The 56,939-nt window shown below is 51.9% G+C and carries 64 protein-coding genes (2 of these 64 cut by a window edge); 5 read left to right on the plus strand and 59 right to left on the minus strand.

All coding sequences use genetic code 11. From position 1 onward, the window contains the following. The 37 genes from spoIID to prfA form a co-directional block, all read right to left on the minus strand. Positions 1-741 carry the 5' portion of a stage II sporulation protein D gene (gene spoIID, locus I8U19_RS06860; protein WP_198055543.1) on the minus strand. It extends 285 nt beyond the left edge of the window, so only the first 741 of its 1,026 coding nucleotides appear in the window; its start codon is at positions 739-741; the stop codon falls past the left edge of the window. A 265-nt stretch (positions 742-1,006) separates the two neighbouring features. Next, positions 1,007-2,302 carry a UDP-N-acetylglucosamine 1-carboxyvinyltransferase gene (gene murA, locus I8U19_RS06865; RefSeq protein ID WP_033100386.1) on the minus strand — a complete coding sequence of 432 codons (1,296 nt, stop codon included), beginning with the start codon at positions 2,300-2,302 and terminating at the stop codon, positions 1,007-1,009. 21 nt (positions 2,303-2,323) lie between these two features. Then, positions 2,324-3,052 (minus strand): YwmB family TATA-box binding protein, encoded by a 729-nt coding sequence (locus I8U19_RS06870; protein ID WP_033100387.1) that lies wholly within the window; start codon positions 3,050-3,052, stop codon positions 2,324-2,326. A 72-nt stretch (positions 3,053-3,124) separates the two neighbouring features. Continuing rightward, a complete protein-coding gene (locus tag I8U19_RS06875; RefSeq protein ID WP_198055544.1) occupies positions 3,125-3,364 on the minus strand; it encodes a DUF1146 domain-containing protein in 240 nt (79 codons plus the stop codon). Between the two features lie 228 nt (positions 3,365-3,592). Next, entirely contained in the window at positions 3,593-5,113 is a 1,521-nt protein-coding gene (locus I8U19_RS06880; protein WP_198055545.1) for an NADH-quinone oxidoreductase subunit N, read from the minus strand. Between the two features lie 4 nt (positions 5,114-5,117). Then, entirely contained in the window at positions 5,118-6,641 is a 1,524-nt protein-coding gene (locus I8U19_RS06885; protein WP_033100389.1) for a complex I subunit 4 family protein, read from the minus strand. Further along, positions 6,638-8,503 (minus strand): NADH-quinone oxidoreductase subunit L, encoded by a 1,866-nt coding sequence (gene nuoL / locus I8U19_RS06890; protein ID WP_198055546.1) that lies wholly within the window; start codon positions 8,501-8,503, stop codon positions 6,638-6,640. The genes I8U19_RS06885 and nuoL overlap by 4 nt, the downstream gene beginning before the upstream one ends. A 33-nt stretch (positions 8,504-8,536) precedes the next feature. Then, the gene (gene nuoK, locus I8U19_RS06895; protein ID WP_033100391.1) at positions 8,537-8,842 is read right to left on the minus strand and encodes an NADH-quinone oxidoreductase subunit NuoK; all 306 of its coding nucleotides are present in this window, start codon (positions 8,840-8,842) and stop codon (positions 8,537-8,539) included. Continuing rightward, a complete protein-coding gene (locus I8U19_RS06900) occupies positions 8,833-9,339 on the minus strand; it encodes an NADH-quinone oxidoreductase subunit J (RefSeq protein WP_033100547.1) in 507 nt (168 codons plus the stop codon). Before I8U19_RS06900 ends, nuoK begins: the two co-directional genes overlap by 10 nt. Positions 9,340-9,341: 2 nt before the next feature. After that, positions 9,342-9,794 carry an NADH-quinone oxidoreductase subunit NuoI gene (gene nuoI, locus I8U19_RS06905; RefSeq protein WP_033100392.1) on the minus strand — a complete coding sequence of 151 codons (453 nt, stop codon included), beginning with the start codon at positions 9,792-9,794 and terminating at the stop codon, positions 9,342-9,344. 24 nt (positions 9,795-9,818) lie between these two features. Further along, entirely contained in the window at positions 9,819-10,793 is a 975-nt protein-coding gene (nuoH, locus tag I8U19_RS06910; protein WP_052154088.1) for an NADH-quinone oxidoreductase subunit NuoH, read from the minus strand. Continuing rightward, positions 10,793-11,893 carry an NADH-quinone oxidoreductase subunit D gene (locus I8U19_RS06915; RefSeq protein ID WP_033100393.1) on the minus strand — a complete coding sequence of 367 codons (1,101 nt, stop codon included), beginning with the start codon at positions 11,891-11,893 and terminating at the stop codon, positions 10,793-10,795. The genes nuoH and I8U19_RS06915 overlap by 1 nt, the downstream gene beginning before the upstream one ends. A 3-nt stretch (positions 11,894-11,896) precedes the next feature. Then, positions 11,897-12,664, minus strand: coding sequence for an NADH-quinone oxidoreductase subunit C (locus I8U19_RS06920; RefSeq protein ID WP_198055547.1), 768 nt, complete (start codon positions 12,662-12,664; stop codon positions 11,897-11,899). After that, positions 12,661-13,179, minus strand: coding sequence for a NuoB/complex I 20 kDa subunit family protein (locus tag I8U19_RS06925; RefSeq protein WP_033100394.1), 519 nt, complete (start codon positions 13,177-13,179; stop codon positions 12,661-12,663). Before I8U19_RS06925 ends, I8U19_RS06920 begins: the two co-directional genes overlap by 4 nt. Continuing rightward, on the minus strand, positions 13,170-13,520 hold the full coding sequence (locus tag I8U19_RS06930; RefSeq protein ID WP_033100550.1) for an NADH-quinone oxidoreductase subunit A: 351 nt from the start codon (positions 13,518-13,520) through the stop codon (positions 13,170-13,172). The genes I8U19_RS06925 and I8U19_RS06930 overlap by 10 nt, the downstream gene beginning before the upstream one ends. 330 nt (positions 13,521-13,850) lie before the next feature. Beyond that, a complete protein-coding gene (locus I8U19_RS06935; protein WP_198055548.1) occupies positions 13,851-14,054 on the minus strand; it encodes a hypothetical protein in 204 nt (67 codons plus the stop codon). Between the two features lie 306 nt (positions 14,055-14,360). Then, positions 14,361-14,633, minus strand: a complete 273-nt coding sequence (atpC, locus tag I8U19_RS06940) for an ATP synthase F1 subunit epsilon (RefSeq protein WP_198055549.1) — start codon at positions 14,631-14,633, stop codon at positions 14,361-14,363. A gap of 197 nt (positions 14,634-14,830) precedes the next feature. Next, positions 14,831-16,237: a F0F1 ATP synthase subunit beta gene (gene atpD / locus I8U19_RS06945; protein ID WP_033100396.1), complete on the minus strand. Its 1,407-nt coding sequence runs from the start codon at positions 16,235-16,237 to the stop codon at positions 14,831-14,833. A gap of 85 nt (positions 16,238-16,322) precedes the next feature. Further along, the gene (gene atpG / locus I8U19_RS06950) at positions 16,323-17,204 is read right to left on the minus strand and encodes an ATP synthase F1 subunit gamma (RefSeq protein WP_033100397.1); all 882 of its coding nucleotides are present in this window, start codon (positions 17,202-17,204) and stop codon (positions 16,323-16,325) included. A gap of 81 nt (positions 17,205-17,285) precedes the next feature. Next, a complete protein-coding gene (gene atpA, locus I8U19_RS06955; protein ID WP_033100398.1) occupies positions 17,286-18,803 on the minus strand; it encodes a F0F1 ATP synthase subunit alpha in 1,518 nt (505 codons plus the stop codon). A gap of 31 nt (positions 18,804-18,834) precedes the next feature. Then, positions 18,835-19,377 carry a F0F1 ATP synthase subunit delta gene (locus tag I8U19_RS06960; protein ID WP_033100399.1) on the minus strand — a complete coding sequence of 181 codons (543 nt, stop codon included), beginning with the start codon at positions 19,375-19,377 and terminating at the stop codon, positions 18,835-18,837. Beyond that, positions 19,374-19,877 carry a F0F1 ATP synthase subunit B gene (gene atpF / locus I8U19_RS06965; protein ID WP_033100400.1) on the minus strand — a complete coding sequence of 168 codons (504 nt, stop codon included), beginning with the start codon at positions 19,875-19,877 and terminating at the stop codon, positions 19,374-19,376. The genes I8U19_RS06960 and atpF overlap by 4 nt, the downstream gene beginning before the upstream one ends. 125 nt (positions 19,878-20,002) lie before the next feature. Further along, positions 20,003-20,227: a F0F1 ATP synthase subunit C gene (atpE, locus tag I8U19_RS06970; RefSeq protein WP_198055550.1), complete on the minus strand. Its 225-nt coding sequence runs from the start codon at positions 20,225-20,227 to the stop codon at positions 20,003-20,005. A 47-nt stretch (positions 20,228-20,274) separates the two neighbouring features. After that, complete coding sequence (gene atpB / locus I8U19_RS06975; protein WP_033100402.1) at positions 20,275-20,982, minus strand: F0F1 ATP synthase subunit A; 708 nt, start codon at positions 20,980-20,982, stop codon at positions 20,275-20,277. 11 nt (positions 20,983-20,993) lie between these two features. Continuing rightward, a complete protein-coding gene (locus I8U19_RS06980) occupies positions 20,994-21,389 on the minus strand; it encodes an ATP synthase subunit I (RefSeq protein ID WP_081943769.1) in 396 nt (131 codons plus the stop codon). A gap of 6 nt (positions 21,390-21,395) precedes the next feature. Then, positions 21,396-21,686, minus strand: coding sequence for an AtpZ/AtpI family protein (locus I8U19_RS06985; RefSeq protein ID WP_033100404.1), 291 nt, complete (start codon positions 21,684-21,686; stop codon positions 21,396-21,398). 239 nt (positions 21,687-21,925) lie between these two features. Next, entirely contained in the window at positions 21,926-22,555 is a 630-nt protein-coding gene (upp, locus tag I8U19_RS06990; RefSeq protein WP_033100405.1) for a uracil phosphoribosyltransferase, read from the minus strand. 346 nt (positions 22,556-22,901) lie between these two features. Next, positions 22,902-24,149, minus strand: coding sequence for a serine hydroxymethyltransferase (locus I8U19_RS06995; RefSeq protein ID WP_033100407.1), 1,248 nt, complete (start codon positions 24,147-24,149; stop codon positions 22,902-22,904). A 49-nt stretch (positions 24,150-24,198) separates the two neighbouring features. Then, on the minus strand, positions 24,199-24,771 hold the full coding sequence (locus I8U19_RS07000; RefSeq protein ID WP_033100408.1) for a TIGR01440 family protein: 573 nt from the start codon (positions 24,769-24,771) through the stop codon (positions 24,199-24,201). Beyond that, positions 24,771-25,217: a ribose 5-phosphate isomerase B gene (gene rpiB, locus I8U19_RS07005; RefSeq protein WP_033100409.1), complete on the minus strand. Its 447-nt coding sequence runs from the start codon at positions 25,215-25,217 to the stop codon at positions 24,771-24,773. The genes I8U19_RS07000 and rpiB overlap by 1 nt, the downstream gene beginning before the upstream one ends. Before the next feature lie 135 nt (positions 25,218-25,352). Next, positions 25,353-26,015, minus strand: coding sequence for a low molecular weight protein arginine phosphatase (locus tag I8U19_RS07010; protein ID WP_033100410.1), 663 nt, complete (start codon positions 26,013-26,015; stop codon positions 25,353-25,355). Between the two features lie 212 nt (positions 26,016-26,227). Continuing rightward, complete coding sequence (locus I8U19_RS07015; RefSeq protein WP_033100411.1) at positions 26,228-26,788, minus strand: manganese efflux pump MntP; 561 nt, start codon at positions 26,786-26,788, stop codon at positions 26,228-26,230. A gap of 154 nt (positions 26,789-26,942) precedes the next feature. Next, a complete protein-coding gene (locus I8U19_RS07020; RefSeq protein WP_052154115.1) occupies positions 26,943-28,013 on the minus strand; it encodes an L-threonylcarbamoyladenylate synthase in 1,071 nt (356 codons plus the stop codon). Positions 28,014-28,122: 109 nt separating this feature from the next. Next, positions 28,123-28,587, minus strand: coding sequence for a GNAT family N-acetyltransferase (locus I8U19_RS07025; RefSeq protein WP_033100413.1), 465 nt, complete (start codon positions 28,585-28,587; stop codon positions 28,123-28,125). A gap of 85 nt (positions 28,588-28,672) precedes the next feature. Then, positions 28,673-29,365, minus strand: coding sequence for a stage II sporulation protein R (gene spoIIR / locus I8U19_RS07030; RefSeq protein ID WP_232331031.1), 693 nt, complete (start codon positions 29,363-29,365; stop codon positions 28,673-28,675). 78 nt (positions 29,366-29,443) lie between these two features. After that, entirely contained in the window at positions 29,444-30,313 is an 870-nt protein-coding gene (gene prmC / locus I8U19_RS07035; RefSeq protein WP_033100414.1) for a peptide chain release factor N(5)-glutamine methyltransferase, read from the minus strand. 37 nt (positions 30,314-30,350) lie between these two features. After that, on the minus strand, positions 30,351-31,424 hold the full coding sequence (gene prfA / locus I8U19_RS07040; RefSeq protein WP_198055551.1) for a peptide chain release factor 1: 1,074 nt from the start codon (positions 31,422-31,424) through the stop codon (positions 30,351-30,353). A gap of 214 nt (positions 31,425-31,638) precedes the next feature. Here prfA and I8U19_RS07045 point away from each other — a divergent pair, with 214 nt between their 5' ends. Then, positions 31,639-32,667 carry a CPBP family intramembrane glutamic endopeptidase gene (locus tag I8U19_RS07045; RefSeq protein WP_198055552.1) on the plus strand — a complete coding sequence of 343 codons (1,029 nt, stop codon included), beginning with the start codon at positions 31,639-31,641 and terminating at the stop codon, positions 32,665-32,667. Between the two features lie 163 nt (positions 32,668-32,830). On the opposite strand, the gene I8U19_RS07050 is transcribed toward I8U19_RS07045, so the two are convergent. Both I8U19_RS07050 and rpmE read right to left on the minus strand, forming a co-directional pair. Then, positions 32,831-33,424 carry a thymidine kinase gene (locus I8U19_RS07050; protein ID WP_033100417.1) on the minus strand — a complete coding sequence of 198 codons (594 nt, stop codon included), beginning with the start codon at positions 33,422-33,424 and terminating at the stop codon, positions 32,831-32,833. Between the two features lie 221 nt (positions 33,425-33,645). Further along, positions 33,646-33,846: a 50S ribosomal protein L31 gene (gene rpmE / locus I8U19_RS07055; protein ID WP_033100418.1), complete on the minus strand. Its 201-nt coding sequence runs from the start codon at positions 33,844-33,846 to the stop codon at positions 33,646-33,648. A 69-nt stretch (positions 33,847-33,915) separates the two neighbouring features. Between rpmE and I8U19_RS07060 the strand changes: the two genes are divergently transcribed. Next, on the plus strand, positions 33,916-34,080 hold the full coding sequence (locus tag I8U19_RS07060; RefSeq protein WP_160173826.1) for a hypothetical protein: 165 nt from the start codon (positions 33,916-33,918) through the stop codon (positions 34,078-34,080). A 38-nt stretch (positions 34,081-34,118) separates the two neighbouring features. Here I8U19_RS07060 and I8U19_RS07065 read toward each other — a convergent pair whose 3' ends face one another. From I8U19_RS07065 to I8U19_RS07100, 8 genes are all read right to left on the minus strand, one after another. Further along, the gene (locus I8U19_RS07065) at positions 34,119-35,105 is read right to left on the minus strand and encodes a M23 family metallopeptidase (RefSeq protein WP_198055553.1); all 987 of its coding nucleotides are present in this window, start codon (positions 35,103-35,105) and stop codon (positions 34,119-34,121) included. A 79-nt stretch (positions 35,106-35,184) separates the two neighbouring features. Further along, entirely contained in the window at positions 35,185-36,459 is a 1,275-nt protein-coding gene (rho, locus tag I8U19_RS07070; protein ID WP_033100554.1) for a transcription termination factor Rho, read from the minus strand. A 62-nt stretch (positions 36,460-36,521) separates the two neighbouring features. Further along, positions 36,522-37,484 carry a class II fructose-bisphosphatase gene (gene glpX / locus I8U19_RS07075; RefSeq protein WP_033100419.1) on the minus strand — a complete coding sequence of 321 codons (963 nt, stop codon included), beginning with the start codon at positions 37,482-37,484 and terminating at the stop codon, positions 36,522-36,524. A gap of 365 nt (positions 37,485-37,849) precedes the next feature. Then, positions 37,850-38,497 carry a fructose-6-phosphate aldolase gene (gene fsa / locus I8U19_RS07080; RefSeq protein ID WP_033100420.1) on the minus strand — a complete coding sequence of 216 codons (648 nt, stop codon included), beginning with the start codon at positions 38,495-38,497 and terminating at the stop codon, positions 37,850-37,852. Between the two features lie 79 nt (positions 38,498-38,576). Next, the gene (gene fba, locus I8U19_RS07085; RefSeq protein ID WP_033100421.1) at positions 38,577-39,431 is read right to left on the minus strand and encodes a class II fructose-1,6-bisphosphate aldolase; all 855 of its coding nucleotides are present in this window, start codon (positions 39,429-39,431) and stop codon (positions 38,577-38,579) included. Positions 39,432-39,517: 86 nt separating this feature from the next. Next, positions 39,518-40,342, minus strand: a complete 825-nt coding sequence (kce, locus tag I8U19_RS07090; RefSeq protein WP_198055554.1) for a 3-keto-5-aminohexanoate cleavage enzyme — start codon at positions 40,340-40,342, stop codon at positions 39,518-39,520. A gap of 31 nt (positions 40,343-40,373) precedes the next feature. Further along, positions 40,374-40,751, minus strand: coding sequence for a 3-aminobutyryl-CoA ammonia lyase (kal, locus tag I8U19_RS07095; RefSeq protein ID WP_198055555.1), 378 nt, complete (start codon positions 40,749-40,751; stop codon positions 40,374-40,376). 22 nt (positions 40,752-40,773) lie between these two features. Next, on the minus strand, positions 40,774-41,142 hold the full coding sequence (locus tag I8U19_RS07100) for a response regulator (RefSeq protein WP_033100423.1): 369 nt from the start codon (positions 41,140-41,142) through the stop codon (positions 40,774-40,776). Between the two features lie 167 nt (positions 41,143-41,309). On the opposite strand from I8U19_RS07100, the gene I8U19_RS07105 reads away from it, so the two are divergent. Next, positions 41,310-41,834: a GrpB family protein gene (locus I8U19_RS07105; RefSeq protein ID WP_198055556.1), complete on the plus strand. Its 525-nt coding sequence runs from the start codon at positions 41,310-41,312 to the stop codon at positions 41,832-41,834. 21 nt (positions 41,835-41,855) lie between these two features. Here the strand turns inward: I8U19_RS07105 and kapD are convergent, their stop codons facing one another. Beyond that, entirely contained in the window at positions 41,856-42,458 is a 603-nt protein-coding gene (kapD, locus tag I8U19_RS07110) for a 3'-5' exonuclease KapD (RefSeq protein WP_033100425.1), read from the minus strand. A gap of 271 nt (positions 42,459-42,729) precedes the next feature. Here kapD and I8U19_RS07115 point away from each other — a divergent pair, with 271 nt between their 5' ends. After that, the gene (locus I8U19_RS07115) at positions 42,730-43,179 is read left to right on the plus strand and encodes an SRPBCC family protein (RefSeq protein ID WP_033100426.1); all 450 of its coding nucleotides are present in this window, start codon (positions 42,730-42,732) and stop codon (positions 43,177-43,179) included. 556 nt (positions 43,180-43,735) lie between these two features. On the opposite strand, the gene I8U19_RS07120 is transcribed toward I8U19_RS07115, so the two are convergent. Beyond that, on the minus strand, positions 43,736-44,239 hold the full coding sequence (locus I8U19_RS07120; RefSeq protein WP_033100427.1) for a GNAT family N-acetyltransferase: 504 nt from the start codon (positions 44,237-44,239) through the stop codon (positions 43,736-43,738). Positions 44,240-44,490: 251 nt separating this feature from the next. Between I8U19_RS07120 and I8U19_RS07125 the strand changes: the two genes are divergently transcribed. Then, entirely contained in the window at positions 44,491-45,681 is a 1,191-nt protein-coding gene (locus I8U19_RS07125; protein ID WP_198055557.1) for an MFS transporter, read from the plus strand. Between the two features lie 51 nt (positions 45,682-45,732). Here I8U19_RS07125 and I8U19_RS07130 read toward each other — a convergent pair whose 3' ends face one another. From I8U19_RS07130 to I8U19_RS07175, 10 genes are all read right to left on the minus strand, one after another. Further along, a complete protein-coding gene (locus I8U19_RS07130) occupies positions 45,733-46,041 on the minus strand; it encodes a cytochrome C oxidase subunit IV family protein (RefSeq protein ID WP_198055558.1) in 309 nt (102 codons plus the stop codon). A 155-nt stretch (positions 46,042-46,196) separates the two neighbouring features. Next, positions 46,197-47,816: a CTP synthase gene (locus I8U19_RS07135; RefSeq protein ID WP_198055559.1), complete on the minus strand. Its 1,620-nt coding sequence runs from the start codon at positions 47,814-47,816 to the stop codon at positions 46,197-46,199. Positions 47,817-47,956: 140 nt separating this feature from the next. Then, on the minus strand, positions 47,957-48,421 hold the full coding sequence (gene rpoE / locus I8U19_RS07140) for a DNA-directed RNA polymerase subunit delta (RefSeq protein WP_033100429.1): 465 nt from the start codon (positions 48,419-48,421) through the stop codon (positions 47,957-47,959). Between the two features lie 397 nt (positions 48,422-48,818). Then, positions 48,819-52,061 (minus strand): fused isobutyryl-CoA mutase/GTPase IcmF, encoded by a 3,243-nt coding sequence (gene icmF / locus I8U19_RS07145; protein ID WP_198055560.1) that lies wholly within the window; start codon positions 52,059-52,061, stop codon positions 48,819-48,821. Then, positions 52,039-52,698 (minus strand): TetR/AcrR family transcriptional regulator, encoded by a 660-nt coding sequence (locus I8U19_RS07150; protein WP_033100431.1) that lies wholly within the window; start codon positions 52,696-52,698, stop codon positions 52,039-52,041. The genes icmF and I8U19_RS07150 overlap by 23 nt, the downstream gene beginning before the upstream one ends. A gap of 12 nt (positions 52,699-52,710) precedes the next feature. Beyond that, complete coding sequence (meaB, locus tag I8U19_RS07155; protein WP_033100432.1) at positions 52,711-53,649, minus strand: methylmalonyl Co-A mutase-associated GTPase MeaB; 939 nt, start codon at positions 53,647-53,649, stop codon at positions 52,711-52,713. A 24-nt stretch (positions 53,650-53,673) separates the two neighbouring features. Continuing rightward, entirely contained in the window at positions 53,674-54,816 is a 1,143-nt protein-coding gene (locus I8U19_RS07160; protein ID WP_033100433.1) for an acyl-CoA dehydrogenase, read from the minus strand. A 14-nt stretch (positions 54,817-54,830) separates the two neighbouring features. Continuing rightward, positions 54,831-55,970, minus strand: a complete 1,140-nt coding sequence (locus I8U19_RS07165) for an acyl-CoA dehydrogenase (protein ID WP_198055561.1) — start codon at positions 55,968-55,970, stop codon at positions 54,831-54,833. Positions 55,971-55,998: 28 nt separating this feature from the next. Continuing rightward, positions 55,999-56,853 carry a 3-hydroxybutyryl-CoA dehydrogenase gene (locus I8U19_RS07170; protein ID WP_198055562.1) on the minus strand — a complete coding sequence of 285 codons (855 nt, stop codon included), beginning with the start codon at positions 56,851-56,853 and terminating at the stop codon, positions 55,999-56,001. A 23-nt stretch (positions 56,854-56,876) separates the two neighbouring features. Then, positions 56,877-56,939, minus strand: partial view of an acetyl-CoA C-acetyltransferase gene (locus I8U19_RS07175; RefSeq protein WP_198055563.1) — the end only. 1,119 nt of this gene lie beyond the right edge of the window; only the last 63 of its 1,182 coding nucleotides appear in the window; its start codon lies off the right edge, out of view — the gene reads right to left on this strand; it ends in the stop codon at positions 56,877-56,879.

The raw sequence follows: 56,939 nt of genomic DNA on the forward strand, positions 1-56,939 counted from the left end.
GGTCACTTTTAACAGAGGCTCCCCGGTCGAGGCAGACAGGCTGATTTTAATGCCGAGCGACTTTTCCAGCTTTCCGATCAATTGCGTCAATGACATGCTTTGCTGCTGCAAAAACTTGGGAGAGGTTTCATCCCAGGGCGACGAAACGCTGCGCAGATAAGGGTACTTCTCGTTGAAATAATCCTCGGAGTTTTCCGTCTGCCCATTGCTTGTCGAGAAAAAAGCGGCATAAATCGGTTTTCCCTGGTAGGTGATAATCTCTCCTTTGGTAGCCGCAACCGCTTCGGAAATCCTCTTCCAATTTTGCTGATACTTGTTTCCCCATTCGCGATGCAGCTTTTCGTTTGTCGTATACACCTGGTGCTGCACCGTATCGGTGACATAGGCGCTTTTCGCTTTTTCTCCCCACTCAGCCATATCCTTGAAATTTCCTTTTTCCATCCGGTCGACGATATACGTTCTGGCCGCCAGCGCCTGCGCCTTTAATGCTTCCATGGCAAAGTCGGCCGGCATCTCTGAAGCAACCACTCCGCAGACGTATTGCTCCAGGGGGATCTCGACGACGCGTTGTTCCTCCGTCAAAAAAACCCGCACCTTCCACTTTTGCTCATCTACGCTCTTTGTTGCACCGGAATCCGCCAATGTGGGAGAGGAATCCGATCCGATCCACACCAACACAGCCGGAATGACGGTAATCACCAGCAACAACCCCAGAAAGACAAACAGGTATCCCTTATGCAAGCCGCTTTCGCCTCCGTTTTTTGTATAGTGCCGGTATTGGGTTACTCCATCTCCTGAGTACCGATTAAATCACTATTAAACTATGAAAAGCGGAAAGCGGTTTAGAACAAAAAACAGAATGTAACCGATGGGTGAGGACATTGGCAAGACAAACCGGAACGCAGGAAAGTCAAGATGAGTCACATCCCGCCATGCAATCGCGCTTTGATAGAAAAAAAGAAAAGCGACCACCTTTCACACGGTGATCGCTTTCCTGTTACTCATTTCAGGCAAAGGATTTTTGTTTGAGATGACTTGCTTCTTCCACGGGTACGCGGGCGATCTTGGCCCCGAGTCCCCGCAGCTTGCCCACGATGTCCACATATCCGCGGTCGACGTGATGCAGTTCGGTCAGCTCGGTGATCCCCTCGGCTGCCAGTCCCGCCAGGATCAGAGCGGCCCCCGCACGCAGATCGGTCGCTTTCACCTGCGCTCCGGACAGCGGTTTCCCGCCGTCGATAATCGCAGTCCGACCGTCGATTTTGATTTGCGCTCCCATCCGTTTAAACTCTTCCACATGCATAAAGCGATTTTCAAACACGGTTTCCGTCAGCAGGCTGGTCCCTTTTGCCGTCAGCAGCAGCGCCATCATCTGCGACTGCATATCGGTGGGGAATCCCGGATAAGGAAGCGTTTTGACATCGGCCGGTTTCAAATCTCCGTCAGCCCGGACATGAATGCCGTTTTCCCCGTCCAGTACATGGACTCCCATCTCGCGCAATTTGGCGATCAACGGAACGAGGTGATCGGAAATGGCTCCCTCAACGAACACCTCACCGCGGGTAATCGCAGCTGCAACCATGTATGTTCCCGCTTCGATGCGGTCGGGAATGACGGTATACTCCGTTCCGCGCAAGAAATCCACACCGTCGATGCGGATTTCATCGGTACCGGCCCCCCGCACTTTCGCTCCCATCGCATTGAGGAAATTGGCCAAATCGACGATTTCCGGTTCACAGGCGGCATTTTCGATAATGGTGCGCCCTTCCGCCAGCGTCGCGGCCATCATGATGTTTTGGGTCGCCCCCACACTCGGGAAATCGAGATAGATCGTCGCACCTTTCAGCCGGTCGGGGACATACCCTTCAATAAAGCCCTGTCCCGTCTCAAACTGAACCCCCATCGCTTCAAATCCCTTGATGTGAAGATCGATGGGACGGCTACCGATTGCACACCCTCCGGGGAGCGGAACACGTGCGCGTTTTTTGCGAGCGAGGAGAGGCCCCATGACCAACACGGACGCTCTCATTTTGCGCACCAAATCATAAGGTGCTTCGGTGGAGATCATTTTTTCCGCATTGATCACGACATTGTCTTCATTCAGCGTTACGGCAACTCCGAGGCGCTTCAGCATCTGCGTGATTGTTTTGACATCCTCCAGCATCGGTACATCCAGAATCGAAATTTCCCCTCTGGAAGCCAGGATCGATGCCGCAATCAACGGAAGGACGGCATTTTTTGCCCCGTGAACTTTTACTCTGCCTCTTAATCTCGTCCCACCCTGAACAATAATTTTTTCCATAGCTCTTCCCCCCCATAAGACCTAATATTCTATGGTGATAATCGGAGTTCCTAATGTCAATATCAAGCGATGAGTGTCATGGTTCATCCGTGCCGCAACCTGTACATTCATCACTCCACCGCCTGTCCGAATGCCGCTGGAGAGTAGGGGAGAAAACAAGGATAGGCTAATGGTGCGGTCTGTCCGCATCTCTTCCACTTCTCTTGCTTTAAGCATCCGGGTTACCCGGGTCAACAAGTTTTCAGCATCAGTATGCCCAACCGACGCGGTACCTTGTACGGAAAAATGATAAGAAGGGATGATTCCGTTTTCTCGCAAAACCTTCGTACAACGGTCACGCGCTTTTGCAAAATCAGCCCCGGGCTCCCCCTTCCCGATCAGTTGAAGGGAAAGATACGGCCGAACCTTATCGCTGGACGGCTCATCGTTGATCATAACCCATTGCACCAGGAGATCCGGTGCAATCCATCCCGTTGCCGTATATCGGATTCCGTCTGTTTCTGCATTTTTTTTCAACGAAGCTGTGCCTAAAGAGACTTGGAGCTTCCCAGCCAATTGGTCCATTCTCTCTTTCGTCATTGCATCCGGTGTACGGCTTCCAAAATGGAGCACATAAAGCTCCGGACGTCCACCGACAGAATGAAAAACCTGCAGCAATTTTTGTTCCGGTCCCAATTTCATCTGGGAACCCATCAGCAAGAAGGAAAACAACAGCCAAACGGTTGCTTCAATCAACCGAAATTTCCTCATCATCCTTCTCTCCCATAAATTAATATTATTCCCATTTTTCGCATTTACGGGAGAGAATATACCCATGATCCCCTAAAAGAGCTGCCCCAGCAGTTTGGACCAACCCAGATAATCGATGAAGAAGGTGGCGAGCTGATGACCCAGGACCAAGGCCAAAATCACATGAAGAGCCTTCACTGCAGTTGTTCGCCCTTTCTTGAAAATGACTTCGAGGCGAACTCCCGTCAGCACCCACCAACAGACCAAAATGCAGGCGAGCGAAATGAGTATGTCCACCAGAGAAGAAAGCGCCAATTGCGTCGCTCCATCCATCATATGCACTCCTTCAGGCACATGTTCTCACATGGTATCATGGTACAAAAAAATGAACGGTCGCGCAAAGTTTTTTTCTGATTGGCAAACAAATTTCGATTTTCGCCTGCCTGTTTTCCCGACGCTTCACCCGGAATTGCCGGTAAAGTCGGCTGTTCTCAAGGCATTCCGCAAAAATACCCCGCTTCGTCCGACCAGGAAACGGGGTATTTTTTGTCCCGATCACCCTTATTGTCGAATCGCATTTTGCGCCTGGGCAAATGCGGAATGCCAATCGATTTTGCCCAATTCGTGCAGGAGAAGGTCGGGAAACAACCCGAGCGCCAGCGTTCCGGCAACCCCGATCGCCAGAACGGCCCAGGCTGCCCAGGAAACGCTTACCCTGGGGGCGGCAAGATCCGGCGCCCGAAAATACATCTGGCGTATAAACTCAAAGTAGTAATAATAGGAAACAATCGTTGTCAAAATCATGGCGGCTGCGAGCCAGGCCTGATTGCTGCCGACGGCGCTGGTAAGCAGGTAAAACTTACCGAAAAAGCCGGCTGTCACCGGAAAACCGGCCAACGAGATTAAAAAGATGGTCATGACACCTGCCAGCCAGGGAGAGCGGCGGGAAAGTCCGGCAAAGGCGCTGATCTGGTCGTTTTTACAGCTTTTTGCGATGCAATCAGCCACAGCGAATGCCCCTGCTGTCATGAACAGATAAGCACACAGGTAATAGAACAGGCTGGGAAACAGATCAAAGCCTACAAATCCCAGCGTCGAGAGCGGAACCAAAACATACCCCGCCTGGGCGATACTCGAATAGGCGAGCAGACGTTTGGCATTGGTTTGCCGCAGCGCCGCCGTATTGCCGATAATCATGGAGCAGGCCGCCAAAATCATTAACAGCCATGAGACAATTTCATTCCAGGCTCCCGTGCTGACCAACGGGAGATAAGCGATCAGGAGAACCCGGGCCACAAGGGCAAACGCAGCTGCTTTGGAGACCACGGCCAGAAAGATGGTAACGGGTGTCGGGGACCCCTGGTACACATCGGGCGTCCAGGTGTGAAACGGAGCGGTGGCAATTTTGAAGCCAAAGCCGACCATCATCAAAAAGAGCGACACATAGATATATGCCTGATCTTGCGTTGCCACCATTTCCACCATTTTTCCCTGAATCGCAAACAGGTTCGTGGCTCCCGTCAATCCGTACAAAAACGACATCCCGTAGAGGAGAAAGGCCGAAGACACCCCGCCCAACACGACATATTTCCATGCCGCTTCATTGGAATGCCGGTCGCGTTTGTTTATGCCCACCAATATGTACGAGGACAGACTCAGCAATTCCAACCCCACATACAGCGCGAGCAGATCAGCCGACGAAACCATCATCATTCCGCCCAAAAGAGCTGCGAGCAAAAGTATATAGTATTCGCCTTTCGGTTTGGGCTGTTCATTCTTCCCCCCGGCAAGGGAAAAGAGGATCGTCAGTCCTCCCCCGCCCAGCAGCAGGGCTTTGAAAGCCAAACTGAAAGAATCGACCCGATACGAGTCATTGAGGATCTGATAGGGCGGATGTCCAAACTCCATTCCGACGCTGACGCCCGCAGCAATCACGGCAAGCAGGCCGAGCCAGCCGATCCAATTGCGCGATGTCGATTCTTTGAGCAATAGCTCAAGTATCACAAGAAGGGCGGCGGCAGAGACAATGATCAGCTCCGGAGCCATGACCCTCAGATTAAAATCAAGCAATGTATGTTCCATGTCCCTACCCTCCGATCTTCGCTACCAGATATTGTAAGGTATGGTGCATCGGTTCGCCGAGCGCCGCCGGGTAAATTCCGATCAGCACGATCAAACCGACCAGCACGAACATGGGGACGCTTTCCTTCGCTTGGATGTCGAGACTGTTGAGATAGCGTTCCTTCAGCGGGCCAAATGTCGTTTGCAACAGAAATCTCAATACATAAACGGCGGCCAAAATGAGGCCGAGCGCTCCCACCGAAGCCACAATGGGACGCACTTTAAACAAACCGAGGAAGGCGAAAAATTCGCTGATAAATCCCGACAATCCCGGCAACCCCAACAAAGCCAGCGCACCGACCATCAAAATCCCAGAGAGGACGGGCATCGTTTTGGCCAATCCGCCCAAATCGTCCAACAGCGTCGTTTTGGTGCGATGGTACAAACTCCCAACCAGGAAGAAGAGCAGGGCGGAAATTAACCCGTGGGAAACCGCCTGGAAAATCGCCCCTTGCAATCCGATTTCATTTAAAGATGCGAGCCCGAACAACACGATCCCCATATGACTGATGCTCGAGAAGGCCAGCACGCGTTTCAGTTCCCTTTCCACAAAGGCCAGGATCGCGCCGTACAAAATATTGACCAGCCCGAGAATGGACAAGACAGCAGCCGCTTCCTTCATAAACCCCGGGAATAGGCCCACCCCGAACCGGATTAAACCATAGGCCCCCATTTTGAGAAGAATCCCGGAGTGGATCATCACCACAGGCGTCGGCGCTTCCACATGCACCCGCAGCATCCAGCTGTGAAAGGGAAAGATTGGCAGTTTGATGCCAAACGCGATGAGCAGGCTTATGAAAATGAGCCAGAGCATCGTTTGCGCCTGCGGTGGCAACAATGCCATCTGAGTGGCCAGCTGGGCCATGCGTTCCTGTAAAACCGAATAATCGAGTGAGCCGAAAAAGAGGAGCAGCCCGACCATGGCAAAAAGCAGGAACCCGGAACCCAAACCGGTATAAAGCAAAAAGTGGTTAGCCGCCTTCTCCTTGCCAAGGTAGCCCCAGCCGCCAATGAGAAAGAAGGTGGCGATTAACGTCACCTCAAAAAAGATGAAAAACAGGAACAGGTTTGCCGCCAGAAACACCCCTGCCATCCCCGTCTGCAAAATCAGCAGGAGCGCATAATAGGCTTTTGTCCTCTGTTTGATATAAAGGGAGGCAACCGCCGCCAATGTGCTAACGATACAGGTGAGAACGACCAGTGGCAGCGACAACCCATCAACGCCCATGCTGTAATGAAACTCCCAGGGCATTCCACCGAAAATCGGAATCCGGAACCAGGTAACGGACTTAAACCACTGCATTCCGTTCAACGCCGGATCGAATCGCTGATACATCACAATTGCCAAAATCAGCGATGGAATCGTGCTCAAAATCCCGACGAAGCGGTGCCCTTTTACCAGATCACGGGGAAAAAACAGCAAAATCACCGCACCGAGCAGTGGAAAAAAGGTGACGAGCGTTGGCAACCAATCAACCCAACTTGTCATGGAAACAACCTCCCCGCTGTCAAACCGACAATCAAGATCACAAATCCGATCAAGCTAATTAAAACGTAGGTCTGCGCTTGCCCGTTTTGCAGGCGGGATCCGATTCTTCCCACCAGCTGGGCAATCCAGGCGCTCAGGTAAACGAGCCCGCCAATGAGAAAGCGGTCAAAACCGGTCAGTATCCAGCCCAGTCCCTTCAGCGGCCAGACAAGCACGGCCCGGTAAAGCTCATCGAGGTAATACTTCCGATAAACGACCTGATATGCCCAAGGGACAGACTTTGCCACCCGTTCGGGGCTGATCCGCTCTGAGGCGTACATGGCATAAGCGAGAAAAATGCCGGCGGCCGCCACAACAATCGCCACTGCCGAGATCCACACCGGCGCATGCTCAAGCGAAATGGTGGCAGTACCGGTACGGGTCAGCCAATGTGCCAGCCGGTCTCCGGGAGTGTTGAAAAACCCGCTGATGATCGACATAAAGGCCAAAATCAGAATCGGGACCATCATGACCCGCGGCACCGGCTCCCTGTTTTTCTCTCCTCGCGCCTGTCCCGCAAATACCATAAAGAAGAGGCGGAACATATAAAAAGCGGTGAAGAAGGCGGCAAGCACCCCGACGATGAACAAACCGGTTCGCCCGTCGGCATACGCCGATTCCAAAATCTCATCCTTCGAGAAGAAACCGGAAAAAGGCGGAATTCCCGAGATCGCCAAACATCCGATCAAAAAGGAATACCCCAGCCATCGATGTGTTTTCCACAATCCGCCCATTTTTCTCAGATCCTGTTCGTGGTGCAGGCTGACGATCACTGCACCTGCGCAGAGGAAGAGAAGGGCTTTAAAAAAGGCATGTGTCATCAGATGAAACATCCCTGCCACATAACCCGTTGATCCCAATGCCAGCATCATATAGCCGAGCTGGCTCACTGTCGAGTAAGCGAGCACCCGCTTGATATCATTTTGCACCACACCGATCGTCGCAGCGAAAATCGCCGTAAATCCGCCGACATAGGCAACGACGTTCATCGCCTGATGCGAAGCGGTGAAGAGGAAAAAGAGATCTGCCACCAGATAGACACCGGCGGCCACCATCGTCGCAGCATGGATCAGCGCACTGACCGGAGTCGGGCCTTCCATCGCATCCGGCAACCATGTGTGAAGCGGAAATTGCCCCGATTTTCCGACAGCGCCGACAAAAATCAAAATGGCGGTCAGGGTGATGATCCCCGGGGTCAGTTTACCGTTCAGAACCGCCGCTTTTACATCCATCACCTCAAAACTGCCCACATGCCAGTAGAGCAAAGCGATGGCGATGAACAAACCGACATCCCCGATCCGGGTGACCACAAACGCTTTGCGGGCTGCCTCCTTTGCTTCCGGCTTGAAATACCAGAAGCCCACCAATAAAAACGAGCAAACGCCCACTAATTCCCAGAAAAAATAGATTTGCAGCAAATTAGCCGACATCACCAGACCCAGCATGGAGAAGGTGAACAGGGTTAGATAAGCATAAAACACGGTAAAGCGCTCATCTTTCCGCATATACCCGTACGAATAGAGATGAACGAGAAAACTCACACCGGACACGATCACCAGCATCAGGACATTGACCGGTTCCAAACGCATGCTGAGAAAAACGGCCTTTTCCCCGAGATGAAACCACGGTATGCTCCATGTGATCGTCTGCCCTTTGCCCAAACTCCCCCACAGGACCGGCAGTGTGACGGCAAATGAGGCGAAAGTGGCGATAATGCCGATTCCCGCCGCCGCCTTTTCCCCCCAGAACCTCCTGCCAAAAATCAACAAAAGGAAAGCGAGGAAAGGAAAGAGGGGAATGAGGAGTGCAACTTGTGCGCTCATATGAAATCCTTCCTTCTCTTGAGATTTTTGCGCTTAACCTTTCATCGAATCATAACGGTCTGCTTCCGCCGATTGCACATTGCGGTACAGCGCGATCAAAATGGCGATCCCCACGGCAGCTTCCGCCGCGGCTATCGTTATGGTGAACAGGGTAAAAACCTGTCCGGTCAAACCGGGGAACAGACCGAATTTGGAAAAGGCGACAAAGTTGAGATTCGCTGCATTTAACATCAACTCAATGCAAAACAGAACGATAACCGCATTCCGCTTGGTTAACACCCCGTACAGGCCAATGCTGAACAAAATGGCCGATAATGCGAGATATGATGTCAGCTGCATTCGTTTTCCTCCCTCTTAGCCAAGATCACGGCCCCTACCAGCGCCACAAGGAGCAGGATGGATGCCACTTCAAAAGGAATGGCGTATTCCTTGAACACCGCCGCTCCCAACTGGTGGATGCCAAAATCCTTCGGATTGCCCTGGCCACTGAGGAGCGGCGTGCGATAAATCGTCCACATCAACACTCCCAAAAAGCAGGCAACACCGATAAAGCCGATTACCCCCTGCCAGCGGGCGACGGCGCTTTTTTCTTCATACCGGTGCTTGGTCAACATGATGCCAAACAGCATGAGGATCGAAATGGCTCCCGTGTAGATCAGCACCTGGATCACCGCCAAAAACGGTGCATTGAGCAGGAGATAAATGCCGGCGATGCTGAAAAAGGTAAAGGCCAAAGCCAAGGCCATATGCATCACGCGCTGCATGTTGATCATAAAAACGGCTCCGCCAATCGCCATCACGGATAAAACAAAAAAGGCGATAAATTCGCCAGACAGGTTCATGTTGTTTTACCTCCCGGCTTCTTGATCAGATTGGTGCTGTTTTCGCTGCGGATATTTTGGTTGTTTTCATGGAGCCACCGGATGTCCTTGAATAATTCATCGCGGCTGTACACGGCAAGTTCATAGTTGTTGGTCATGACAATCGCTTCCGTCGGGCAAACTTCCGTACATAAATCGCACAGGATGCAGATTTCAAAATTGATGTCAAAGGTATCGAGGACTTTCCCTTTTTTCTCAGGGTCCGGATTTTTTTTGCCGGTCAGTTGAATGCAATCGGTCGGACAGATGCGGGCACATTGATTGCATACGATGCACTTTTCCGGGTCCAGGTACTGAATGCCCCGAAAGCGGTCCGGCATCTTGAGCGGCTCGTCCGGGTAACGGTAGGTAACTCTCGGTTTAGTCATATTCTTCAGGGTAATTCCCAACCCCTTCACCAATCCCAACACCACTGATCCCTCCTGTCGTATCGATTAATAAAAGTGCCCGATTCCCGGTACTTCTTTCAGCACCGCTGTCAGGAAGATATTGAAAATCGCCAGCGGCAACAGTACTTTCCAAGCAAACTGCATCAGTTGGTCGACGCGAATGCGCGGCATGGTCGCCCTGAGCCAGAAGAGGAAAAAGACGACGAGCAAAAATTTGAGAATAAACCAGATGATCGGCGGGATTATGGTAAGTCCGAACGGGGCATTCCATCCGCCGAGATAAAGAACCGTGGTCAGGCTGGCCATCGCAAACACATACACGTATTCCGCCAGCATGAAAAAGGCGAAGCGGAATCCGGTGTACTCCACGTGATACCCGGCAACCAACTCCGATTCAGCCTCCGGCAAGTCAAACGGAGTCCGGTTGAGTTCGGATACGGCAGCAATCAAAAATACGAGAAATCCGATGATTTGCGGAAAAATAAACCAGACGTGCTTCTGGCTGTGAACGATATCGTTCAGGTTGAGGGAACCGGTCGTCATGATGATCCCGACCACCGACATGACCAGCGGGATCTCATAACTGATCATCTGCGCCGCCGAACGCATTCCGCCAAGGAGCGCATATTTGTTATTGGATGCCCATCCACCGACCATAATGCCGATAATCGTGATGCTGGAAACAGCCATGTAGTAAAGCAAACCGACGGCAAAATCAGTGAATTTCCATGTCTCGGTAAAAGGAATGACCGCAAGAACGGCAAAAGCCGGCACAAACGCTATGGCAGGTGCCAGTTTGAAGAGAGCGCGATCAGCCTTTTCCGGTATCACATCCTCTTTGATCAGCAGCTTAAACACATCCGCCACCGTTTGCAGCATTCCCCAGGGTCCCACACGGTTGGGCCCGATGCGGTTCTGCATCCAGCCGATCACCTTGCGTTCAAACAGGATCGCATATGTAACAAAGGCAAGGACGATCACCAAAAGCAGGACCGGGGCCAAAATCGCCAGCAGGCTCATCAGCAGTCCACCTCCCCGAGCACAATGTCGATTCCGCCCAATATCGCCACCAGATTGGAGATATTTTCCCCTTTTAGAAGAACGGGAAGAATCTGCAAATTGTAGAAGGAAGGCCGCCTGAATTTCAACCGCCACGGTTTGTCTTTCCCTTTGCTCACAATGTGGCAGCCCAATTCTCCGCGCGGGGATTCGATTCCGACGTAAATCTCACCTTCGGGGACGCGCAGAACACGCGGTACTTTGCCCATGATGGAACCGCCTTCCGGAAACTGGTTGACTGCCTGCTCGATAATTTTGAGCGACTCCACCACTTCATTCATCCGGCAGAGATATTTATCATACAGGTCTCCCGTTTTCCCTGTCGGCACATCAAACTCAAACCGACTGTAAATGGAATAGGGCTGCTTTTTGCGCAGGTCCCAGTCGATCCCGGTCACGCGGAGGTTCGCTCCGGACAAGCCGTACTGGATGGCCAGTTCCTTGCTGTATACGCCCACACCCTTGGTCCGCGAGATAAAAATTTCATTACCCGTAATCAGAGCGTGATAATCCCGCATCTGTTTTTTCATATATTCCACAAAGGTTCCCACTTTTTCAATCCATCCCGGCGGTGCGTCCCATTTTACACCTCCGACGCGCATGTAATTATACGTGATCCTCGCGCCGCAGAGTTCATTGAACAGATTCAGGATCTCTTCCCGATCCCGGAAGGCATAAAGAAAAGGGCTCATCGCACCGACATCCAGCAAGTAGGTTCCCATCCACACCAAGTGGCTAGCGATCCGGTTCAATTCCATCACGATCACACGCAAATATTCGGCCCGTTCGGGAATTTCCAGCCCCATCAATTGCTCAGTGGCATGAACGATGGCATAGTTATTTGTCATCGCGGACAAGTAGTCCATCCGGTCGGTATAGGGAATGATTTGCGTATAATTCAGGTCTTCTGCCAGTTTTTCCGTCCCCCGGTGCAAGTAGCCGATCACCGGCTCCGCATCGACGATCATCTCCCCGTCGATTTTCACGATCAAGCGCAGGACACCATGTGTACTCGGATGTTGGGGACCGACATTCAACAGCATCTCTTCCGTCCGGAGCAAGGATTATACCTCCTTATCAAGCGGTTCGTAATCTTTTCTGAGCGGATGCCCCACCCAATCATCCGGCATCAGAATTCGCCGCAAATTCGGGTGATTTTCAAAGTGAATCCCAAGCAGATCATACGCTTCCCGCTCATTCCAGTCAGCCGCTTTCCACAAATGGGAAACGCTCGGCACTTTCGCTTCGTCCCGCCCGGTCTTGACCCTTACCGCGATTTGATGACCATGCGCAAAGGAATAAAATTGGTAAACCACTTCCATATGCGTCTCATAATCCACTCCCGATAACAGACGCAGATAATCAAACTGGAAGCTCTCTTCCTCCTTCAGCAATTGCGCAAGAGACAGCCAGTGCTCTTTATCCACAACCAGCGTCGGAATATGGCTGCCGGCGCGATTGATATACGCCTCCTTGACCGCCCCTTCTCCCAACCGGTCTTTCAGCAGCCGGAGAAAACGGTCCAATTGCGGCTGTAACGGTGACGGTTCCTCCGGTTTCTTCTCCGCTTTCTTTGCCGCTGGCCTCGGTCTCGCACCTGCTGCCGGCCGCGCTTTGCCTGCCCCGGCTGCTCTCGGTGCGCGCGGAACGGAACTCTTCGGCGGCAAACCCGGCTTAGCCGTCACCGGTGCATCGCTTTCTCCTGGTTCTGCCTTTACCGGGTTGTTTTCCTCTCCCTCTTTTTTCTCTGTTTTTGCATCGGCGGAAGGCTCAGGCTGCAATTCCTTTTCCTCTTTTGGCAACTCCTTTTCGTTTTGCTCTTCATGACTCATCCGTTGGTCACCTTCTTCCCGTGCTTGGCCTCATAGCGGATTTTTTCCTGCAATTTGTGAATGCCGTAGATCAGTGCTGCCGGGTTGGGCGGACAACCGGGAATATAAACATCGACCGGGACAATTTGATCTACTCCTTTGACTACTGAATAGGACTTCACATAAGGCCCGCCCGCCGTCGCACAGGAACCCATGGCAATCACCCATTTCGGTTCCGGCATCTGATCATACAGCCGTCGCAGCAGCGGCCCCATCTTTTTCGTAACAGTCCCGGCGACGATCATCACATCCGATTGACGGGGAGAGGCACGAAAAATCACACCAAACCGATCCAAATCATAATGCGATCCGCCGGTTCCCATCATTTCAATCGCACAACACGCCAGGCCGAACGTCAGCGGCCACAGCGAACTGCTGCGCGCCCATGCCTTGATCTGCTCCAGGTTGGTGGTAAATACATTCCGCTTCAGCTCTTGTTCTTCAAACGGGGTGAAGTTTTCAAAGTTCACTTCCATTCCAACACCTTCTTTTTCCAGGCGTAGAGTAATCCGATGACCAAAAAGAAGACAAAGATGACCATTTCCAGGAGCATCATCAGCCCCATGTCCGACCTCAATGCGTTGTAGCTGACGGCCCAGGGATATAGGAATACCGCCTCCACGTCAAAAATGACAAAAAGAAGGGCAAACAAATAATAGCGGACATTGAACTGAACCCAACTGTCCCCGGTCGGATCAACCCCGCTCTCATAGGTGACGGATTTATCCGCTGAAGGATCGTGCGGCCGCAGCAATCTTCCCACGGATAACGCCACCACCGGCAAGGCGATGCCGACCACAAAAAAAACGGCAATCATGATGATGCTTGCGTCATTGTGCAAACCGATCCACCCTCCTCCGGGTAAAACTTCGGCAAAAAAAACCAAGGAGCGCCTTGGTCAACATCAATCATATGGAGCCCTCATTTCCAGCCACTTTAGCGAATTAATGGGGAAAATTCTGCAATTTTAATCTCTACTTATAACTGAACTGGAACATTAAGCGAAATCGCCTCATTCCGACAAAAACTCCTAAAAATAGACAGATCCGAAAAAAAGCGATGAGGGTTGCTCCTATTGTTTGATTATACAACACTTTCCCAATTGTGAGAAGGTTGACGGTTTGGACAAAAAATTGATCCTGAAAATTCATTGACTCAAAATGCGGGCAGAGTGTTGTTTGTTCTCCGTCCCCGTTCCGTTTTCGATTGTCGAAGGTTCCTGTTCATGATAACCATAAAAAAGCCGGCCGCATGGACCGACTCTGAGAAAAGGCAACCGCAACGCCTGTACTGCTTTTTCGCACCGTTTTCCTTGATCCGAATCCCCGTTATCGGCCACCCCCCCATGCATGGGGTAATCCCTTCCCAGGAAGGGAAATTTGCCATGAGATCCTGTTGGCTCCACGGTTCATTCCAAGTTTGAGCTGCTGCGCCAAAAGCCGGACTGCTGGTTTGTTTGCGATGGGCATCCCGGCCGATTGCACACTCGGATTTTACTTGAACAACCCAGCAAGCGCTCCACATGCCCCCCTCACTGACAATGCTCAAGCGAGCCTCACGATGGCTGAATTTTTTCGTCCGAAAGATATAAAAAAAAACTCGCTTCCTCTCCCGGAGCCGGGATGCGGATGCGAGATAACGGGCTAATCTGTATCGTTTATTCTTCATTCTGGCCTGGCAGTTCCGCCTTTTCCGCCAAAATTGTAACGCGATCCGAGCGAACTTCAATAAAACCGCCACTCACGTGAAATGTTTCAAAAACGCCGTCCTTTTTGACACGAACCGTTTTTCCTTTAATCGGGCTGACCAAGGGAACGTGTCTGGGCAAAATCCCGATTTCCCCCTCAGCAGCTTTCGTTATCACCATTTCCACTTCTTCGGAATACACCTTTTTCTCAGGTGTCACGATATCCAAAACCATTGTGCTCATGGCCACCCTGCTGCTCCGCTCCCATCCGCTTGCCAGTCCATGTCGGCTATCCGGGACAGGATTCGGCTTCCCAGCAGAAATTCACCTCCTTGCTTCCGGGCGATCACGGGAACCAATCGATTCAACCACAGGAAACTGCCTGGCACTTTGACGCCAATTCCGTCTTATGGCCGCCAGGCAGTCCTGCGATTCCTCCATCAGATCATGCGGGTATAACCCAGCTTTTTCGCTTTTTCCAGAGCTTCGTCGATGCCGCCGACCATGTAGAAGGCATCTTCCGGAAGGTCATCGTGTTTGCCTTCAAGCACTTCTTTGAAGCTGCGTACCGTTTCTTTGACCGGCACATATACCCCTGGCTGACCGGTAAACTGTTCGGCAACGTGGAAGTTTTGCGAGAGGAATTTTTCCACTTTGCGCGCACGGGCCACCAATTGTTTGTCTTCCTCGGACAACTCGTCCATACCGAGGATGGCGATGATATCTTGCAACTCCTGGTAACGTTGCAGTAGCTGCTGTACACCGCGCGCCACGCGATAATGCTCTTCTCCGACTACATCCGGGGAAAGAATGCGGGAAGTCGAAGCGAGCGGATCCACAGCCGGATAAATCCCTTTTTGCGTCAAACGGCGCTCCAGGTTGGTGGTCGCATCCAAGTGAGCAAAGGTGGTTGCCGGCGCCGGGTCGGTATAGTCGTCGGCCGGTACGTAGATCGCTTGGATCGAGGTAACCGAACCGGTTTTCGTCGAAGTGATCCGTTCCTGCAATTGGCCCATTTCCGTGGCCAGGGTCGGTTGGTAACCCACCGCTGAAGGCATGCGTCCCAACAGGGCCGATACCTCGGAACCTGCCTGGGTGAAGCGGAAGATATTGTCAATGAAGAGAAGAACGTCCTGTCCTTCGCTGTCACGGAAATGCTCAGCCATCGTCAGTCCCGAAAGGGCGACGCGCATCCGTGCCCCTGGCGGTTCGTTCATCTGTCCGAACACCATGACCGTTTTCTCGATAACACCCGAATCCTTCATTTCATGGTACAGGTCGTTCCCTTCGCGGGTACGTTCCCCTACACCGGCAAAAACGGACAAACCGCCGTGCTCTTGTGCGATGTTATGAATAAGCTCCTGAATGAGTACGGTTTTCCCTACTCCCGCACCGCCAAAGAGACCGATCTTTCCTCCCTTGGCATAAGGGCAGAGCAGGTCAACGACTTTAATCCCCGTTTCCAGCATTTGCTGTTCGGTCGATTGCTCTTCAAAGCTGGGGGCCGGGCGGTGGATCGGAAGCTTCAGATCACTGTTAACCGGACCGGCTTCATCGATCGGTTCTCCCAATACGTTAAATACCCGTCCCAATCCCGGGCGTCCAACCGGAACGGAGATCGGCGCACCTGTATCCACTGCTTCCATCCCGCGCACCAATCCATCCGTCGAAGCCATGGCCACCGTACGCACCGTGTTATCCCCGAGATGCAGTGCCGTTTCCAATACCAATTCGCTTCCATCCGCGCGTTTTACCTTAATGGCGTTGTAAATCTCCGGCATGTGCCCCTGGTCAAACTGCACGTCCACAACAGGGCCCATTACCTGTAAGACACGTCCAGTGCTCATCACATTCCCTCCTTAAGCTGCAATTGCATCTATTAAAACGGATTAGCCGTAATCCATCAAAAGGAAAATAAGTCCGTTCTGTTTATCATCCCTGTGCCGAAGCGCCGCCGACAATTTCTGCAATCTCTTGGGTAATGGCCGCTTGACGGGCACGGTTGAACTCAAGCGTCAGTTTTTCAATCAATTCGGTTGCGTTATCCGTTGCATTGCTCATCGCATTCATCTTGGCGGCAAATTCGCTCGCTTTGCCCTCCAACAGCGCGCTGTAGATCAGAGCTTCTGCATAACGCGGCAACAGGACATCCAATACCGCTTCCGGCGAAGGTTCATATTCGTAAACGGCCGTCGCTCCGGCAGCGGTTCCTTCCGAATCCCTCAGTTCTTCACCAGTCAGCGGCAACAGGCGTTTTTCCACTGGACGCTGAATGATCGGATTGATAAATTCGTTGTAAAGGATAAACAGCTCATCAAATTTTTCGTCCGCGTAAAACTGCACCGCTTGTTTGGCGATCTCGTGAACATCGGCAAACTTCGGTGAATCAGATAACCCGGTCACTTCACCGATTACCGGGAGCCCGCGTCGCTTGAGAAAGTCTCTGCCTTTGCGGCCGATGACAAAAATGACGTATTCATCCTGGCTCTGGTGGCGCTCATGTAAAGTCGCCTGCAACTTTCTGAGCAAATTGCTGTTATAACCGCCGCAAAGACCGCGGTCAGAGGTGATGACCAGATAACCGGTCTTTCTCACCGGGCGGGAAACGAGCATGGGATGGTTATATCCTTTTGTTCCCCTGGCGACATTGACGATCACATCATGCATCTTCTCCGCATAAGGTCGTGACGATTCCGCCTGTTCCTGAGCCTTGCGCAATTTGGATGCCGCCACCATTTTCATCGCCTTGGTAATCTGTCTGGTTTTCTCGAACGAGCGAATCCGCCGTTTAATGTCACGCATCGATTGCCCCATCAGTTCACCGCCTTTCCGTTACCCGGCAATGGCCCGGGCCGGTTCATTCCAACCCGGACGCACCTGCCGTCTCAATGATCGTCATTTGTCCGATTTGATAAAGCCTTTTTTAAAGGTTTCAATCGCCTGGATCAGCTTCTCTTCCGTCTCTTTGGTCATCTCTTTCTTTTCACGGATATCCTTGAGGATTTCTTCGTGGTGACTGTCTAAGTGGGCATGGAATTCACTTTCAAAGCGGCGTACATCTTCAACCGCGATATCGTCGAGGTGGCCCTTGGTAACCAAGTAGAGGGAAATAACCTGTTTCTCCACAGGCATCGGCTGATGCTCATCCTGTTTCAAAATCTCAATGGTCCGCTTACCGCGCTCCAGTTTGGCAGCGGTCACTTTGTCGAGGTCGGAGCCGAATTGGGCAAATGCCGCCAAATCGAAGTACTGGGACAAATCAAGACGCAAGGTACCGGATACTTTTTTCATCGCCTTGATCTGTGCCGAACCCCCGACCCGGGAGACCGAAGTACCGGTACTTACCGCAGGACGAACCCCGGCATAGAACAAATCCGATTCCAGGAAGATCTGACCGTCGGTAATCGAAATGACGTTGGTCGGAATATAGGCGGAGATATCCCCGGCTTGCGTTTCGATAAATGGCAATGCCGTTAACGAACCGCCCCCACGGGCATCGGACAATTTGGCCGCACGTTCCAACAGGCGGGAATGCAGGTAGAATACATCCCCCGGGTAAGCTTCACGGCCCGGCGGACGGCGAAGCAGGAGCGAGAGCTCACGGTAAGCCGTCGCCTGCTTGGACAAGTCGTCATAAACGCACAGAACGTGTCCGCCTTTATACATGAAGTACTCACCCATCGCACAACCCGCATACGGTGCCAGGAACAGAAGCGGTGCAGGATCGGATGCGCTGGCCACGACCACGATCGTGTAATCAAGCGCCCCGAAACGACGCAGCTTTTCAACGACATTGGCTACCGTGGATTGCTTTTGTCCGATGGCTACATAGACACAGACCATGTTTTGGTCTTTTTGGTTGATGATCGTATCGATGGCAATCGTCGTCTTCCCGGTCTGCCGGTCCCCGATGATCAGCTCCCGCTGACCGCGGCCGATCGGCACCATCGAGTCAATCGACTTAATCCCGGTTTGCAACGGCTCATGCACTGATTTCCGGTCAATAACGCCAGGTGCAGGAGATTCAACCGGACGGAATTCGGTCGTTTCAATCGGTCCTTTTCCGTCGAGCGGCTGCCCGAGCGGATTGACGACGCGGCCCAGTAACGCCTCACCTACCGGCACTTCCATTAGACGGCCGGTCCGCTTCACCTGATCTCCTTCACGAATATCGGCAAACGGCCCCAAAATAACGATCCCGGCATGGTTCTCTTCAAGGTTGAGCACCATCCCCATCACGCCGTTGCTGAACTCGACAAGCTCACCTGCCATGGCATTCAACAGGCCATGAACCCGGGCGATCCCGTCCCCCACACTGATGACGGTGCCCACATCGGTTACTTCCACTTCAGCCCGGTAATTTTCGATCTGCTCCTTAATGAGAGAGCTGATCTCTTCCGGCTTAATGCTCATATTCGTTCACCCCAATCTTCCCATCTCTGATCTATCCGACTCTGTTTCCGCTCAATCGTTCTCTGAACCGGTTCAACTTGGTACGCAGGCTGCCGTCGTACAAACGGTCTCCCACTTGCACAATCACTCCGCCCAGGATGTCAGAATCCACCTTTTCGGTAATATCCAGCTTTTTGCCGACGATCGGCTCAAAAGCGGCAACCAGTTTTTTGCGGTCTGTGGCGGTAAGCGGAAACGCAGTCGTGACAACTGCTTCGACTATTCCTTTGTGTTCGTTCACCAGGCGCTTGTATTCAGCGAAGGCGTCCTGCACAATGCTTTCGCGCCGGCGATCGGCCAACAGATCGAGAAAGTTTTTCGTGTATTCGTTCAGATTTGCAAAAATGCGTGCAAACACTTCTTTTTTCTGTTCCGCGGCAGTTGTGGGATGCTGTACCCACGTTTTCAGCTCGGGTACGGAGGCAAATGTTTGGGCAATCTGCTCCAGGTCGGTTCCCACCTGGTCAAGGCAATTCTTCTCCAGGGCCACTTCAAACAACGCTTTGGCATACCGTTTCGCTACAACTGAACTCATTGTAATCTTCCTACCTCTTCAAGATAGGTTGCGACCAGTTTGGCCTGCCCTTTTTTATCCAATTCTTTCTCCAACAGCTTGGATGCCAATTGGATGGAGAGCGTCCCAACCTCTTCGCGCAGGCTGGCCAAGGCCTTTTCCTTCTCACGCTTGATTTCGGCCGTCGCCTCCTGAATCATCCGTTCTGCCCGTTCATGCGCTCCTTTGATGATTTCTTCGGCCTCACGCTCGCTTTGCGCTTTGGCGCGCTCAATGATCTCTTTCGCCTCCTGGCGGGTGCGGCTGAGCTCTGCCTTCTGCTCTTCCAGCAGCTTTTCCGCTTCTTTGCGGCTCTCTTCCGCCGATTTGATCTGGCCTTCAATATGATCCTGGCGCTGTTTCATCGTCTGCAGCATCGGGCGAAGAGCGAAGCGGCCTACAAGAAGCATTAAAATAATAAATGCGGCTAATTGAAACAAAATGGTGCCGATCTCGATATGAATCCCACTTTCATAGTGCATCCCATTCACTCCCTTCCGATCATGCCAAATCTATCTCAAAAGCAAAAACCTTCAAATGCCTGGTTTGAATCGCAACCGGACGGGGAAAAAAATGATGGATCCCCGTCCGCCAGAGAAAAAGCCGATTAAAGGATGCCGAGCAACTTCATGATCCCGAACGCAACGGCGATAATCGGCAACGCTTCGACCAGCGCGATTCCGATAAAGGTTTGCCCGAACAGCAATCCGCGGAGTTCCGGTTGACGGGCAATCCCTTCCAGATAGCGACCAAATACCAGACCGTTACCAATCCCACCACCGATGGCAGCGCAAGCCATCAAAATTGCACCAGCTATTACACCCAAATCCATTTCAGTTTCCTCCTCTGATTCTTATTGACAGTTTTTCGATCTTTTTATCAATGATCGGTAGACAATTTCTGCGACATATAAACCATCGCCAGAATTGTGAATACATACGCTTGGATGATGCCGACAAAGACGGAATACCCAATCCAGATGACGTTGAGCGGGATACCGACCCATGCCGCTTTCAGCAGGACAAAGACCAGTACTTCCCCGGCAAAGATATTGGCCCAAAGACGCATTCCGTGCGTAAGCGGTTTGGCGATCTCATCGATGAGATGCAGCGGAAACATCCACCAAAACGGCTGGAAATAGTGGGCTCCGTATTTCTTCGGCGATTTTCTGATTCCTAAGAAATGAGCGACAATGGTAATCACAAATGCCATGGCCAAAGGACCGTTGATATCGGCTGTCGGCGACTTCCACCATGCTGCCGAGACGTGATCGGATTCCGTCACGATGTTAAACATAAGTCCAAGCTGGTTCGCAATGAGAAGATAGAAAAAGAGGGTAAAGGCAAAACTATAAAATTTTTCGCTCGTTTTCGCATCCAGATTGGAACGCACAAGGCCGCGGGTAAACTCCACGAGCATTTCCACCACATTCTGGATGCCGGAAGGCACGAGGGCACGGCGCCGCGTTGCAAGCCAAGCGATGAGGAAAACGGCAACGCAGGTGACGGTCGTTCCGATCATTACGGTAACGTCAAAAGTGATGGGCAGTCCTGCCAAGTGAAATGTAAGCTTGGGAGTATTCTCCATTCTCCGTAGATTCACCCCTTTCTGATTTGGTGGTTGAGACGCCTTGCTTCCCAAAACTCAAGTAGAATGATGAGTATATAGCAAATTGGCAGCCCGAACGGAACGGCCCGAACATCAAACCATCCCGGATATTCAATGGCGATGATGATCGCGAGGGCAACCATGAGATAGCGATTGACCATGCCAGTTCCCCGGTTTCTGGTGCTTCCGGTGAGGATGGCTCGCTCACCGGCGATGCGCACTTTGCGCGACATGTACAGAATATTGTACAAACTTACACAAAGACCGAGAAAAAAACCGGCGACTAATCTCTTCTGCGGGGTAAAAAACCAGATGATCATTAAAATAGCAAGGAATACAATAGTGAGGAACACCACTCGACGACGAATGGTTGTTATGGGATCCATGAGGAGTCATTCCTTTGTCATTGCTTTAATGGTGAAAAATGAACTGATAAAACCAAACACCAATCCGAGCAGTACTCCCGCGAGCAGCATGAATGGTTTGGTTCCCCAAACGGCATCCAGCTTGTTTCCCAACCAAGCCCCACCGATTGTGAGGAAGATGATTTCCATTCCTGCAGAACCAATCATTCCAACAATCCGCCAAGGATTTCCAGTGTTATTCATGAGATCCCCCGTTGGACCTTTAACATTTAGGGAAAGAAGACCGCCTCGGAATAAAATTTTAATCATGATTGGCATCAGGAACTGTCCTTCCCCCTGCCTATAGTAACGAAGGGTCAACGGTGTTGTCAACGCTTTCCCGAAAAGAGTTTTGAACAAATTGTCACATTTGCGGCAAATCGTTTGGTCTCCCCTTGAAAATCCTTGTTGTTTCAAGGAAGTGCCCGTTTTAATTTTACAAATCCAGTTCGTTTTCTAACCAGTCCCCGCTGTCCGCCTCCTCGCGATCCATCATGCCGGCAGCCTTTTATATAAATTTACTTCGTACCAAAAAGCCGATCTCCTGCATCACCGAGCCCGGGTACGATATAACTTTTTTCATTGAGACCCTCATCCACCGCCGCGACATAAATGTCGACATCATGATGATCTGCCTGCACGCGCTCAATCCCTTCCGGTGCGGCGATCAGGCACATCAGCTTGATATTTTTCGCCCCCATTTCCTTCAGGGCACGGATCGCTTCCGAAGCGGAACCTCCTGTTGCCAGCATCGGATCGATCACAATCAGATCCCGTTCGCCGATATCGGACGGCATCTTGGAATAATAGAGCACCGGTTTTAGTGTTTCAGGGTCGCGGTAGAGCCCGATATGGCCCACTTTGGCTGCGGGAATCAATTTCAAAATCCCGTCTACCATCCCGAGCCCGGCCCGCAAAATCGGCACAAGGCCCAGCTTTTTCCCGGCCAGAACCTTGCACTTCGCCGTGGTGACCGGTGTTTCGACCTCCACCTCTCTGAGCGGCATATCGCGGGTAATTTCATAGGCCATCAAGGCGGCCACTTCATCAACCAGCTCACGGAATTCTTTCGTTCCCGTATGTTTGTCCCGGATAAAGGTCAGTTTGTGCTGGATCAACGGATGGTCGAATACATAGACATTGCTCACGTTCGGTTCCCCACTTTCTTTGTCATCAGATGACAATTATTTTTGTCCCTATGATATCTAACCATATTCCCTGTCGTCCCTCAAGCATTTCCCTTATTTATCATTGCCAAAGGTTGGTATATTTTTTCTGCCGGGTGTAAAAACAGGAAAAACGCATTTCACCGGCCCAAAAGACATTCATATCATTTCGGCGCAATCCTGGGATGAACCCGGGAAAAATTGAACGATCAGGGGGGACACGAAGCACCGCAAATGCACCGCACAAAAAAACAGGAAACAGAAGGCATCTGCTGTTCTCGCTGACGCCTTCCATTTCCTGCGGTGATCCCTCAGGCCGGATGAAAAGTTAAATTCGCAAGTCCGGATAAAGCGGATATTTTTCCGTCAAGCGGGCCACACGCTGGCGCGCTTCCTCATGCGCAGCCCCGTCTTCCGGATTTTTCAAGGTAAGAGCCATGATGCCGGCGATTTCCTCCATGGCCGGCAAATCCATGCCACGTGAGGTAACTGCAGCGGTACCGATGCGGATTCCGCTGGTGACAAACGGGCTTTCCGGATCGTTGGGAATCGTATTTTTGTTGGTGGTGATGCCGACTTCATCCAACAGATGTTCCGCCGTTTTCCCGGTCAGGCCCAAGTTGCGGACATCAATGAGGATCAAATGGTTGTCCGTTCCCCCCGAAACCAGGTTGAATCCTTGTTGTTTCAAGGAATCCGCCAACCGCCGCGCATTATTGATGATATTTTTGGAATACGTTTTAAACTCATCTGTAAGCGCTTCTCCCAATGCAACCGCCTTTGCGGCAATCACGTGCATCAACGGTCCGCCCTGCACGCCGGGGAAAATCGTTTTATCGATCAACTTTGCGTATTTTTCCTGACACAAAATCATTCCGCCGCGGGGGCCTCTCAGTGTTTTGTGTGTCGTGGTCGTAACAAAGTCGGAGTAGGGCACCGGATTCGGATGGTCTCCCGTGGCCACCAATCCGGCGATGTGAGCCATGTCCACCATCAGGTAAGCGCCCACTTCGTCGGCAATTTCCCTGAACCGGGCAAAATCGATTACACGGGGATAAGCACTGGCACCGGCAACGATCAGTTTCGGCTTATGCTCAAGTGCCAGCTGGCGAACTTTATCATAGTCGATCAGGTGAGTTTGATCATCGACTCCATACGCGACAAAACGATACATTTTGCCCGAAAAGTTGACAGGGCTTCCATGCGTCAGATGACCGCCGTGCGCCAGGTTCATCCCCAAAACGGTATCTCCCGGTTCAAGCACGGAAAAATAAACTGCCATATTGGCTTGAGCGCCGGAATGCGGCTGCACATTGGCATGCTCGGCACCAAAAAGTTCCTTAGCCCGCTGGCGTGCCAGCTCTTCCACCACATCCACATACTCGCATCCGCCGTAATAGCGTTTACCCGGATAACCTTCCGCATACTTGTTGGTCATCACGGTTCCCATCGCTTCCATGACCGCTTCGGACACGAAATTTTCTGAAGCGATCAATTCGATTTTATTCCGTTGACGCCCCAGCTCCTGTCTGATTGCCTCAGCCACTTGCGGATCTCTTTTACGTAAATGTTCCATCGACTGCTCCCCCCATTGAGACCATTTCCTCTATTCTAACAAACCCGGGTTACTTTGCGGAACCTTCCTCTTCAGCTTCCAACAAATAGACAGCCCTGGCCCCGCCGATCAGTTTGGGCCTGGTTTTCGCCATGGTGACGTGTGCCTGCCCCACCTTTTTCAAGCGGGGACGAACGGGAACCGCAACCGGTTTCAGGTGCATTCCGATCAGCGTATCCCCGATATCGACACCGGCATCCGCCTGAATTTTTTCCACCAAAACAGGATGCTCCAAATGGCGAAAGGCGTAGGATGCCATCGCTCCCCCGGCATGGGGAACAGGGATGACCGTCACTTCGGGCAGCGAAAATCGCTCTGCGGTCTCCTGCTCCACCACCAGGGCACGATTCAGATGCTCACAGCATTGGAAGGCGAGCTGAAAACCGGATTCCGCCTGAACTTCGCGAATGCCGGCAAAGATCCGGGCAGCGATTTCCGTGCTTCCTTCCGTACCGATCCGCTTGCCTGCCACTTCACTCGTGCTCACACCGAACACCACCAGATGCCGTTCAGTCAGGGGCATGGCTTCCAGCAAGTCGTGCAAAATCTCCTTTACCTCGTTTTTCAGTGAAGCGAATTCCATCAAGAAAGACTTCCTTCCAGTTGGCTGATTTTTTCCAGGCGCCGGGCATGGCGGTTTCCCTGGAACTCTGCACCAAGCCAGGCGCGCACGATCGATTTGGCCAGATCAGGGCCAACCACGCGTTCTCCGAGTGCCAGGATATTGGCATTATTGTGTTCCCGCGCCATTCTTGCCGAAAATTCATCGGTAACAACAGCACAGCGGATTCCCTTAACCTTGTTTGCGGCAATTGACATCCCGATTCCCGTGCCACAGATCAAAATGCCGAGATCAAATTCCCCTTCAGCCACTTTTTTGGCAACCGGGTAGGCATAATCGGGGTAATCGACGGATTCTTCACAATCACATCCCACATCTTCATAAGCGATGTCCAGTTCGGTCAACAGCTCTTTGACCTCTTTTTTCAGGCGCAGCCCGCCATGATCGGAACCGAGTATAATGCGCATCTGTTTCTCTCCTCCCTTTTTCTGTGACTGAGTCGCAGTGCGGGCGTCAGGCCCTGCCGCGTTCCTGTTGCCGGCCGGGGTGCCCGACTCCCCTTCCAAATCTCCTCAGGCTTCCCTCTATTAGTTAACCACACATCAGCGGGCATCGGAAGAGCGATTCCACTTGGCAACGATTTTACGAATTTCTCGTTCCAATTCGTCGGCACACTGACGATAAACATCGACGGAACCGCCAAACGGGTCGCTCACATCGACGTTGTCCCTCTTTTGCTCCAGGAGAATCAGCAGCTCCTGTTCCCGCTTTCGCAGCGGTACAATCTCTTTTCGCCAGGCCTCTTCCGCTTCTTTGGGCCAAGGCTTGTCCGGTGTCAGGGAATAGCGGGCACGGATCTCAACTCGTTTGTTTTCCATTTCCACATAGATACGATCCAATTGCTGATACAATTCCATGACCTTCGTATTTTGATTCGCATATTCTTTCAAGGTATAAATCTTATCGACACTCTCCGGATAATTATATTGAATATCAAATTTGTGCCGGGCGGTCATCGTCAGGATGAGATCTGCCCAGCGCACCAATTCCGGGCTCAGCATCTGCGACCGATGGGAATGTTCAATTCCCCGCTCCATCAGAACCTGAGATGCCTGTTCGGCTGCCAGCGAACCTTCCATCGCCGAAACGCCGGCCGATTTGACCTCCACTTCGATCCCGGCCTCTTGCGCAATTTTTTTCAAAAGCGCTTCGGCCATCGGGCTCCGGCAGGTGTTCCCCGTGCAAACGAAAAGGATCTTCTTCATTCCGTTCACCCCATTTCATCTGTTCTTCAGTATCAGTTGAACAGATGGATGCTATACGTATCTTTGTCCAATTCAAGAATAATCCGCTTGAGAAAAGGCCGAATTTGCCGGTCCTTTTTTTGCGATGACTGGAATTTGTCTCCTATTTTCTACTTTACTGAAAGGGAGGATCAGGGGCAACAAAAACCATGCCTGCGACGATGCACGAAAATTTAAAATATAAATTTACTGCCCAGGATAATTAAAATGATTCCTCCAAATAATTCACCGTATCCTCCCACCCAGTTCCCGATAAACCGTCCGAGCATCAGCCCGCCGCCGGACATCGCAAACCCGGCAGAGCCAAACATCAAACAGGTCAGCAGCAGATCGGAATGAAACAAGCCGAGACTGAGTCCGGCCGACAGCGAATCAACACTGACACTGAGCGACAACAAAAATATGTTGATCAAGGACTGAATATAAATCCGGGTTTCTTTTTCCCGGCGAATCACATTCATCAGCATGTTCAGTCCCAAAAAACAAAGCATTCCGCCTCCTACAACCACGGCGATGCCCTTCATCACGGTTCCCAGAAATTGTCCCATCATCATGCCCAACAGGGGCATTATTACATGGAAAAGACCAATGGACAGGCTTAGTGACGTCATCTGCCAGAATGATAAACGCCTCATGCCGAGACCGACCCCGAGTGAAAAAGCGTCCATCCCCAGAGCAACCGCAATCATGGTTAATGTCAAGATCTGCCCCCATTGCGCCATCGAAAGATCCATTCCTTTTCCTCCCCTGTCCCGAGGTCCTGCTTGTCACATCGTATGCCGGGCAGACACAAAAAAGAACCAAATGCCCCAAAGAGCACTTGGTTCGTGATCCCGCACACAAAGATATGAACACCGGACCGAAAGCAACCGCAAGATCCCTCACTGGTCAAATCCGTCCGGAATCCGGTTTAACCGCGCTTCCCACATCGAGCACATTTCCGCCGGCTGCTTTCAGAAGGCGGTTCATGACGGAATGATAAAGCCCATGCTCCGGGAAAGCCTCGGCCAAAATCACTTCGACTCCGCGATCATCAAATTCCCGCAAGGCATGATACAGATTCCGCGCGACACTGGCCGGGTTTTCCCGCCGGCCGCAGGCAATCACAACATCGGCAGAAAAATCGCGGCGATATTCCTCCGTCGTCAAAATCCCGACCCTTTTGCCTTGTGATTGATATTCCTGCGCCAACTTCCTCATTTTTCCGTGCATCGGCAAAAGCTCCCCGCGGATCAGCCACATTTGCCCCCTTGGTGCATAATGGCGGTACTTCATCCCCGGAGCGCGCGGCACTTCGTCTTTGGAACGGAGTCCGGGATCCACCTCGACCCGGCCAACCGCCTCTGTCAGCTGTTCCAGGGTAATCCCGCCAGGTCGCAACAAGACCGGGACTTCCGTGCTAACGTCGACGACGGTCGATTCCACTCCGACCCCGGTCGGGCCGCCGTCCAGAATCAGATCGATTCTCCCTGCCAGATCTTCAAACACATGCCGGGCCTCAGTCGGGCTCGGACGTCCCGAACGGTTGGCGCTGGGAGCCGCGACCGGCAGCCCTGTCTCCTGCAACAGGGCGAGCGCCGTCGGATGATCAGGCATGCGAATGCCGACGGTACTTAAGCCCGCCGTCACATTTTCAGCCAGATTTCCCCGGTGAGGCACGACGATGGTCAGCGGCCCCGGCCAAAAACGGTCAATCAGGGACTGAGCCAACGGCGATACCTCTTTGGCCACAAGGCTGACCTGGTTCTTCTCCCCGACATGAACGATCAAGGGGTTGTCAGAAGGGCGCCCTTTGGCCGAAAAAATGCCGTTTACGGCCGATTTGAGCGTGGCTGCTGCTCCCAATCCATACACCGTCTCCGTCGGAAACGCGACAAGCCCTCCCTCGCGAAGGATCCTTGCTCCTTCCCGGATTTCCCTTGTTTGCCTTAGCGCTTCAACTGTTAATGATCCATCCACACGGGCCCATTCTGTTTCTTTGTGATTCACTTTTGATTCCCCTTTACCCTTTGCCCCGTTCTGTTGTTCAACTATCATACCACAATCCGGTCGCCGAGCCGGAGCCGGTTTACGACTGATCCCCGGAAAACCGGGTATAAACCATCGGCGTCCCTTTATAAAGCGAGCGCTCAAAATGTTCGGATTCCTTCAGCACCTCGGGCAGGTCGGCAAACGCGACTTCGACAAAGCCGAGTTCGGAGAAAAAAGAAGTGGAAGCCCCGGCCAGCAGATAAACGTGCGTCAATCCCAGCTTTTTCGCGTAAGCGAGCAAAATCTCCATCATCTTGATCCCCACTTTGCCAATCCAGGAAGCCCTCTCCAGCACAAACGACCGAAGCAACCCGATCGAACCATGCACTTCCATGCCGACAACGCCCACCATCTGCGGGGACTCTCCCTGATCACTTGCCGTTTCCACGACAAAAAAATGGAGCAGATTACTTTCAATCCCCTTATCATTCAACCCCGCATCTTTAATCAACCGGCGAATGCGAAAAAGATCGTGTTCTCCCGCCCGGCGAATCACAAACATATCCGTTTCCTCCTGTTCCGCTTGTCCTACTATAGCGGTATGACAGGAAGCGGATTTCTAGAACCGCCGGCTGTTCATCCCCCGCTCACCAATGCCACCATTTGGCCAGCTGATCCAGCAGCAAAAAACGAACCTGCAATTTTCCTTCAGCCGATGACTTTTCCCGCGCCTGCCCGTTCATTTCCACATAAACATCCTGTGCGGCAGAGGCAGACAGCGTTTGTGTGGTTTCCTTGCCGTCGATCGCATCCCCGTTGGACATGTCGATAAAACAGAGCGGCGGAAACAGGACGCACCACCAGTTGCTCCCCAGCCCTTTTCCGATGGTAATCCGCAATGCTTCATAATTTCCGGCCGGATAAATTTTGTTTCCGTACAATTTCGTCGGGAAGGGAACCTGGCCAAAGTCGACTTTTACCGGATAGGAATAACCGTAATGATGCACCGTCTGTTCGGCAATCCGGCGCAAGAGCGGCAAACGCTCACGAATCGCCCGGCGCGCTTCTTCGATGTTTTTCGGTTTCAGCGCCCACGTCCCGATCTCCCGCACAATCGCATCGCGCACCCGGCGTTTTAACCATTGGTCACCGACGCTGTCGCTGTTGGCCAAAATCCGCAGGCGAATCGCTTGTTTTGGGATTTCCGGAGCCGAAGGCGAAACGGCTCCCGCTTCCGGCCGGCTGTTCCATTCCAACTGGCCGGACCCTTCAGCCACATAGGCAAAAACCCAGGCAAAAACCGCTGAAAATAACATGAAAATATGAGTCCATTTTCGCATCGTTCATGCCCTCCTTGTTCCTATCCAAAGTATGGACAAGGAGGGCACAATTTAATCTCATTTTTTCAAAAAATTCACTTAGCCGCTGATGAATCCGATTACCACCCGATCCCGGCCGGCCAAGTCTTGTCTTATTTCCACCCGCTCGGCTCCGGAAATCTTTTTCACCAATCCGGCCACTTCGCCGCCCTGATCCGCGCCGATCTCAAAACAAACCAACCGCTTGCCGCTCCACTTTCCAAATTGCTCCGTAAGAACGCGGTAAGGCTCCAATCCATCCTCACCGCCATCCAGGGCAAGGCGCGGCTCAAACGCCTGCACCTGTTTTTCCAAAGCGGGGATCACGGCGGAAGGAATGTACGGCGGATTGGAAACGAGAACGTCAATCGTCGGCAGATCAGGAAGCAGGGGAGTCAAGTAACTGCCGTGAATCCACGTGATTTTCTCCTTAACCCCATGGCGGTGCGCATTGTCTTTGGCAGTGGCCAACGCCTCCGATGAAAGATCAATGGCTGTCACCTGCCATTCCGGCTTTTCCAAGGCCAGGGTGATGGCGATCGCCCCGCTCCCCGTTCCCACATCGACGACATGCAGAGCCCGCTTCCCCAAGAAACGCTCCGCCTCTTCCAGTACGGTTTCCACCAATCCTTCCGTCTCGGGCCTGGGGATTAAAACCGAGGGATTTACCTGAAACAGCCGCCCGTAAAACTCTTGATCCCCGATGATATATTGCAGCGGCTCTCCGGCAGCCCGCCGGTTCAGCCAATTTTGGAACGGAGCGGTCCACTCCTCTTGCCACGGGTCGCGGAAAAGCAGAAAGAAACGGGCACGATCCACCCCAAGAAAACGCCGCAAAAGGAGTTCCGCTTCAAACTCCGGGGACTCAACCCCCGCTCCCCGCAAAAAAGAGGAAGCCCGCTGGAAGGCTTCCCGAACATTCATGCCCATCAGTTTTTTGCCCCTTTCCCTTCACAAGGCCGGATGTTTAATCGACTCCCGCCTTTTCCAGGAGTGCTGTCTGTTCGTGAAGAATCAATGCATCGATAATTTCTTGCAGATCCCCATCCAGAACCAGATCCAGCTTATGAAGCGTCAGACCGATGCGGTGATCGGTCACCCGGCTTTGCGGGAAGTTATACGTACGAATCCGCTCACTGCGGTCACCGGTACCCACCGCAGATTTGCGTGCGCTCGCCAGCTTTTCCATCTCCTCTTTTTGCTTGAGGTCAAACAAGCGTGCACGCAACACCCGCAACGCTTTCTCTTTGTTGCTGTTTTGCGATTTTTCATCTTGACAGGATACCACGATTCCGGTCGGAATATGCGTAACCCGAACGGCGGATTTTGTCGTGTTCACACTCTGTCCGCCCGGTCCGCTGGAGCAAAAAGTGTCGATGCGGAGATCTTTTTCATTGATCTCCACTTCCACTTCCTCCGCTTCCGGCAGGACAGCTACGGTCGCCGTCGAGGTATGAATCCTTCCACCCGACTCGGTTTCCGGCACCCTCTGCACGCGATGGGCCCCGCTTTCATACTTCAGCCGGCTGTATGCACCGCGCCCCTGAATGGAGAAAACCACTTCCTTGAACCCGCCAAGGCCGGTTGAACTGGCTTCCAGCACTTCCACTTTCCAGCCCTGCCGCTCGGCATAACGCGTATACATGCGGTACAAATCGGCCGCGAACAAAGCCGCCTCATCCCCTCCGGCCGCGCCGCGAATCTCCACAATGACGTTCTTTTCATCATTGGGGTCTTTGGGCAAAAGAAGGATGCGAATGCGCTCTTCCAATGCTTCCTTGCGCTCGGAAAGCTCCTCAATCTCCATTTTTACCAGGTCGCGCATTTCATCGTCCAGTTTTTCTTCCAGCATCGTTTTGGCGTCTTCCAGTTGTTCCACCACTTGCTTATACTCCAGATAAGCCTGATTTTGCTCTTCCAATCCGGCCTGCTCCTTGGAATATTCCCGCAGCTTTTTGGCATCGCCGATCACTTCGGGATCGCAGAGCAACTGACTCAGCTCTTCATACCGTTTGTGAATCGCCTCCAAACGATCTAACACTTTTGCTCACTCCCATTTTTCGCTGCCGGAGTTCTTCTTCCGGCTTCGGCTGACAATTTATTTGAAGGGAAAGTCCTTTCCTCCGAACGTTTTGCTCACGTCATTTGATTTTACCACAAGATTGAAGTTCTTTGGAAGAAAGGGAGGTATTCTCCTTATAATAATGTTATGATGGAAGAAAAACTCGACATTTCCCAGCATAAGGAGCCATCATATGACTGAGGTAATCAATAATGTGCTGAACAACCTTTATACTTTCGGCCCCATTATCGCTCTGTTTTATGTGATCAATCTCTCAGAGAAGAAACGAACCCCGCTCCAGCCGAAATCAGGCTGGGAAATCGCGCTGATCGGCTATCTCCTCATCGGATTTGGCTATGCTGCCAGCTTTTTGATCGGTTTGATGATCCATTTGCGCGGGGACTCCTATTTAGAACTGCTGGGCCAAGTCCCGTCTGGCGACCTGATCCGGAAAATGCAACTGATCGGACTGGGCCTTTGGCTGCCGTCCCTCCTCGGCTTATTGATTTTTATCCCTGTAATGCGCCGCTGGGTCTCCCGGCTCCTTCCAATCGATGCCGATAATCGCATCCATTCCTTTTCCCTGTCCATGAGCATGCTCGTATTCATGCAAATGATCGTCACATTGGGAGTCGGGCTGGACACACTCAGCAAGACCAGCCAGCCGCAGTCGTCTTCCGGTGTTCTCGCCATGCTCTGGTCTCAGGATATCCTGCTCGCCTTTCTGGGATTGATCGGGGTGGGCTGGCTCAGCCGGCGCACGCTCAGCCAAACGCTGGACCGGCTTGGCCTGAAAAAGATCACGACCCGGGAATTGTTGATTGGACTGGCGATCGGGCTGGTGATGATGGTAATCTCCAATCTGGTGGAAAACCTCGCTTATACACAGGGATGGATGGGTGATCCCCACGTGGAGGATTTGACCAATAAGTTGCTCGGACCGCTGTTTACGTCCATTCCCGGGATTCTGACACTCGGACTGGCAGCCGCCTTGGGGGAAGAGATCATCTTCCGCGGCGCCCTCTTGCCGCGGTTCGGCCTCGTTTATACCAGCATCCTATTCGCACTGGTTCATGCCAATTACGGCATCAGCGCGGCAACTCTGGTTGTTTTCCTATTGGCTCTCGTCCTGAGCCTGGTGCGTTACCGCTACAATACAACCGTCTGCATGATCATTCATGCCACGTACAATATCAGCCTGGGCATCCTCAGCTTAAAGTGAATTCAGAAGAAAAAGCTTCCCCCCTCAGTGACGATTGGAAACGCAGGGGGCAAGGATGCGCCCGGCTGCCCGGGCCTGCTGCACTTCCACAGAAAAAAATCTCAACCGCACTGGCTTTCTTCAGGCCCGGTTGAGATTTTTTATGTAAGGCGGTCCACTCCGTTTATTGATGGGAAATCAACTCATGGCAATGGCGGCATCGCGCCTCATATTGCTCCAGCGCCCCCACCTGGATGACCGGCTCGTCATCTGCAGCCGGAAGGCCGTCGATCAAACGTTGTGTACGGCTGGCAGGAGCTCCGCATTTTACGCAAATCGCCTGCAATTTGGTCACATATTCGGCAACGGCAAGCAACACAGGCGTCGGTCCAAACGGCTTTCCGCGAAAATCCTGGTCCAGTCCGGCCAGAATCACCCTGATTCCGCGATCAGCCAATTGTTGGCAGATTTCCACAATGGCATCATCAAAGAACTGCACTTCGTCAATCGCGACGACATCGGTATTCTCCGCAAGGCATGAGAGAATCTCTTCCGCTTTGGACACCGGCCGCGCATCGGCGATCAGACCATTGTGAGAAGCAATCGCGTCGCTATGGTAACGGTCATCAATGGCCGGCTTAAACGCCTGTACGTTTAACCGGGCGATTTTGGCACGGCGGATGCGGCGAATCAGCTCTTCGCTCTTCCCGGAAAACATTCCCCCGCAAATCACTTCAATCCAGCCTTCCCGCTCCCTGCCAATAATTCTGTCTGTCATTGATGTTCCTCCCTATGCAGTTTTACCCGTAAAAAAAGCACCCAGCGTTTCAGAAACTGGATGCGATCCCGACAATCCAAACCGTAACTATTTTATCACAGAGCAAAGAAGAAAGTATGAGTACTTTTTACATTTAGCGCCAAAAGATAACAATTCACGATAAAAATAAAAGGCAAGGCCAATACGGTCGCTTGCCTGGAGACTCTTCAGTGTCAAACTGCTTATTTGAGGTTGTATTTCTTTTTGAAACGATCGACACGACCGCCCGCATTCACTGTTTTTTGTTTGCCGGTGTAGAACGGATGGCATTCGGAACAGATGTCCACGCGCAAGTTTTCCACGGTCGATCCGGTTTCAAATGTATTTCCACACGCACAGGTGACAGTAACCAATTTGTATGCCGGATGAATTCCTGCTTTCATGATTCTCACCTCTTTTCCTGGCCTGTAAAAAACAAAATCGATCTATTCGAATCACTGGAGTATTATAGCATGTTTAACAGAGCATCGCAAGGTGGCCGCCCATGGCAAAAGCCGCCACCTTGTCCGGCTAAACAGGAAAATACGCCTGATCCACGGCAAAAGCGGACATCCCAGCCATCCCAGCCGGGAGGCGACGGGCGTCTGCCTGCCGGGATCCGGATCAGAATCGGTTAATAATTTTTCGGGATAATCAATATGGAATAATCAATCGATTATTTCAAAACAAGGAGTGGATTGATAGCCTTGCCATTTTTGCGAACTTCAAAATGAAGATGATAACCCGTCGCTCTTCCGGTCTGCCCCATGTATCCGAGTTGTTGCCCGGTGGAGACCTTTTCCCCCTTGCTCACCATAATACGGCTTAAATGCGCATAGTAGGTGACCCAACCACCTCCGTGATCGATGACAACCAGATTTCCGTAAGTACCGGCGTAACCTGCGCGAACGACGGTTCCTCCGAGCGCTGCATGGATTTCCGTCTGTGACTTGGCCGCATTCCAAATATCTATCCCTTTGTGCATCCGGCCATGGCGCCAGCCAAAATTGCTGGTGATTTGCCCGGTGATCGGCCACCGGAACACATAAGACCCCTGAAAGTGAACAACCGAGCCTTTCACCAGTTTCATTTGGTTTTTACGGTTCTCTTTCTCCACAGGGACCGGAGACGATTGTTTGGGAATCTCCACCTTTTGCGGCACAGCCACCAATTGACCTGCATACGTCGCTTTATCCAAATCGGGATTGAGATGGAGAAGCAGCTCTTTCGTCGTTTTGTACTCCCGGGCCAACCGCTCTGCCGTATCGCCAAACTTCAGACGCACCCATTTGCGAACCAGCGGAATATTCAGCTGTTGCCCCTCTTCCAGAAAGTCGGGATTTTCCAAGCGGTTAAATCGGGCCAGATCCTCATAGGGCATTCCGAAAAAACGGCCGATCGAGGACAAGGTATCCCCATTTTTCACTTGGTATGTGAGTGGTTTTGTCTCCACTGTGGCGGCCAGGTTCCCCTCCGCTACTTGCGAAATCGGGTTTAAATACTGAATGACTGCTTCTTGCGCAATATGTTCCTGGTCGGGGTCCGCATCCATTCCAGCCAAGTGATCCTCAGCAAAAGCCGGATGCTGATCGTTTCCCACCACCCAGGAAGCGGTTGTGGAGATGGCGAGGGAAGAAGCCAACAAGGCACGTTTGGAAGACATGTCAGCACCTCATAAAGATGAAATTTGGGTAATCAACCCGGTATCATCCTTATGCGGGAAAATTGAGTGATATGACAGTTCAGGAAACAGATGTGGTCGGTCGGAGAGATTTCGGTTCCAGCGAAGCGAGAAACTCTTCATTCGTTTTTGTTTTTTTGAGTTTTTTGATCAGCGCTTCCGCATATTCAGGAGAATCGTTGATCGATTTGCGCAGTTGCCAAAGCTTTTCCAATTCGCCTTTGCTAAGCAGAAGCTCTTCGCGGCGGGTACCGGAACGGCGAATGTCGATCGCCGGAAAAACTCTGCGTTCGGCCAGTTTCCGGTCAAGATGCAATTCCAGATTTCCCGTTCCTTTAAACTCCTCGTAGATCACATCGTCCATGCGCGATCCCGTATCCACCAAAGCCGTGGCCAAAATGGTCAAGCTTCCGCCTTCTTCCACATTGCGGGCAGCACCGAAAAAGCGTTTTGGACGGTGAAGAGCCGCCGGATCAATCCCGCCGGATAAGGTGCGTCCGCTCGGAGGGATGACCAGGTTGTAAGCACGAGCCAAACGGGTGATACTGTCGAGCAGGATCACGACATCTTTTTTGTGCTCCACCAGCCTTTGCGCCCGTTCCAGCACCAGTTCCGCCACCTTAATGTGATTTTCCGGCAATTCATCAAAAGTGGAACTGACCACTTCCGCATCGACTGACCGCTGCATGTCGGTCACTTCTTCGGGACGTTCATCGATCAGAAGCACAAACAGTTCGATTTGGGGATAATTCTCCGTGATGCTGTTGGCAATTTCCTTTAAAAGCATCGTTTTCCCCGCTTTTGGCTGGGCTACAATCAAGCCGCGCTGTCCCAATCCGACCGGGGCGATCAAATCCATCATCCGGGTGGAAATCCGTTCCGGAGTCGTTTCCAAGATGAGGCGCTCTTGCGGATAAAGCGGTGTGAGTGCTGCAAAATGAAGCCGTTCCGCCGCTACGTTGGGATCTTCCCCATTTACAGCTTCCACGTGGAGCAATCCGAAGTAGCGCTCATTTTCTTTGGGCGGCCTTACTTTACCGGAGACCAGGTCACCGGTCCGCAAATCGAAACGGCGAATCTGCGAGGCAGAGATGTAGATATCCTCTGAGGAAGGGAGAAAGTTAATCGGGCGCAAAAAACCGTAGCCTTCCGGCAGAACATCGAGAACGCCTTCCATAAACATCAGGCCGTCGCGTTCGGCTTTTGCTTTTAAAATGGCAAAAATCAGTTCTTTCTTTTTCATCTGCGAGTAATAAGGAATCTGATATTCTTTCGCCAGTTTGTACAAATCAACCAACCGGCGGTTTTCCAGCTCGCTCAGCGTGAGCTCCTCCATGGATTGCATCACCACTCGATTCTTGTAAAATAGTCCCCTCCCAAAACAGGGGGAGGGCTCAATTATAGAATAAGATTCGGTTTTTTCTCAAGACGGTGTGTTCCTTCCATAAACCGAACCGTTCCCGTTTTGGCCCGCATGACGACAGAATGGGTTTTTGCCAGATTCCCCTGATAGCGAACCCCTTTCAAGAGTTCCCCGTCGGTCACTCCCGTGGCCGCAAAAATCGCGTCATCTCCCTTGACAAGATCCTCCATGCGCAATACTTTATTCGGATCTTTCAATCCCATGCTGACGCACCGGTTGAACTGCTCCTCATCTTCCGGAAGCAGGCGTCCCTGGATTTCTCCTCCCAGGCATTTCAGCGCCACCGCGGCCAAAACTCCTTCCGGTGCACCGCCGGAACCAAACAAAATATCAACGCCCGTGTCGGGGAAAGCCGTATGGATCGCTGCAGCCACATCCCCGTCAGGAATCAGTTTTATCCTTGCCCCTGCTTTGCGAATCTCCTCAATCAATTTTGCATGGCGGGGACGATCCAGCACAACCGCGACCAGATCCTCGATATCTTTTCCTGACGCTTTAGCAACCGCCTTCAAATTATCCTCCACCGGGGCGTCAATGTCCACCTTGCCCACCGCTTTGGGTCCAACCGCGATTTTATCCATGTACATATCGGGAGCATGAAGCAGACAGCCGCGATTGGCTACGGCAACCACAGAAATCGCGTTCCACAAACCTTTGGCCACGATATTGGTTCCTTCAAGCGGATCAACGGCCACGTCCACCTCCGGCAAATAACCCAGCCCCAACCGTTCCCCGATATAAAGCATCGGCGCCTCATCCATTTCGCCTTCTCCGATCACCACGGTTCCACGCATCGGAATTGTGTCAAAAACGGTACGCATCGCTTCCGTTGCGGCACTGTCCGCCTCGTCTTTTTTGCCAAATCCCATCCAGCGAGCCGAAGCAATCGCCGCCGCTTCTGTCACGCGAACGATTTCCATCGTCAAGCTTCTTTCCACTTTAACCTACCTCCCGTAGCCTTTTATACTTTCGCTTCATGGTATCACATTACCAAAAATAGAGTAACATATTTATGATTATGTTACATCCTATTTAACCGGTGCGGGAACGGCACAGGGAAAAGTGGCATGATGAAAGCGGATCGGCCGGGACAATTTGGCAAGTGGCGGCAGTAATTACGGGTGTGGGGAAAAGCGAGAGGATTCGGTCGGGCGAAAACATCCCCCGTCAAGGTTATTTCGCCTCTGACGCCGGAAATCCTTTTCATCAGAAGGATCCCGTATAAAAATAAAAGGCCATGTTGGAAAAAAAGGAAGGGGAAAACTGGCGACAGGATTGATCGCCTGCCGCCAGTTAAAAAAAGTTACGCTTTCGTCGCTTTTTTCCAATCGGCTTCAAATTTTTCAATTCCTTGGTCGGTCAACGGATGATGCACGATTTGCTCGATCACTTTAAACGGGACGGTTGCAATGTGTGCTCCGCTCAGGGCGGCTTGTGTCACATGCATCGGGTGGCGGATGCTGGCGGCAATGATCTCCGTGTCAATGCCATGGATTCCAAAGATCTCTGCAACGTCCTGAATCAGTTCCAACCCGTCCTGTCCGATATCATCCAGGCGTCCGACAAACGGGCTGACAAAAGTAGCCCCGGCCCTGGCAGCCATTAGCGCCTGGTTCGCGGAAAAGATCAAGGTTACATTGGTTTTGATTCCTTTTTTGGCAAAGTGGTGAACCGCTTTTAACCCTTCGGTCGTCATCGGAATTTTAATCGTCACATTTTCCGACAACTGAGCCAAGCGTTCTCCCTCTTCAATCATGCCTCGCGCGTCGCGGCTGATCACCTCGGCGCTTACCGGGCCGTCAACAATGCCGAGAATTTCCTTGAGGACTTCTTCAAAGACGCGCCCTGATTTGGCAACCAAACTTGGGTTCGTGGTCACGCCCGCCAAAAGGCCCCATTCATTCACTTCGCGGATCTCGTCAACAATCGCGGTATCCAAGAAAAATTTCATCATCCATTCCTCCAAACTCTGATAAGTCGATCACAGGCCCGGATGGTCCAGTAAATCGTTCCGCGACCAAATTAAAAGCTTATGCCCTGCCCGAGCTGCCAAACAGGCGCATTTTGCCTTTGACAACTTCTTTCATCGCTTCACGGGCAGGACCCAGATATTTGCGCGGATCAATCATATTCGGATTTTGATCCAACAGTTCACGGACGACTTTCACCATCGCCACTTGGTTCTCGGTGTTTACATTGATCTTGCCTACGCCGGCGGCAATCGCCTTTTTAATCGATTCGTCCGGAACGCCGGAACCGCCGTGAAGCACGATCGGCGCCTCAATGCTGCTCGCCACTTTTTCAATGATGTCATAGCGGATTTTCGGTTCCCCTTTGTACATCCCGTGCGCCGTTCCAACCGCTATCGCCAGGGCATCGACGCGTGTTTCTTCCCAGAAGCGGATGGCCTCTTCCGGATTAGCCAGATGAGCATCTTCTTCGGCTACTTCGAGATCATCTTCCACCCCGCCGATCGTTCCGAGTTCGGCTTCGACAGAGACGCCGACAGCATGGGCTGCTTCAACGACTTTTTTGGTCAGGCGAATATTTTCTTCAAAAGGATAATGGGAACCATCAAACATAACAGAGGAGAAACCTGCGCGGATACACTTCATCACGACATCAAAGCTGCTTCCGTGGTCAAGGTGAAGGGCGACGGGAACACCGGATTCTTTGGCGGCTACTTTGGCAAGGGCGACGACATTGTCCAAACCCATATAGCGGATTGCACCTTCACTTGCACCAAAGATAAAGGGTGAGCGCTCTTCTGCGGCTGCAGCGGCGATCGCTTGAACGAACTCAAGGTTATTCATATTGAATTGCCCTACGGCAAAACCCTCTTTTTTCGCTTGGGGCAAAAAAGCATTCATTGATACGAGTGGCATATGTAAGCCTCCTTTTTAAACCTGTATTTTATCATTTTGTCATTATAGCACTAGATATTGGAATTGGGTAGAAATCATCTCGATCATTAATAAAATTTACTTTTCGTTAAATGCAAAATTTGCCTTGCTTCATCCGGTGATGCGATCTCACGCCCCAGTTCCTTGGCAATACGTGCCACCCGCTTCACCAATTGCGCATTGGTTGCCAATTCCCCTTTTTTATAATAAATGTTGTCTTCCAAGCCAACGCGAACATGACCGCCCAAGACAATACCGAGGGTCGCCATCGGCAACTGATGCCGGCCGATCCCTGCCACCGTCCATGTTGCCCCCTCCGGCATCTGGTGCACCAGATGCAGCAAATTCTCCGCCGTAGCGGGAATCGCTCCCGGCACACCCATGACGAAATCAAAATGAAGATGCCCAGTGAAAAAACCCTTGTTGACCAAATGCATCGCGTTAGCTATCATTCCCACATCGAAGATTTCAAATTCAGCACGGACCCCGTAACGTTCAAACTCTTCGGCAAAAGCGAGCAACTGTTCCGGCGTATTCATAAACACATCCTGCCCAAAATTAACCGTTCCCGTGGTCAATGTGGCCATCTCCGGACGCAAAGTCAGCGGTTGCATTCTCTCTTCGGCTGTCATTCCCACGGCGCCGCCGGTTGAAACCTGGATAATAATGTCAGTCCGCTTTTCGATCTCTTCGATCGCCCGGCGATAGAGCTCCTTGGATTGCGATGGCGCCCCGTTTTCATCCCGCACATGAATATGGGCGATTGCCGCCCCCGCTTCCCGCGCCTCCAATGCGGCCTGGCCGATCTCTTCCGGGGTGATGGGCAGGTACGGAGTATCGTCGCGCGTCACTTCCGCTCCGACCAACGCTGCCGTGATCATCAATTTTGACATCTCTTTCCCCTCCGAACACAAAAAAGTCAGCCTATCTGCCTTTTGGTACTACACAGGTGCCCGAAGCACGAGCGACCAAAAGGGGCTGCTTCAACACCTGAGCCCGGTAGGGGCGATCAGGGTCAACCCCGGCCTCAATCACTTTATATGCCTCAAAAGCAATCTTGCGGCTGGTATTTCCCACCCTTTCCAAACGGCCAATCGCCTCAATGAAATCGCCGGCATGAACAGGCGCGAGAAACTCCACCAGGTCGTAAGCGACAAACAAACCTTCATCCCCGTCGTGCCGAATCAGGATCTCGGTTGCGACATCGCCGAACAAGGACATGACCCGCGCCCCGTCAACCAAATTCCCCCCGTAGTGCGCATCGGTCTGGCTCATGCGCAGTCGAATTTTCGCTTCAATCATCTCGCCACTCCTTTGCCGATTCTTAAGATGCCAGTTGCCGAATCACTTCCATTCGCAGTTCTTCAATGTCAAAAGGCTTTGTAAAATGGGTAACCGCCCCCAGCCGGCTGGCCTCGGCCACCATGTCCAGTTCACCGTAAGCGGTCATCATGATCACTTTCGCTTTATTTCCAAACTGCCGGATCCGTCGCAGCAGTTCCAGACCATCCATCCCTGGCATCTTCATATCCAATAATATGAGATCGGGCTTTTCCGATTGTATGATTTCAAGTGCCTGCTTGCCGTTGGCCGCCTGAAAAAACTCAAGATCATCCTTGGAGAAAACTTCCTTCAACAGCAAACGGATGCCATATTGATCATCCACGACCAGTACCTTTTTGTTTTGAGCCAACCGCGAAACCTCCCCCGCACCGTCAATTTTCTTTTCACCTGAATAAAGGCAAATGAAAACGATAATATTGACTATTATTTTTTTATCGATCTGCCCATTTCCTGCAAATCAAGAGGAAAATTTGACTTATAATGAACTTGGGTAATTAAGGTAAATGGGGGAAAGCCATGCGGAAAGTGATCGTCACGCCCTACAATCCTCGCTGGCCGGAGCAATTTGCCGCCGAAGCGAAAAAAATCAAAGAAGCGCTGGGTCCGGAAGCAGTCTGCATCCATCACATCGGCAGCACCGCGGTCCCCGGTCTGGCCGCCAAACCGATTATCGACCTGATCCCCGTTGTCAACGACATTGAAAAAATCGATAAACTGACCGGAAACATGAAGGCAATCGGATATGTGCCGATGGGGGAATACGGAATTCCGGGCAGACGCTACTTTTTTAAGGGAAGCGAGCAGGTACACACCCATCACGTTCACATCTTTGCCCGGGGCAATCCCGAGATCACGCGGCATCTCGCCTTCCGTGACTACTTGCGCGCCCATCCCGATGAAGCAAGGCGCCATGCCGAGTTGAAAATCAATCTGGCAAAGCAATATCCTGCTTCCATCGAGCATTACATTTCCGGGAAAAACGACTTGATCAAGGAATTGGAGCAAAAAGCGATGCGGTGGTGGGAGACAGGCAAGCGCTGATCAGCGACAGGCTCCCGCCGCTTAAGCCCTGACGCGGGTTAAATCGACAAAATCCCCGATGCGATTTTTCGCTTTATTGTACAAGTACTGTTTATCCCGCTGCAGATACTGAAAGATCTCAAACGTCATGAGCGCGTCCTCCAAAGCGCGATGGTGTTTTCGTTTCTCCTTTTTGCCGTATTGCTCAAGCGCCTTGGTCAATCCGGTCTGATTCCGCTCGCCGTAAAAGCGCATGTATTCAATCGACAAATCTCTTTCCCGCCCTTCAAATGGAAAAGGAATATTCCAATACCGGCAGGATTTGCGCAAGACGACCATATCCATGTTTCCCCACGTCACAACAACCGTTGAACCCAACCGATAAAAAGAATGAAGGGTTTGAATCAGTTCCCGAAAGGTAATTCCCTGATCCACATCTTCCTGGCAAATCTGCAGAAATCGCTTGCACCTCTCGGTCAGGGTCGGATTGATTTCCGGTTTGACAAACGAACGATACTGGCGGATAATCTTTCCGTCTTCCACCAGCACCACACCCGCTTCAATGATTTCCGGGAAGTGAGTCCTCTCTTTTTCCGTCTTCTCCGGCATGGTAAATTCAAAGTCGATAAACAGAAGACGCTCCACCTCATAACCTCCTGCAACCCGGTCACCGGTCTTTTTCTGTAAAAGTTTGTTGCCGGCAAGGATTGGGACACCCTACAGCGACATTCCCGATGGCGTTGATGCCCCATCCCCGTCCGCCAAGCCTCATCTCCGGTTTTTTCCGACAAAACATGATCGTTTTTTGTCGGGCAAGCAGGCGACACATTCGCGTGAAAATGTGTTATAAGATAATTAAACAGTCGATGAAAACCAATCTCACTTTTCTCAACTACTACATAAGCGGAGGGGAAAAATGATCCTCACTCAACAGTTGGATATAGGCGTTTCGATTGATCAAGCATTTTCCTGGATTTACGATACCGATAAACAAAAGAAGTGGATAAGCGGACTGATCGATACCGTTTGGTTAACACCGTTTGACCCCGAAAACCCCGTGGGAAGCCAATTTAAAAGACAGTTCCGGCAAGATCATCAACTGCTGGAGCTGGAAGGGGAAGTGATCGAATTTTACTCTCCCAATATCTATGGGGTGCGCATCAACGATTCCCGCCTTCCATATGAAGAGATTTTCCGTCTAGAACCCCTGACCCCCCAAAGCTGCCGCCTGCATTACAAACGCATGATCACATCCCGAAGCCTGCTGTCGCGGGCGGTCGCATCGATGATGCTGATGTCGGCACGGGTGAAAATAAAAAAGCAACTGAAAAACTTGGTTTATCTCATTGAAACCGGGGGCAAATAGCCCCTTTTTGCACGAACATGCCAAAAAATCCCTGATTCTACTCTTATGTATGCAGACGGTCCGGGAGATAATACTTCAGTTGCTTTTTCCTTTGGTCTTCACTATCTTTTTCTCACTTATATACAAAAAATCCTTTATATTAGTTAGATTTATTCCGGCGTGTGAAGTTGCATCCTATCGGAGGGAGAAGTTGATCCCGGACTCTTGCCGCTTCATCCCCAATCTCCGGGCGCAAATGGAACTCTCTTCGGTCAAAAATCCCATCCGCGTGATCCCCCCTCCGTTTGATGCATTTGCCTCCCGGCGGAGACAGATGCCACTTGCTTGCAATCAGATAAAATTGAAAATGAATAACTGTTTTTTAAAAAGACCTATAAAAATCCTTAGAGTCACAAAATAAAACATGTTAGAATGAATCATGAAAACGGAGGCTTGCGTCCATTTCAACCGGCCGTTAAACTCGCGGGGAACGAAGAGGTGCTGCCCGCAGCCCGCCCTGCGACACTTTCACAGAAAAACAGCAACCGGATGTCCCACGGTTGCTGCTCGTTTGTGTTCAGTGAAGCACTTTTTCATAGGCGACAAAAGGGCGATCAAAATCGGGAAAATAAAACTCCCCTCTTTTCTCATAACCTTGAGATTCATAAAGGTTCATCGCCCGCTGATTGGTTGTTTTCGTATCGAGGCGAATACTTGTATACCCCTTTTCACGGGCAAAGTTTTCAATCTCCTGAACCAGCTTTTTGGCAATCCCCTGCCCCTGAAAAACCGGGTTGACGCATAAACGGTGAACAGCGAGATATTGGCCCGACCGGTCGCGCCATGATATTTCGTCATACTCCGGCGGAATAAACCGGTCAAGCGTCACGGCGGCGGCCACTTTTCCGTCTTTTTGCATCAGGTACAAGTGACCTTGTCTCAGATCTTCACTTATAATGTCGCGGTTGGGGTAATCCTGATTCCATTGGTATATGTTGTTCTTCGCCATCACTTTTTTTACATCTTCAAACATGTGCACAATTTCTTCCAGTTGTTCCGGCTGGGCTGTTGTCAACTGCATCCTACTTATCCTTTCTCGATGAAATATCAGGCATGTTCATTTCATGATCTGCAGGGAGACCGAAGGGAATTTTTCGTCTGATGGCGTTGACCGCCTTTTTCGCCGGCTGCGGATCCGAATTCCCCGGCACAGCTCGCTCCCCTGCCATGGCAACCTACCTGCCGACAGATGGTTGGATCATGCACTATATATTTTTCCACATCCATATAAAAAAACACTTTTTGCCAAATCAGACAAAGAGAGGACTACCCATGAATTCTGTAACAAAAAGACGCACTCTTTTATCCATAACCCTGGTTTATTTTCTGGCTTATTTCGCCCTCGGTGCATTCTCCACTTTATTCGGCGTGTACCTGAAAGAGGAAATTCAACTATCCGGAACCCAAACCGGGCTGATCCTCTCCATCGGCCCGATTGTCATGTTGTTCACCCAGCCCTTGTGGGGGTTTTTAAGCGATTATACGCGCAAACCCCGCCAGTTGCTCATGCTCTCCATTATCGTTACCGGTCTGCTCGGACTTTTGTTTCTCTTTTTCGACCGATACTTTCTCATTTTTGCCTCCGCGATCCTGCTGGCCGTGTTTCAGGCGGCAATCAACCCGCTTACCGACAGTCTGACCCTGAACTACACGTCGAAAAACGGGCTGAATTACGGGCGATTCCGCCTGTGGGGTGCAGCCGGCTTCGCTTTTGCCGCCTGGGTCAGCGGTACGTTGGCGGAAATGTTCGGCCTGAAGGTCATCTTTTTCGCTTTTGCCTTCAGTCTGTGGATCAGCGCCATCTTCGCCTGGTTCATGCCGCGTGAAGGGGAATTCCGGCGGGCCGAAGTGGGCAAAGGGCTGGTCAAACTGATGCGAATGCCCCGCTTTCTTATTTTCCTGACCGCCAGTTTTTGCGTCATGGGACCACTCCTGGCCCACAACTCCTACTTCGGCCTGTATTACCAGGCAATCGGGGGAACAGTGGCCGGGGTCGGCTTTTGTTTTTTGCTGGGGGCGGGCAGCGAAATCCCGATTTGGAATACCTCGGGCAAATGGATTGAAAAACACGGCCCTCATCTGATGGCGATTTGTGCCGGTGTCATCGGCGCGATTCGCTGGTTTTTCTATTCGTTTGACTTGCCGCTGGCCTGGGTGATCATTCTCACCCTGACGCAGGGGCTGACGATCGGCATTTTTTTCCCTGCCTCTTTGATTTACATCCAGTCGGTTGCGCCCCCCGAAGTGAGAACAACCGCCGTTTCTCTCAACGCCGCGATGACGTCCGGTTTGGGGAACTGGTTTTTCGTCCTTATCGGCGGCATGATTTTGGACGCCTTTGGCATTTTTTCCGTGTACCGCTTTTTCAGCCTGTTTACATTCATCGGGGTGATCCTGATCGCCGGACTGGCCTTGACGAAAAAAAAGCCGCCCTCAACAGAGCTGGCAGCAAAGGAAAAATGAAACCCATTCAAAAAAGGTGGCTGCCAGTATCGCCACCTTTTGCCTTCTTTATTACATCAAGATGATTCCCACCGCTGAAATCACGGCGATCAACAGACCGAGAGCGAAAAAGAGAATTACGATGCCATAGCCTCTTTGCGCCAGATGCATAAAGGTGAAAAGTTGCAGGATCACTTGCAGGATGGCCAAAATCAGGATGATCCAGAAAGTCTGTTCCAGACTAAGTTTATTCTCCCCGATAATCCAGAAGGCGATCGCCGTAAACAGGATCATCCAAACGAAGGAAAATACATGTTTCCAGGGAGATTCCCGCTTCACCCTTTTTTCCGGCTCCCTCTGTCTCACCCAATCCGGCTGCATCGTCCATCCCTCCCGAACCGAACGTTCAGCTTGGTTAAAAGAAAGCGGCCGATCCTACACTTCATCTTTCATTTTAAACTATTTACAATTATCTGACAAGTGATGACCGCACAAAAGAACCCGGAAAACGATCCGGGCTCCGTCCATTGTGAACTTTATACATTTACCTGTTCTTTCAGTTTGCTGTTCAATGCTGCTTTGACAAACTCACGGAACAGAGGTTGCGGCCGGTTGGGGCGGGAGATGAATTCCGGATGGAACTGGGAAGCGACAAACCACGGATGGTGGTCATACTCAACGATTTCCACCAAACGGCCGTCCGGTGAGGTTCCCGAAAAACGATATCCCGCTTTCTCCATCTGTTCGCGGTATTCATTGTTAAACTCATAGCGGTGGCGATGCCGTTCATAGACCAAATCTTTCCCGTAAGCCTGATGAGCACGGCTGTTTTGCTCCAGTTTGCACGGATACAGACCCAGCCTCATCGTGCCGCCTTTATCTTCGATTTCTTTTTGTTCCGGCAGCAGGTCAATAATCGGGTACGGGGTGGACGGGTCAATTTCTGAGCTGTGCGCCCCTTCCAATCCGAGTACGTTGCGTGCCCCCTCGACACAAGCCATCTGCATACCGAGGCAAATCCCCAGGAACGGAATTTTGTTCTCCCGGGCGTAACGGGTGGCTACCAGTTTCCCTTCAATCCCGCGGTCGCCGAAGCCGCCGGGCACGAGGATGCCATCCACATCTCCGAGCAACTCATCCACATTTTGCTCGGTCACGTCTTCGGAATTGACCCATTTCACCTCAATGTCGGTGTCCCGTTCAAACCCGGCATGGCGCAGTGCCTCCACCACGCTCATATAAGCATCATGCAAGGCTACATATTTGCCGACGATGGCGATCCGGGTCGTATGGGTCAGGTTTTTCACTTTTTCCACCAGGCGAATCCAATCGGTCATATCCGCTTTTCCGCATTCAAGCCCCAAATGCCGGACCACGATTTCGTCCAATCCCTCTTCCTGAATCATCAACGGAACTTCATACAGCGTTTCCGCATCGCGGGCCTCGATCACCGCTTCCCGGTCGATATCGCAGAAAAGGGCGATCTTCCGCTTCAATTCCTCGGACAGCGGGTGTTCCGTGCGGCACACAATCACATTGGGCTGGATGCCGATGCTGCGCAATTCCTTGACACTGTGTTGCGTCGGTTTTGTTTTTAACTCACCGCTCGCCTTCAGCATCGGAACCAATGTGCAGTGAATATACATTACATTTTTGCGCCCGACATCGCTTTTGATCTGGCGAATCGCCTCCAGGAACGGCAAACTTTCGATATCGCCGACCGTCCCCCCGATTTCCGTAATCACCACATCGGCACCTGTTTCCCGTGCCGCCCGGAAGACGCGATCCTTGATTTCATTGGTAATATGGGGAATCACCTGCACGGTTCCGCCCAGATAATCACCGCGCCGTTCTTTATTGATCACGGCAGAGTAAATTTTTCCCGTGGTCACGTTGCTGTTTTTGCTGAGGTTAATATCGATAAAGCGTTCATAATGGCCCAGGTCCAAATCGGTCTCGGCCCCGTCATCCGTCACGAACACTTCGCCATGCTGATAAGGACTCATCGTACCGGGATCGACGTTAATGTACGGGTCAAATTTTTGAATGGTTACTTTCAGGCCGCGATTCTTGAGTAATCGTCCCAATGAGGAAGCCGTGATTCCCTTGCCCAGTGAGGAAACCACACCTCCGGTTACAAAAATATATTTCGCCATAATGATCTTCCCTCCAAAAATAGGATGCCCCAGTTATCAAAAAATAGAAAAGAGCGCCCCCGATTTAGGGGCGCTCTTTTGAATCCGTTCATAATGAGCCCAAAAAATAATTTATCGTAGGCACGTTTTCTTGTCAAGGCTTAAAGCTCTTCGTCATCGTCTCCGTTTTCCGTCTCATCATCCAATTCCCCGAACGGATTGTCTTCATCGTCGTCCAAGGGGAGATCGAGATCATCTTCGTCCATGGCATCGAGATCGTAATCCTCGTCCTCATCTTCATAAAGATCACTGTCCAATTCGTCGTCCAGATCATCCTCTTTGATGTTCCCGGCTACAGCCGAATCCGTAGCCTGCTCGATCGGATACCATTCACGAAGCCCCCACAAATTCCGTCCCACACAGACAAAACGGCCGTCAATGTTGATTTCCGTATAGAGCTGCGCAATGTATCTTGTGATATCTTCTTCGGTAAATCCTTTGATCTTGGCGATTTCATCCATGATCTCCCGGTAGATCATCGCGTCGCCTTTTTCCTTCAACAGGTTGTAGGCCAAATCTACCATGGCGGTTTCTCTGATCTTCTCCAAAGCGAGGTTGTCACTCAAGCTGGACACATCCTTCCCAAATATAGGTCGTCCCGTAGAATCCCTATTTTTCTCGTACAACTATTTTATCCAAAAACCGGGGGAAGTCAACCAAAAGAAGGGATTATCGCTATTCAGCGCCCCCTTTCTTCTACAAATTCGTGATTCCCCCTGTTTATGCCTTCATATCTTCCGCCAACACACCTGTTAACCTGAATCCTGTCTTTGTTTTGACAGCAAAAAAAGGGCCTCTGTATAAGGCCCTCAGCATGTTTACAAAGTCCTGAAACAGGATTCCGTCGGGTCTTGATGCTTCCCCGCTCCTTCATCGAAAAGCCGCGGCAAAAAAGCACCAAGCCCCTTCCCTTCAGTTCCGCAAATTTACCCGACAGCCTCAGGGAACCATTGATGGCCCGGTTCACATATTCCGGCGATATTGTCCGCCCACCTCGTACAAAGCATGGGTAATCTGCCCGAGGCTGGCCACTTTCACCGTTTCCATCAATTCAGCAAACAGATTCCCATTCTCTCTTGCCACTTGTTTCAATCTGGCCAGCGCTTTTTCAGCCGCTTCGCGATTTTTCTCCTGAAAAGCACGCAGGTTGGCGATTTGCCTTTCTTTTTCCTCCGGTGTCGCCCGGGAAAGTTCAAGCTCATAATCCTCCGGCGGATTGGGGTTTTCAAACGTATTGACCCCGATAATCGGCAATTCCCCCGAATGCTTCTTCGTCTCATAATAGAGAGACTCTTCCTGGATCTTGCTGCGTTGATACTGCGTCTCCATCGCCCCGAGCACTCCGCCGCGGTCACTGATGCGCTCAAATTCTTTGAGAACGGCTTCTTCAACCAGATCGGTCAACTCATCGATTATAAAGGAACCCTGGAGGGGGTTTTCATTCTTGGCCAGCCCCAGCTCTTTGGTGATAATCAGTTGAATCGCCATGGCGCGGCGCACGGATTCCTCCGTCGGGGTGGTAATCGCCTCATCATAGGCATTGGTATGGAGCGAATTGCACTGATCATAAATAGCCATCAGGGCTTGCAGCGTCGTGCGGATATCGTTAAAGTCGATTTCCTGCGCGTGCAGGGAGCGGCCCGATGTTTGAATATGATACTTTAACTTTTGACTCCGCTCACCCGCCCCGTAGAGGTGCTTCATGACGATGGCCCAAATGCGCCGGGCCACACGGCCGATCACCGAATACTCAGCATCCATTCCGTTGCTGAAAAAGAACGAGAGGTTGGGTGCAAAATCATCGATCTTCATCCCGCGGCTGAGGTAATATTCCACATAGGTAAAAGCGTTGGCCAGGGTGAAGGCCAGCTGGGTGATCGGATTGGCCCCGGCTTCGGCGATATGATAACCGCTGATGCTGACGGAATAGTAATTGCGAATGCCGTAGTCGATGAAATACTGCTGGATGTCACCCATCATCTTCAAAGCGAACTCCGTGGAAAAAATACAGGTATTTTGCCCCTGATCCTCTTTCAGGATGTCCGCCTGCACCGTTCCGCGCACCCGCTTCAGCGTCTCCCGCTTGATCTTTTCCCTTTCCTCCTCCGTCGGCTCCCGCCCTTCGGTGGAACGGAACTTTTCGATTTGTTGTTCAATCGCCGTATTAAAATACATCGCGAGCAAAATCGGCGCCGGGCCGTTAATCGTCATTGACACGCTCGTGTTGGGCGCACACAGATCAAAACCGGCGTACAGTTTCTTCATATCTTCCAAGGTACAAATACTGACCCCGGATTCTCCGACTTTCCCGTAAATGTCCGGCCGCTCATCCGGGTCTTCCCCATACAGCGTCACACTGTCAAAAGCAGTGGACAGCCGCTTCGCCTGATCATTTTTCGATAAATAGTGAAAGCGCTTGTTGGTTCGCTCCGGCGATCCCTCACCGGCGAACTGCCGCTTAGGGTCCTCATCGGTTCGCTTGAACGGGAAAACCCCGGCAGTAAACGGGAAGTAGCCAGGCAGGTTTTCTTTGTGCAACCAGCGAAGGATTTCGCCCCAGTCCTTAAAACGGGGCAGAGCCACTTTGGGAATCATCGTCCCCGAAAGCGTTTCGGTATACAGGGGAACACGGATCTCCTTCCCGCGAATCCGGGTGACGAACTGCTCCTGCCGATAAGCTTTCATCATTTCCGGCCAGTTTTTAAGCGCTTCCTTGTTCTCCGGAGTGAGTTTTGCCTCGACCTCTTTAATCTTTTGCTCCAGCCTCTCCCGGACGGAGGCATCTTCTTCATCCTGCAAGACAGCCTTGCTTCCCTCCAGTTGATAGAGACGGCTTGCCCATTCCGCCTGGCGCTCGGACTGCTGATGGTATTTGCGAACGGTTCCCGCGATTTCGCGCAGGTAATGGGTTCGCTCCGGCGGTATAATATAGTGAATGTTGAGATCCCCGCTCACGGTCATTTCAGATTGCCAGTCGACTCCGCATTTTTGCCTGATTTTATCGATCAGGGCGCGATAAAACCGATTGGTGCCCGGATCGTGGAAACGGCTGGCCATCGTCCCATAAACCGGAATTTCCTCATCAGGAGCCTCGAATAATTTATGATTGCGCCGGTATTGTTTCTTCACGTCGCGCAGCGCATCTTCGGAACCCTTGCGGTCAAATTTGTTGATGGCGACCAGATCGGCATAATCCAGCATCTCGATTTTTTCCAACTGGGACGGTGCGCCGTATTCCGAAGTCATCACATAGACGGAGACATCGCTGACCTGAATCACATCGGCATTTCCCTGCCCGATTCCACTTGTCTCAACAATGATGAAATCATAGCCGGCCCGTTTTAACACACGGATCGCCCCGCGAATCCCTCCGCTCAGTTCGGAACGGGTGCGCCGCGTGGCCAGGCTTCGCATATAGACCCGGGGATGATGCACGGAATTCATGCGGATACGGTCTCCCAGCAACGCACCGCCCGTTTTTTGTTTCGATGGATCGACCGACAGGATCGCCACTTTTTTTTCCGGAAAATCTCCGAGAAAACGGCGTACCAGCTCATCGGTCAACGAACTTTTTCCCGCTCCGCCGGTTCCCGTGATTCCGACGACGGGGATCACCTTTTCCTCTTCCTCCCCGATCTCTTCCAGAAGCGAAGACGCCGTTTGCCGCCATTGCTCGTTTTCGGCCGCTTCTTCAACCAGCGTGATCAACCGGGCAATCTCTTTTTTATCCCCGGTTTTCAAGGCATTCATTTCCCAGGAAACGTTCTCAATCGTCGAAAAATCGCACTGCCGCACCATAAACTCGATCATTCCCATCAGGCCCATGTCGCGGCCATCTTGCGGGGAAAAGATCTTGCATACGCCATATTCCTCCAACTCTCGTATTTCCCGGGGAATAATAACGCCCCCGCCTCCGCCGAAGACGCGGATATGGGCAGCGCCTCTCTTTTTTAGCAAATCAATCATATATTTAAAAAACTCGATGTGTCCGCCCTGATAGGAAGAAACGGCGATTCCCTGTACATCTTCCTGTATGGCCGCTTCCACGATCTCATCGACGGATCGGTTGTGTCCGAGATGAATCACTTCCACACCTGAATCTTGCAAAAGGCGGCGAAACAGGTTGATGGATGCATCATGTCCGTCAAACAGGCTCGCTGCCGTTATAAACCGAATGGCATGCTTAGGTTGCGCTGGTTTTCCCATCCGTCTTTCCTCCCGTTGTCAGATCGCCGAGAAGCAGGCTCATCTGCCGCTCGGTAAATTCCTCCAACCCATAGTGCTTCCCGACCGCCCAATGGCGGAACGTCCACATCTGGCCGATCACGATGATATTATGGGCCATCAGTTTGACGGAGGAAGGATCGATCTGAATCGTTCCATCTTCCATCCCTTTTTGCAAAATCCGCTCAAAAATCCCGGTGATTTCCTCTTCTTTCCGCAACACATATTTCATCTTGTCTTTCGGGAGCGATTTCGTTTCCTGATAAATCAGCAAAACGAGCGGCCGCATCTCTTCCATCACTCTGAACAGCTGCTTTAATCCCTTGGAGAGAGAAACGGCTCCCTGATCCTCTTCCGCAACCACTCTGCGCAAACGATCTTCCAATTCCGAATGGATATATTCACAAACAAGATACAAAACATCTTCCTTGCTCTGAATATATTCATACATCGTCCCGATCGACAATCCGCATTCTCTCGCGATTTCCCGCGTTGTCGTTTTATGGAACCCTTTCTCCACAAACAAACGCACTGCTCCCTCGATGATCTGGGCCCGCCGCTGTTCGATCAGGCGCTGATCCTTGATCATCGAGGGAATCAGTTCGGAATTCTTTTTCATCTCCTCACCTCTCTAGTCGAATCGGACACGCCTTAACCATTCACGCGCAGCGGAAATCGGGCTTTTCTGCCGGGAAACCACCTGGGAAAGCTCATGCTGCCAGTCAGGGGAAGCGAGCGATTCCGCCAGTTTTTGCCCGAGCAAATCCTGCACCAGCTCCTTCAGCTCCAACTCAGCCTGACGCTGCCGCCTTCGCCTCCTCTCACCGGTTTGCTCAAGAAAGCGGCGATGCTCCTCCAGCTTTTCCCATAACAGCACCAGTCCTTCTTCCCTGGTCGCGATGGTTTTGACAATGGGAGGACGCCAGGGGAGATCAGGCTTCAGATCGAGCATGCGTTCAATTTCCTCCGCAAGGCGATGCGAACCCGGCAAATCCGCTTTGTTGATCACAAAAAGATCGGCGATTTCCATAATGCCCGCTTTAAAAACCTGAACGACATCCCCCGCTGTCGGATTGAGCACCAGGGAAACAGAATCCGCCGCATGCATCACATCCAATTCCGCCTGCCCCACCCCGACCGTTTCCAGCAGCACCAGATCATATCCCGCCGCATCCAGCACTTTCACAGCATCCTTTGCCGCCCGGCACAATCCGCCCAGGCTGCCGCGGCTGCCCATGCTGCGAATAAATACGCCCTCATCCAGGGAATGTCCGGTCATGCGGACGCGGTCACCCAAAATGGCGCCTCCGGAAAAAGGACTGGTCGGGTCGATGGCTATGACCGCCACAGTCATCCCTTTTTGTCTGAGATAACGGATTAACCCGTTCATGAGCGAGCTTTTGCCGGCACCGGGAGACCCAGTAATGCCGAGCACATACGCCTGCCCGGTATGCGGGAAAAGAGCCTCAAGCAATTGCTCCCGCTCCGGGTCCCCGTTTTCAATGCGGCTGATTACGCGGGCAATGTACCGTTTGTCCTTTTCTTTCAAGCGCCTGATCAAATCGGCCACTTTCCGTCCCTCCCGGCCAAACCGCTATTCCCTGAGCAGATGGTTTGAAATCACCACGCGCTGGATCTCATTGGTTCCTTCATAAATCTGCGTGATCTTCGCATCCCTCATCATGCGTTCGACCGGATATTCCCTTGTGTAGCCGTAACCGCCAAAGATTTGAACCGCTTCCGTCGTCACTTGCATCGCGATATCACCGGCGTACAATTTTGCCATCGCCGATGCCTTTCCGTAAGGGAGACCTTGTGACTCGAGCCAGGCAGCCTGGTAGGTGAGCAGGCGGGCTGCTTCAATCTGTGTCGCCATATCGGCCAGTTTGAACTGAATCGCTTGCTGCTTGGCGATCGGCTTCCCGAACTGGTTCCGTTCTTTTGCATAGGAGAGCGCGGCATCAAATGCTCCCTGGGCAATGCCGAGCGCCTGGGCGGCGATGCCGTTCCGGCCCCCGTCAAGCGTCATCATGGCGATTTTAAAGCCTTCTCCCTCTTCTCCCAAACGTTGGTCAGCCGGAATGCGGCAATTGTCAAAAATGATTTCCGTCGTGGGAGAGGAACGGATTCCCAATTTTTTCTCTTTTTTGCCGATGGAAAAACCGGGAGTTCCCTTTTCCACGATAAAAGCGGTCGTCCCTTTGTGTTTCAGCGCAGGGTCGGTCAGCGCAAACACGACGTAAATCTCCGCTTCACCGCCATTGGTGATAAAAATCTTGTTCCCGTTTAAAACGTAGTGATCCCCGTCTTTTACCGCAGTCGTCTTCATTCCCGCCGCGTCCGAACCGGAACCCGGCTCCGTCAAGCCGTAGGCCCCCAGCTTGGTTCCTTCCGCCAAAGGACGCAAAAAACGCTCTTTTTGCTCTTTTGTTCCAAACTTATAAATCGGCCAGCTCGCCAGTGAAATGTGGGCCGACAAGGTGACCCCGGTGGAAGCGCAGACGCGCGACAATTCCTCCACCGCAATCACGTAGCTCAAAAAATCAGCCCCGGCTCCTCCCCATTCCTCCTCCCAGGGAATCCCGGCCAATCCCAGTTCCCCGATGCGGTCAAAAATGGAGCGGTCAAATTCTTCTTTCTCATCGCGGAGAGCCGCTGTCGGAGCGACTTCTTTCAGCGCAAATTCGCGGACCATCTTGCGCATCATTTCATGTTCTTCACTCAGTTTAAAATGCATGGGGGTTCCTCCTCTTATGCCAAAAGTTCATTTGCGATCACGATCCGCTGAATTTCATTGGTTCCTTCATAGATTTGCGTTACCTTTGCATCACGGAAAAATCGCTCAACCGGAAATTCCCGCGTATATCCGTACCCGCCAAAAATTTGCACGGCTTCGACCGCTGTTTTCATCGCCACATCGGTGGCAAATCTCTTCGCCATCGCAGCTTCAAGGCGACAGTGTTTTCCCTGTGCGCGCAAATCGGCAGCACGATAGGTCAGAAGGCGGGCCGCTTCGATCTCTGTAGCCATATCGGCCAGTTTGAACTGAATCGCCTGCTGCTTGGCGATCGGCTTTCCGAACTGATTCCGTTCCTTTGCATAGGAGAGTGCGGCATCGAACGCTCCCTGGGCAATGCCGAGCGCCTGGGCGGCGATGCCGATTCTTCCGCCGGCCAGATTGCTCAGGGCCACCTTGTATCCTTCTCCTTCCTCTCCCAGCCGGTTTTCCGCGGGCACTTCCGCCTCTTCAAAAATCAGTTCGCAAGTGCCCGAACCATGCAGCCCCATTTTTTTCTCTTTTTCCCCCACCCGAAAACCGGGGGTATCCCTGTCCACGATAAACGCCGTGATGCCTTTTTTGCCCCGGGACGGATCGGTCACGGCAAAGGTGAGAAAAACATCGGCCGCTTCCGCGTTGGTAATAAACACCTTGCTTCCGTTCAGGATGTATTTGTCCCCCACCCGGCGCGCGCCGGTTCGAATCCGGGCGGCATCGGAACCGGCGTGCGGCTCCGTCAAGGCAAAAGCGCCCACCTGCTCCCCGCTGGCCAATCGCGTCACATATTTCTGTTTTTGCTCCTCCGTTCCGCACTTCAAAATGGGAAGAGTGCAGACCGAGGTGTGCACTGCCAGAATCACGCTGACTGCGGCACTCACTTTGGCAATTTCCTCAATCGCCAGAATATAAGATAAAAAATCAGCCCCGGCTCCCCCGTACTCTTCCGGAACGGGAATCCCCATCAGGCCGATTTCTCCCATCTTGGAAATTAAAGCCCGCGGAAATTCATCGTTTTCTTCCATACGGCTGATCAAAGGTGTGATCTCCTCACACGCAAAATCCCTCACCATCTTGCGCATCATCGCCTGCTCGTCCGTCAGCCTCAAGTCCACTGCTCTTCACGCTCCACATCACGCAATTTCATTCATAGGTGTAAAAGCCGCGCCCGCTCTTGCGTCCCAGCCAACCGGCCTTCACATATTTGCGCAACAAGGGACACGGACGGTATTTGCTGTCTCCAAAACCTTCATACAAAATCTCCATGATGTACAAACAGGTATCCAGTCCTATAAAATCAGCCAGGGTTAAGGGACCCATCGGATGATTCATGCCCAGTTTCATCACCTGGTCAACCGCTTCCGGCGTGGCCACGCCCTCATAAACGGCATAAATCGCCTCGTTGATCATCGGCATCAGAACGCGGTTGGATACAAAGCCGGGAAAATCATTCACCTCGACGGGAACTTTCCCCATCCGTTTCGCCAATTGCTCTACTGCGGCAAATACCTCGTCCGCTGTCTGCAAACCGCGAATCACCTCGACCAGCTTCATCACCGGAACCGGATTCATAAAATGCATGCCGATCACTTTTTCCGGGCGTTTGGTGACAGCAGCGATTTCCGTGATCGGAAGCGACGAAGTATTGCTGGCCAAAATCGCATGTTCCGGGCAGAGTACATCCAGTTTTCGGAAGACGTCCGCCTTTACCTCCATGTTTTCCACAACGGCCTCGATGACGAGATCCGCCTCGGCTGCCGCTTCCTCCAGTTTCAATACCGGACGGATGCGTCCCAGCACCGCCTCCATCTCCTGAACGGAAATCTTCCCTTTTTGCACGGCCCGTTGCAAATTCCCCTTAATCCGCTCCAATCCCTTTTGCAAGGGCGCTTCCGCCATGTCGACAAGGGTGACGTCCAGGCCTGCCTGCGCTCCCGTCTGGGCGATCCCGCTCCCCATCTGCCCTGCTCCGATAACGCTGATCCGCTTGATTTCCACCGATTCATCCCACCTTTTCGCTTTTAACCTTCGACTTTGACCAAAACGGCATCGCCCTGGGCCGCACCGCTGCAAATCGCGGCCAC

The organism is Thermoactinomyces sp. CICC 10523 (assembly GCF_016055105.1).
Taxonomy (GTDB): domain Bacteria; phylum Bacillota; class Bacilli; order Thermoactinomycetales; family Thermoactinomycetaceae; genus Thermoactinomyces_A; species Thermoactinomyces_A daqus.

Bases quoted from the DNA above. Each gene is read 5' to 3' on its own strand.
- I8U19_RS07065 (WP_198055553.1), bottom strand. From the start codon at position 35,105: ATGTCTTCCAAACGTGCCTTGTTGGCTTCTTCCCTCGCCATCTCCACA.
- I8U19_RS07105 (WP_198055556.1), top strand. From the start codon at position 41,310: ATGCGGAAAGTGATCGTCACGCCCTACAATCCTCGCTGGCCGGAGCAA.
- I8U19_RS07125 (WP_198055557.1), top strand. From the start codon at position 44,491: ATGAATTCTGTAACAAAAAGACGCACTCTTTTATCCATAACCCTGGTT.
- atpC (WP_198055549.1), bottom strand. From the start codon at position 14,633: ATGAGCACAATGGTTTTGGATATCGTGACACCTGAGAAAAAGGTGTAT.
- I8U19_RS07000 (WP_033100408.1), bottom strand. From the start codon at position 24,771: ATGGAATTCGCTTCACTGAAAAACGAGGTAAAGGAGATTTTGCACGAC.
- atpG (WP_033100397.1), bottom strand. From the start codon at position 17,204: ATGGGGCAATCGATGCGTGACATTAAACGGCGGATTCGCTCGTTCGAG.
- I8U19_RS06880 (WP_198055545.1), bottom strand. From the start codon at position 5,113: ATGGAACATACATTGCTTGATTTTAATCTGAGGGTCATGGCTCCGGAG.
- I8U19_RS06960 (WP_033100399.1), bottom strand. From the start codon at position 19,377: ATGAGTTCAGTTGTAGCGAAACGGTATGCCAAAGCGTTGTTTGAAGTG.
- nuoH (WP_052154088.1), bottom strand. From the start codon at position 10,793: ATGAGCCTGCTGGCGATTTTGGCCCCGGTCCTGCTTTTGGTGATCGTC.
- kce (WP_198055554.1), bottom strand. From the start codon at position 40,342: ATGTCAAAATTGATGATCACGGCAGCGTTGGTCGGAGCGGAAGTGACG.
- I8U19_RS07060 (WP_160173826.1), top strand. From the start codon at position 33,916: ATGTTTAACAGAGCATCGCAAGGTGGCCGCCCATGGCAAAAGCCGCCA.
- I8U19_RS07150 (WP_033100431.1), bottom strand. From the start codon at position 52,698: ATGAAAAAGAATTCCGAACTGATTCCCTCGATGATCAAGGATCAGCGC.
- atpE (WP_198055550.1), bottom strand. From the start codon at position 20,227: ATGGATTTGGGTGTAATAGCTGGTGCAATTTTGATGGCTTGCGCTGCC.
- nuoK (WP_033100391.1), bottom strand. From the start codon at position 8,842: ATGCAGCTGACATCATATCTCGCATTATCGGCCATTTTGTTCAGCATT.
- murA (WP_033100386.1), bottom strand. From the start codon at position 2,302: ATGGAAAAAATTATTGTTCAGGGTGGGACGAGATTAAGAGGCAGAGTA.
- rho (WP_033100554.1), bottom strand. From the start codon at position 36,459: ATGGAGGAGCTCACGCTGAGCGAGCTGGAAAACCGCCGGTTGGTTGAT.
- fba (WP_033100421.1), bottom strand. From the start codon at position 39,431: ATGCCACTCGTATCAATGAATGCTTTTTTGCCCCAAGCGAAAAAAGAG.
- I8U19_RS07045 (WP_198055552.1), top strand. From the start codon at position 31,639: ATGACTGAGGTAATCAATAATGTGCTGAACAACCTTTATACTTTCGGC.
- I8U19_RS07050 (WP_033100417.1), bottom strand. From the start codon at position 33,424: ATGACAGACAGAATTATTGGCAGGGAGCGGGAAGGCTGGATTGAAGTG.
- I8U19_RS07025 (WP_033100413.1), bottom strand. From the start codon at position 28,587: ATGTTTGTGATTCGCCGGGCGGGAGAACACGATCTTTTTCGCATTCGC.
- rpmE (WP_033100418.1), bottom strand. From the start codon at position 33,846: ATGAAAGCAGGAATTCATCCGGCATACAAATTGGTTACTGTCACCTGT.
- atpB (WP_033100402.1), bottom strand. From the start codon at position 20,982: ATGGAGAATACTCCCAAGCTTACATTTCACTTGGCAGGACTGCCCATC.
- rpiB (WP_033100409.1), bottom strand. From the start codon at position 25,217: ATGCGCATTATACTCGGTTCCGATCATGGCGGGCTGCGCCTGAAAAAA.
- icmF (WP_198055560.1), bottom strand. From the start codon at position 52,061: ATGGGAAAACCAGCGCAACCTAAGCATGCCATTCGGTTTATAACGGCA.
- I8U19_RS06935 (WP_198055548.1), bottom strand. From the start codon at position 14,054: ATGCATGGGGGGGTGGCCGATAACGGGGATTCGGATCAAGGAAAACGG.
- I8U19_RS07130 (WP_198055558.1), bottom strand. From the start codon at position 46,041: ATGCAGCCGGATTGGGTGAGACAGAGGGAGCCGGAAAAAAGGGTGAAG.
- I8U19_RS06985 (WP_033100404.1), bottom strand. From the start codon at position 21,686: ATGCCAATCATGATTAAAATTTTATTCCGAGGCGGTCTTCTTTCCCTA.
- I8U19_RS06885 (WP_033100389.1), bottom strand. From the start codon at position 6,641: ATGACAAGTTGGGTTGATTGGTTGCCAACGCTCGTCACCTTTTTTCCA.
- I8U19_RS06925 (WP_033100394.1), bottom strand. From the start codon at position 13,179: ATGGAAGTGAACTTTGAAAACTTCACCCCGTTTGAAGAACAAGAGCTG.
- kal (WP_198055555.1), bottom strand. From the start codon at position 40,751: ATGATTGAAGCGAAAATTCGACTGCGCATGAGCCAGACCGATGCGCAC.
- I8U19_RS06870 (WP_033100387.1), bottom strand. From the start codon at position 3,052: ATGAGGAAATTTCGGTTGATTGAAGCAACCGTTTGGCTGTTGTTTTCC.
- I8U19_RS06930 (WP_033100550.1), bottom strand. From the start codon at position 13,520: ATGATTGCCGTTTTTTTTGTGGTCGGCATCGCCTTGCCGGTGGTGGCG.
- I8U19_RS06995 (WP_033100407.1), bottom strand. From the start codon at position 24,149: ATGGAACATTTACGTAAAAGAGATCCGCAAGTGGCTGAGGCAATCAGA.
- atpD (WP_033100396.1), bottom strand. From the start codon at position 16,237: ATGAGCACTGGACGTGTCTTACAGGTAATGGGCCCTGTTGTGGACGTG.
- fsa (WP_033100420.1), bottom strand. From the start codon at position 38,497: ATGAAATTTTTCTTGGATACCGCGATTGTTGACGAGATCCGCGAAGTG.
- I8U19_RS06875 (WP_198055544.1), bottom strand. From the start codon at position 3,364: ATGGATGGAGCGACGCAATTGGCGCTTTCTTCTCTGGTGGACATACTC.
- I8U19_RS07015 (WP_033100411.1), bottom strand. From the start codon at position 26,788: ATGGATCTTTCGATGGCGCAATGGGGGCAGATCTTGACATTAACCATG.
- I8U19_RS07120 (WP_033100427.1), bottom strand. From the start codon at position 44,239: ATGCAGTTGACAACAGCCCAGCCGGAACAACTGGAAGAAATTGTGCAC.
- I8U19_RS07135 (WP_198055559.1), bottom strand. From the start codon at position 47,816: ATGGCGAAATATATTTTTGTAACCGGAGGTGTGGTTTCCTCACTGGGC.
- I8U19_RS06920 (WP_198055547.1), bottom strand. From the start codon at position 12,664: ATGAGTCATGAAGAGCAAAACGAAAAGGAGTTGCCAAAAGAGGAAAAG.
- nuoL (WP_198055546.1), bottom strand. From the start codon at position 8,503: ATGAGCGCACAAGTTGCACTCCTCATTCCCCTCTTTCCTTTCCTCGCT.
- atpA (WP_033100398.1), bottom strand. From the start codon at position 18,803: ATGAGCATTAAGCCGGAAGAGATCAGCTCTCTCATTAAGGAGCAGATC.
- I8U19_RS07115 (WP_033100426.1), top strand. From the start codon at position 42,730: ATGATCCTCACTCAACAGTTGGATATAGGCGTTTCGATTGATCAAGCA.
- I8U19_RS07160 (WP_033100433.1), bottom strand. From the start codon at position 54,816: ATGCATTTTAAACTGAGTGAAGAACATGAAATGATGCGCAAGATGGTC.
- prmC (WP_033100414.1), bottom strand. From the start codon at position 30,313: ATGGGCATGAATGTTCGGGAAGCCTTCCAGCGGGCTTCCTCTTTTTTG.
- I8U19_RS06980 (WP_081943769.1), bottom strand. From the start codon at position 21,389: ATGGATCCCATAACAACCATTCGTCGTCGAGTGGTGTTCCTCACTATT.
- I8U19_RS07010 (WP_033100410.1), bottom strand. From the start codon at position 26,015: ATGAAGAAGATCCTTTTCGTTTGCACGGGGAACACCTGCCGGAGCCCG.
- spoIIR (WP_232331031.1), bottom strand. From the start codon at position 29,365: ATGCGAAAATGGACTCATATTTTCATGTTATTTTCAGCGGTTTTTGCC.
- atpF (WP_033100400.1), bottom strand. From the start codon at position 19,877: ATGCACTATGAAAGTGGGATTCATATCGAGATCGGCACCATTTTGTTT.